At 37.5% G+C, this 57,240-nt stretch carries 59 protein-coding genes, 1 tRNA gene, 3 pseudogenes and 1 riboswitch (1 of these 64 only partly in view); of the genes and pseudogenes, 27 read left to right on the top strand and 36 right to left on the bottom strand.

Going from position 1 to position 57,240, the window contains the following annotated elements:
* Positions 1-616: 616 nt before the first annotated feature.
* On the bottom strand, positions 617-1,522 hold the full coding sequence (locus tag AC4BHA_RS12475; RefSeq protein WP_140461687.1) for a DMT family transporter: 906 nt from the start codon (positions 1,520-1,522) through the stop codon (positions 617-619).
* Between the two features lie 120 nt (positions 1,523-1,642).
* Here AC4BHA_RS12475 and AC4BHA_RS12480 point away from each other — a divergent pair, with 120 nt between their 5' ends.
* Together AC4BHA_RS12480 and AC4BHA_RS12485 are read left to right on the top strand one after the other, a co-directional pair.
* A complete protein-coding gene (locus AC4BHA_RS12480; protein WP_066106820.1) occupies positions 1,643-2,338 on the top strand; it encodes an MgtC/SapB family protein in 696 nt (231 codons plus the stop codon).
* Positions 2,339-2,503: 165 nt separating this feature from the next.
* Positions 2,504-2,575, top strand: a tRNA-Ala gene (locus AC4BHA_RS12485).
* A gap of 408 nt (positions 2,576-2,983) precedes the next feature.
* Here AC4BHA_RS12485 and AC4BHA_RS12490 read toward each other — a convergent pair.
* The 4 genes from AC4BHA_RS12490 to AC4BHA_RS12505 all read right to left on the bottom strand — a co-directional run bounded on the left by AC4BHA_RS12490 (position 2,984) and on the right by AC4BHA_RS12505 (position 4,546).
* The gene (locus AC4BHA_RS12490; RefSeq protein ID WP_066106817.1) at positions 2,984-3,187 is read right to left on the bottom strand and encodes a helix-turn-helix transcriptional regulator; all 204 of its coding nucleotides are present in this window, start codon (positions 3,185-3,187) and stop codon (positions 2,984-2,986) included.
* Between the two features lies 1 nt (position 3,188).
* Positions 3,189-3,494 carry a hypothetical protein gene (locus tag AC4BHA_RS12495; protein ID WP_066106813.1) on the bottom strand — a complete coding sequence of 102 codons (306 nt, stop codon included), beginning with the start codon at positions 3,492-3,494 and terminating at the stop codon, positions 3,189-3,191.
* A 170-nt stretch (positions 3,495-3,664) separates the two neighbouring features.
* Positions 3,665-4,162, bottom strand: a complete 498-nt coding sequence (locus AC4BHA_RS12500) for a kinase (RefSeq protein ID WP_441294135.1) — start codon at positions 4,160-4,162, stop codon at positions 3,665-3,667.
* 204 nt (positions 4,163-4,366) lie between these two features.
* A complete protein-coding gene (locus tag AC4BHA_RS12505) occupies positions 4,367-4,546 on the bottom strand; it encodes a hypothetical protein (RefSeq protein WP_066106805.1) in 180 nt (59 codons plus the stop codon).
* 216 nt (positions 4,547-4,762) lie between these two features.
* On the opposite strand from AC4BHA_RS12505, the gene AC4BHA_RS12510 reads away from it, so the two are divergent.
* Complete coding sequence (locus tag AC4BHA_RS12510; RefSeq protein ID WP_490558738.1) at positions 4,763-5,368, top strand: hypothetical protein; 606 nt, start codon at positions 4,763-4,765, stop codon at positions 5,366-5,368.
* A 254-nt stretch (positions 5,369-5,622) separates the two neighbouring features.
* Here the strand turns inward: AC4BHA_RS12510 and AC4BHA_RS12515 are convergent, their stop codons facing one another.
* The gene (locus tag AC4BHA_RS12515; protein WP_490558739.1) at positions 5,623-6,132 is read right to left on the bottom strand and encodes a GNAT family N-acetyltransferase; all 510 of its coding nucleotides are present in this window, start codon (positions 6,130-6,132) and stop codon (positions 5,623-5,625) included.
* 137 nt (positions 6,133-6,269) lie between these two features.
* Between AC4BHA_RS12515 and AC4BHA_RS12520 the strand changes: the two genes are divergently transcribed.
* Positions 6,270-6,476: a hypothetical protein gene (locus tag AC4BHA_RS12520; protein WP_066106799.1), complete on the top strand. Its 207-nt coding sequence runs from the start codon at positions 6,270-6,272 to the stop codon at positions 6,474-6,476.
* Positions 6,477-6,780: 304 nt separating this feature from the next.
* Here the strand turns inward: AC4BHA_RS12520 and AC4BHA_RS12525 are convergent, their stop codons facing one another.
* Positions 6,781-7,587, bottom strand: coding sequence for a formate/nitrite transporter family protein (locus tag AC4BHA_RS12525; RefSeq protein ID WP_066106796.1), 807 nt, complete (start codon positions 7,585-7,587; stop codon positions 6,781-6,783).
* Between the two features lie 183 nt (positions 7,588-7,770).
* Positions 7,771-8,301, bottom strand: coding sequence for an HD domain-containing protein (locus tag AC4BHA_RS12530; RefSeq protein ID WP_066106793.1), 531 nt, complete (start codon positions 8,299-8,301; stop codon positions 7,771-7,773).
* A gap of 441 nt (positions 8,302-8,742) precedes the next feature.
* Here AC4BHA_RS12530 and AC4BHA_RS12535 point away from each other — a divergent pair, with 441 nt between their 5' ends.
* Both AC4BHA_RS12535 and AC4BHA_RS12540 read left to right on the top strand, forming a co-directional pair.
* On the top strand, positions 8,743-9,240 hold the full coding sequence (locus AC4BHA_RS12535) for a cupin domain-containing protein (RefSeq protein ID WP_490552339.1): 498 nt from the start codon (positions 8,743-8,745) through the stop codon (positions 9,238-9,240).
* A 185-nt stretch (positions 9,241-9,425) separates the two neighbouring features.
* The gene (locus tag AC4BHA_RS12540; protein WP_139892335.1) at positions 9,426-10,163 is read left to right on the top strand and encodes a YqcI/YcgG family protein; all 738 of its coding nucleotides are present in this window, start codon (positions 9,426-9,428) and stop codon (positions 10,161-10,163) included.
* A gap of 80 nt (positions 10,164-10,243) precedes the next feature.
* Here AC4BHA_RS12540 and AC4BHA_RS12545 read toward each other — a convergent pair whose 3' ends face one another.
* Positions 10,244-10,441 (bottom strand): YwbE family protein, encoded by a 198-nt coding sequence (locus AC4BHA_RS12545; protein ID WP_139892334.1) that lies wholly within the window; start codon positions 10,439-10,441, stop codon positions 10,244-10,246.
* A gap of 114 nt (positions 10,442-10,555) precedes the next feature.
* Between AC4BHA_RS12545 and AC4BHA_RS12550 the strand changes: the two genes are divergently transcribed.
* A complete protein-coding gene (locus AC4BHA_RS12550) occupies positions 10,556-11,029 on the top strand; it encodes a hypothetical protein (RefSeq protein WP_139892333.1) in 474 nt (157 codons plus the stop codon).
* Positions 11,030-11,136: 107 nt separating this feature from the next.
* On the opposite strand, the gene AC4BHA_RS12555 is transcribed toward AC4BHA_RS12550, so the two are convergent.
* From AC4BHA_RS12555 to AC4BHA_RS12595, 9 genes and pseudogenes are all read right to left on the bottom strand, one after another.
* Positions 11,137-11,916, bottom strand: coding sequence for an enoyl-CoA hydratase/isomerase family protein (locus AC4BHA_RS12555; protein ID WP_490552340.1), 780 nt, complete (start codon positions 11,914-11,916; stop codon positions 11,137-11,139).
* A pseudogene (locus AC4BHA_RS12560) lies at positions 11,889-12,242 on the bottom strand (hypothetical protein); the annotation flags it as partial. The pseudogene AC4BHA_RS12560 and the gene AC4BHA_RS12555, both read right to left, overlap by 28 nt.
* Before the next feature lie 35 nt (positions 12,243-12,277).
* Positions 12,278-14,155 carry an AMP-dependent synthetase/ligase gene (locus tag AC4BHA_RS12565; protein WP_490552342.1) on the bottom strand — a complete coding sequence of 626 codons (1,878 nt, stop codon included), beginning with the start codon at positions 14,153-14,155 and terminating at the stop codon, positions 12,278-12,280.
* Positions 14,156-14,501: 346 nt separating this feature from the next.
* Positions 14,502-14,867: an SCP2 sterol-binding domain-containing protein gene (locus tag AC4BHA_RS12570; protein ID WP_066106771.1), complete on the bottom strand. Its 366-nt coding sequence runs from the start codon at positions 14,865-14,867 to the stop codon at positions 14,502-14,504.
* A 113-nt stretch (positions 14,868-14,980) separates the two neighbouring features.
* Positions 14,981-16,198 (bottom strand): acyl-CoA dehydrogenase family protein, encoded by a 1,218-nt coding sequence (locus AC4BHA_RS12575; protein ID WP_490552343.1) that lies wholly within the window; start codon positions 16,196-16,198, stop codon positions 14,981-14,983.
* Positions 16,158-17,330 (bottom strand): acyl-CoA dehydrogenase family protein, encoded by a 1,173-nt coding sequence (locus AC4BHA_RS12580; protein ID WP_490558740.1) that lies wholly within the window; start codon positions 17,328-17,330, stop codon positions 16,158-16,160. Before AC4BHA_RS12580 ends, AC4BHA_RS12575 begins: the two co-directional genes overlap by 41 nt.
* A 29-nt stretch (positions 17,331-17,359) precedes the next feature.
* Positions 17,360-17,971, bottom strand: coding sequence for a TetR/AcrR family transcriptional regulator (locus tag AC4BHA_RS12585; protein ID WP_490552346.1), 612 nt, complete (start codon positions 17,969-17,971; stop codon positions 17,360-17,362).
* Positions 17,972-18,123: 152 nt separating this feature from the next.
* Entirely contained in the window at positions 18,124-19,089 is a 966-nt protein-coding gene (locus tag AC4BHA_RS12590) for an ABC transporter substrate-binding protein (RefSeq protein ID WP_139892328.1), read from the bottom strand.
* Positions 19,090-19,199: 110 nt separating this feature from the next.
* Positions 19,200-19,393, bottom strand: a riboswitch (cobalamin riboswitch).
* A 26-nt stretch (positions 19,394-19,419) separates the two neighbouring features.
* Entirely contained in the window at positions 19,420-19,722 is a 303-nt protein-coding gene (locus AC4BHA_RS12595) for a DUF6509 family protein (RefSeq protein WP_139892327.1), read from the bottom strand.
* 150 nt (positions 19,723-19,872) lie between these two features.
* On the opposite strand from AC4BHA_RS12595, the gene AC4BHA_RS12600 reads away from it, so the two are divergent.
* A complete protein-coding gene (locus AC4BHA_RS12600; RefSeq protein WP_066106751.1) occupies positions 19,873-20,562 on the top strand; it encodes a polysaccharide deacetylase family protein in 690 nt (229 codons plus the stop codon).
* Positions 20,563-20,668: 106 nt separating this feature from the next.
* Here AC4BHA_RS12600 and AC4BHA_RS12605 read toward each other — a convergent pair whose 3' ends face one another.
* The 5 genes from AC4BHA_RS12605 to AC4BHA_RS12625 all read right to left on the bottom strand — a co-directional run bounded on the left by AC4BHA_RS12605 (position 20,669) and on the right by AC4BHA_RS12625 (position 25,131).
* Entirely contained in the window at positions 20,669-21,001 is a 333-nt protein-coding gene (locus AC4BHA_RS12605; protein WP_490552348.1) for an antibiotic biosynthesis monooxygenase family protein, read from the bottom strand.
* A gap of 61 nt (positions 21,002-21,062) precedes the next feature.
* Positions 21,063-22,097: a siderophore ABC transporter substrate-binding protein gene (locus AC4BHA_RS12610; RefSeq protein ID WP_490552350.1), complete on the bottom strand. Its 1,035-nt coding sequence runs from the start codon at positions 22,095-22,097 to the stop codon at positions 21,063-21,065.
* A gap of 373 nt (positions 22,098-22,470) precedes the next feature.
* Entirely contained in the window at positions 22,471-23,235 is a 765-nt protein-coding gene (locus AC4BHA_RS12615) for an iron ABC transporter ATP-binding protein (RefSeq protein WP_066106739.1), read from the bottom strand.
* Positions 23,232-24,188: an iron chelate uptake ABC transporter family permease subunit gene (locus AC4BHA_RS12620; RefSeq protein ID WP_066106734.1), complete on the bottom strand. Its 957-nt coding sequence runs from the start codon at positions 24,186-24,188 to the stop codon at positions 23,232-23,234. Before AC4BHA_RS12620 ends, AC4BHA_RS12615 begins: the two co-directional genes overlap by 4 nt.
* Positions 24,175-25,131 carry an ABC transporter permease gene (locus AC4BHA_RS12625; protein ID WP_066106731.1) on the bottom strand — a complete coding sequence of 319 codons (957 nt, stop codon included), beginning with the start codon at positions 25,129-25,131 and terminating at the stop codon, positions 24,175-24,177. The genes AC4BHA_RS12620 and AC4BHA_RS12625 overlap by 14 nt, the downstream gene beginning before the upstream one ends.
* Positions 25,132-25,527: 396 nt before the next feature.
* Here AC4BHA_RS12625 and AC4BHA_RS12630 point away from each other — a divergent pair, with 396 nt between their 5' ends.
* Positions 25,528-26,577 carry a YeeE/YedE thiosulfate transporter family protein gene (locus tag AC4BHA_RS12630; RefSeq protein WP_490558741.1) on the top strand — a complete coding sequence of 350 codons (1,050 nt, stop codon included), beginning with the start codon at positions 25,528-25,530 and terminating at the stop codon, positions 26,575-26,577.
* A 37-nt stretch (positions 26,578-26,614) separates the two neighbouring features.
* On the top strand, positions 26,615-26,842 hold the full coding sequence (locus tag AC4BHA_RS12635) for a sulfurtransferase TusA family protein (RefSeq protein WP_139892323.1): 228 nt from the start codon (positions 26,615-26,617) through the stop codon (positions 26,840-26,842).
* 46 nt (positions 26,843-26,888) lie between these two features.
* Here the strand turns inward: AC4BHA_RS12635 and AC4BHA_RS12640 are convergent, their stop codons facing one another.
* Positions 26,889-27,812 (bottom strand): MBL fold metallo-hydrolase, encoded by a 924-nt coding sequence (locus tag AC4BHA_RS12640; RefSeq protein WP_373925484.1) that lies wholly within the window; start codon positions 27,810-27,812, stop codon positions 26,889-26,891.
* Between the two features lie 24 nt (positions 27,813-27,836).
* The gene (locus AC4BHA_RS12645; RefSeq protein WP_139892322.1) at positions 27,837-29,273 is read right to left on the bottom strand and encodes an NAD-dependent succinate-semialdehyde dehydrogenase; all 1,437 of its coding nucleotides are present in this window, start codon (positions 29,271-29,273) and stop codon (positions 27,837-27,839) included.
* Positions 29,274-29,463: 190 nt separating this feature from the next.
* Here AC4BHA_RS12645 and AC4BHA_RS12650 point away from each other — a divergent pair, with 190 nt between their 5' ends.
* The 7 genes from AC4BHA_RS12650 (at position 29,464) to AC4BHA_RS12680 (ending at position 38,456) form a co-directional block, all read left to right on the top strand.
* The gene (locus AC4BHA_RS12650; protein WP_225983623.1) at positions 29,464-31,545 is read left to right on the top strand and encodes a penicillin-binding transpeptidase domain-containing protein; all 2,082 of its coding nucleotides are present in this window, start codon (positions 29,464-29,466) and stop codon (positions 31,543-31,545) included.
* Between the two features lie 132 nt (positions 31,546-31,677).
* The gene (locus tag AC4BHA_RS12655) at positions 31,678-32,088 is read left to right on the top strand and encodes a hypothetical protein (RefSeq protein ID WP_140461705.1); all 411 of its coding nucleotides are present in this window, start codon (positions 31,678-31,680) and stop codon (positions 32,086-32,088) included.
* 128 nt (positions 32,089-32,216) lie between these two features.
* Positions 32,217-33,680, top strand: a complete 1,464-nt coding sequence (locus AC4BHA_RS12660; RefSeq protein ID WP_490558742.1) for a hypothetical protein — start codon at positions 32,217-32,219, stop codon at positions 33,678-33,680.
* Between the two features lie 260 nt (positions 33,681-33,940).
* On the top strand, positions 33,941-35,401 hold the full coding sequence (locus tag AC4BHA_RS12665) for a spore germination protein (protein ID WP_180349987.1): 1,461 nt from the start codon (positions 33,941-33,943) through the stop codon (positions 35,399-35,401).
* A gap of 7 nt (positions 35,402-35,408) precedes the next feature.
* Entirely contained in the window at positions 35,409-36,527 is a 1,119-nt protein-coding gene (locus AC4BHA_RS12670; RefSeq protein WP_139892311.1) for a GerAB/ArcD/ProY family transporter, read from the top strand.
* A gap of 3 nt (positions 36,528-36,530) precedes the next feature.
* Positions 36,531-37,652, top strand: a complete 1,122-nt coding sequence (locus AC4BHA_RS12675; RefSeq protein ID WP_148630739.1) for a Ger(x)C family spore germination protein — start codon at positions 36,531-36,533, stop codon at positions 37,650-37,652.
* 30 nt (positions 37,653-37,682) lie between these two features.
* On the top strand, positions 37,683-38,456 hold the full coding sequence (locus AC4BHA_RS12680) for a potassium channel family protein (RefSeq protein WP_066106697.1): 774 nt from the start codon (positions 37,683-37,685) through the stop codon (positions 38,454-38,456).
* Positions 38,457-38,458: 2 nt separating this feature from the next.
* Here AC4BHA_RS12680 and AC4BHA_RS12685 read toward each other — a convergent pair whose 3' ends face one another.
* The 3 genes from AC4BHA_RS12685 to AC4BHA_RS12695 form a co-directional block, all read right to left on the bottom strand.
* The gene (locus AC4BHA_RS12685) at positions 38,459-38,884 is read right to left on the bottom strand and encodes a YugN family protein (protein ID WP_148630737.1); all 426 of its coding nucleotides are present in this window, start codon (positions 38,882-38,884) and stop codon (positions 38,459-38,461) included.
* A gap of 157 nt (positions 38,885-39,041) precedes the next feature.
* Positions 39,042-40,394, bottom strand: coding sequence for a glucose-6-phosphate isomerase (locus tag AC4BHA_RS12690; RefSeq protein ID WP_490558743.1), 1,353 nt, complete (start codon positions 40,392-40,394; stop codon positions 39,042-39,044).
* A gap of 146 nt (positions 40,395-40,540) precedes the next feature.
* Positions 40,541-41,704 carry an iron-containing alcohol dehydrogenase gene (locus AC4BHA_RS12695; protein ID WP_490558744.1) on the bottom strand — a complete coding sequence of 388 codons (1,164 nt, stop codon included), beginning with the start codon at positions 41,702-41,704 and terminating at the stop codon, positions 40,541-40,543.
* Positions 41,705-41,844: 140 nt separating this feature from the next.
* Between AC4BHA_RS12695 and AC4BHA_RS12700 the strand changes: the two genes are divergently transcribed.
* Positions 41,845-42,087, top strand: a complete 243-nt coding sequence (locus AC4BHA_RS12700) for a DUF378 domain-containing protein (RefSeq protein WP_066106678.1) — start codon at positions 41,845-41,847, stop codon at positions 42,085-42,087.
* 44 nt (positions 42,088-42,131) lie between these two features.
* Here the strand turns inward: AC4BHA_RS12700 and AC4BHA_RS12705 are convergent, their stop codons facing one another.
* The gene (locus AC4BHA_RS12705) at positions 42,132-43,334 is read right to left on the bottom strand and encodes an ornithine--oxo-acid transaminase (RefSeq protein ID WP_490558745.1); all 1,203 of its coding nucleotides are present in this window, start codon (positions 43,332-43,334) and stop codon (positions 42,132-42,134) included.
* A gap of 203 nt (positions 43,335-43,537) precedes the next feature.
* Complete coding sequence (yugI, locus tag AC4BHA_RS12710) at positions 43,538-43,942, bottom strand: S1 domain-containing post-transcriptional regulator GSP13 (protein WP_490558746.1); 405 nt, start codon at positions 43,940-43,942, stop codon at positions 43,538-43,540.
* A gap of 248 nt (positions 43,943-44,190) precedes the next feature.
* Here yugI and AC4BHA_RS12715 point away from each other — a divergent pair, with 248 nt between their 5' ends.
* Both AC4BHA_RS12715 and AC4BHA_RS12720 read left to right on the top strand, forming a co-directional pair.
* Positions 44,191-45,528 (top strand): sodium-dependent transporter, encoded by a 1,338-nt coding sequence (locus AC4BHA_RS12715; protein WP_490558747.1) that lies wholly within the window; start codon positions 44,191-44,193, stop codon positions 45,526-45,528.
* 49 nt (positions 45,529-45,577) lie between these two features.
* Positions 45,578-45,922, top strand: coding sequence for a helix-turn-helix domain-containing protein (locus tag AC4BHA_RS12720; protein ID WP_139892306.1), 345 nt, complete (start codon positions 45,578-45,580; stop codon positions 45,920-45,922).
* A gap of 788 nt (positions 45,923-46,710) precedes the next feature.
* Here the strand turns inward: AC4BHA_RS12720 and AC4BHA_RS12725 are convergent.
* Together AC4BHA_RS12725 and AC4BHA_RS12730 are read right to left on the bottom strand one after the other, a co-directional pair.
* On the bottom strand, positions 46,711-47,877 hold the full coding sequence (locus AC4BHA_RS12725; protein ID WP_066106660.1) for an aminotransferase: 1,167 nt from the start codon (positions 47,875-47,877) through the stop codon (positions 46,711-46,713).
* Entirely contained in the window at positions 47,874-48,374 is a 501-nt protein-coding gene (locus AC4BHA_RS12730; protein WP_066106655.1) for an Lrp/AsnC family transcriptional regulator, read from the bottom strand. The genes AC4BHA_RS12725 and AC4BHA_RS12730 overlap by 4 nt, the downstream gene beginning before the upstream one ends.
* 232 nt (positions 48,375-48,606) lie before the next feature.
* Here AC4BHA_RS12730 and AC4BHA_RS12735 point away from each other — a divergent pair, with 232 nt between their 5' ends.
* Entirely contained in the window at positions 48,607-49,776 is a 1,170-nt protein-coding gene (locus AC4BHA_RS12735) for a MalY/PatB family protein (RefSeq protein WP_066106652.1), read from the top strand.
* A 108-nt stretch (positions 49,777-49,884) separates the two neighbouring features.
* Here the strand turns inward: AC4BHA_RS12735 and AC4BHA_RS12740 are convergent, their stop codons facing one another.
* Complete coding sequence (locus tag AC4BHA_RS12740) at positions 49,885-50,088, bottom strand: hypothetical protein (RefSeq protein WP_066106649.1); 204 nt, start codon at positions 50,086-50,088, stop codon at positions 49,885-49,887.
* A 151-nt stretch (positions 50,089-50,239) separates the two neighbouring features.
* Entirely contained in the window at positions 50,240-50,980 is a 741-nt protein-coding gene (locus AC4BHA_RS12745) for a peptidylprolyl isomerase (protein ID WP_077248121.1), read from the bottom strand.
* A gap of 129 nt (positions 50,981-51,109) precedes the next feature.
* Between AC4BHA_RS12745 and kapB the strand changes: the two genes are divergently transcribed.
* Positions 51,110-51,496: a kinase-associated lipoprotein KapB gene (kapB, locus tag AC4BHA_RS12750; RefSeq protein ID WP_139892300.1), complete on the top strand. Its 387-nt coding sequence runs from the start codon at positions 51,110-51,112 to the stop codon at positions 51,494-51,496.
* A gap of 41 nt (positions 51,497-51,537) precedes the next feature.
* Here the strand turns inward: kapB and kapD are convergent, their stop codons facing one another.
* The gene (kapD, locus tag AC4BHA_RS12755; protein ID WP_066106643.1) at positions 51,538-52,158 is read right to left on the bottom strand and encodes a 3'-5' exonuclease KapD; all 621 of its coding nucleotides are present in this window, start codon (positions 52,156-52,158) and stop codon (positions 51,538-51,540) included.
* A 117-nt stretch (positions 52,159-52,275) separates the two neighbouring features.
* Between kapD and AC4BHA_RS12760 the strand changes: the two genes are divergently transcribed.
* From AC4BHA_RS12760 to AC4BHA_RS12770, 3 genes and pseudogenes are all read left to right on the top strand, one after another.
* Positions 52,276-52,404 carry a hypothetical protein gene (locus tag AC4BHA_RS12760; RefSeq protein ID WP_490558748.1) on the top strand — a complete coding sequence of 43 codons (129 nt, stop codon included), beginning with the start codon at positions 52,276-52,278 and terminating at the stop codon, positions 52,402-52,404.
* 65 nt (positions 52,405-52,469) lie between these two features.
* Positions 52,470-53,399, top strand: a pseudogene (locus AC4BHA_RS12765) (transglycosylase domain-containing protein).
* Between the two features lie 125 nt (positions 53,400-53,524).
* Complete coding sequence (locus AC4BHA_RS12770) at positions 53,525-53,800, top strand: hypothetical protein (protein ID WP_066106638.1); 276 nt, start codon at positions 53,525-53,527, stop codon at positions 53,798-53,800.
* A gap of 21 nt (positions 53,801-53,821) precedes the next feature.
* On the opposite strand, the pseudogene AC4BHA_RS12775 reads toward AC4BHA_RS12770, so the two are convergent.
* Positions 53,822-54,379 (bottom strand): annotated as a pseudogene (locus AC4BHA_RS12775) (DUF5366 family protein).
* A 226-nt stretch (positions 54,380-54,605) separates the two neighbouring features.
* On the opposite strand from AC4BHA_RS12775, the gene AC4BHA_RS12780 reads away from it, so the two are divergent.
* Together AC4BHA_RS12780 and AC4BHA_RS12785 are read left to right on the top strand one after the other, a co-directional pair.
* The gene (locus AC4BHA_RS12780; protein WP_490558749.1) at positions 54,606-57,014 is read left to right on the top strand and encodes a Na+/H+ antiporter subunit A; all 2,409 of its coding nucleotides are present in this window, start codon (positions 54,606-54,608) and stop codon (positions 57,012-57,014) included.
* Positions 57,011-57,240: the 5' portion of a Na(+)/H(+) antiporter subunit B gene (locus AC4BHA_RS12785; RefSeq protein WP_066106630.1), read on the top strand. It continues 193 nt past the right edge of the window; only the first 230 of its 423 coding nucleotides appear in the window; its start codon is at positions 57,011-57,013; its stop codon lies off the right edge, out of view. The genes AC4BHA_RS12780 and AC4BHA_RS12785 overlap by 4 nt, the downstream gene beginning before the upstream one ends.

Here is a 57,240-nt window from a genome sequence, read left to right on the forward strand (position 1 = left end):
GCCAGGATCAAACTCTCCGAAAGATGTTTGATCTAGCTAAATTTTAAAGCAAATTGACGAGATTTTAAAAATCTCTTTTTTAGACTTGCTTGGCGTTTCGTTTTGTTTAGTTTTCAAAGAACAATCTGTATGTCGTGTTAGCGACTTTTATATTATATCAAGATAACTTTTCTTTGTCAACAACTTTTTTTAAAAGTTTTTTTGACTTATTTTAACTTGTTATCTCGTTCGCGTTAGCGACTTTTATATTATATCAGAATAACTTATTTTCGTCAACAACTTTTTTAAAGTTTTTTTAACGAATGTTCAACGAAGTGAACGATAGTTAATATATCATGGACAACTATTAGGATGCAAGTACTTTTTTACTTTTTTTCGCTTTTTTATATTATTTCTACATAACATCATAAAAATCACATATATCCAATACATTGACATACAACTCTTCATTAAGATTAGCAGTGTTCGTTTGCCTAACCATCCTGATCACTAAGCACGCCCTTTAATGTTCATAAGAATAAATTCCTTCAACAATACACTAAAAATCGGAAAAAGTTCAACACCAATTATATTTAAAAAAAACAGAGACATCCTTCTTGGATGCCCTACAATGCAATTAATAGTTAACTTCGCTATTCTCTATTGCGTCTCTTCTTCTATTCATTAATATAAATAAAGATAACCCCACCAATACTAATGATGCACCAAACAATTGTATAGCCGATAGGCTTTCATTAAATAAAAAGTACGCCAATACTGCCGCACCTATTGGTTCAAATAATATAGCCATCGATATTTTTGTTGCACTAACCCATTCAATTGCCCAATTAAAAAGTGAATGCCCCAACAATGTAGGAATGATTGCAAGCAAGATAAATAGGTACCACTCTTTTTTAGGATAATCGAATAACTCCTGGCCGCTCCCCAATACATAGATCAATAATATAATTGCGCTAATACCGTATACAATAAAAGTGTAAGCAGTTAACCCCATTCTTTTACGTACCATTTGTCCAATCAAGAAATAAGCTGTTGCAAGAGCACAAGCTACTAAGGCAAGTACATCTCCGAACAAAGCTCCCTTATTATGCGAAAAATCGCTGGCACTAATCAATATACTGCCTGAAATCGCCACAATAATACTTACGACTCCACCGATAGATACTCGTTCCTTAAATAAAAAATAGGTACCTAAAAAAGCAAATATAGGCTGCATTGTGACTAGGACAGTTGAATTAGCCACTGAAGTATACCGAAGAGACTCAAACCAAAAAATAAAATGAAAAGCAAGAAACGCTCCGGCCGCTGCACATAATACCCAATCTTTTTTATTAATCCTTCCTATCTCTTTAACAGCCTCCCTACAAAAGTACGGAATTAGAATTAAACAGGAAAATAACATGCGGTAAAAAGCAATGACTCCAGACTCGGCTTCCGAATAGCGAACAAGTATCGCTGAGAAGGATACAGCAATCACTCCTACAACAATGGCAAGATAAGGTTTAAAAAGTGACTGAGTCATATATTATTCCACCCTTTAACTGTAATTTAAACAAATAAATATTCATAATTCATAATTCTGGAACAGATCCGTCTCATATTCTATTCTATATAGAAGAACTTATAAAGGCAGGTTAGCAATATGGATTTCTCAATTGATATACAGATGATTATTAAATTATGCATATCAGCAGTATTAGGGCTTATCATAGGACTGGAACGGGAAATCAAAAGAAAACCTGTTGGTCTGAAAACATCTCTAGTAATCTCAATCGTTAGTTGTTTATTAACTATTGTCTCTATTGAATCTGCATATAATGCAAAAGGATCAGCATATGGAGTCACAGTAACAATGGATCCGCTCCGTCTTGCAGCCCAGATAGTATCCGGAATTGGTTTTATTGGAGCTGGCGTTATATTAAGGAGAGGCAATGACAGTATATCTGGTTTAACTACTGCAGCATTAATTTGGGGAGCAGGCGGAATAGGGATTACAGTAGGTGCAGGTTTTTATATGGAAGCAATAGCAGGTGTAGTTTTGTTAATCATCAGCGTTGAATTGCTGCCCATGTTATTTAATTATATTGGGCCAAAAAAGTTTAGAGAAAAAGAGTTAAACCTCCAGTTAATTATTGCAGAAAAAGACAGTATAGCGCCAATTATAAATTTAATTGAACAAAAAGAGATTTCAATTAAGTCTGTTCGCATAAAAGATCTGACTAACAGTCATCAAATTCGTTTAAGAACCACAATAGACAGCAAAAGGCTAATTACAGATGTTTATTATTCCGTTTCTTCTATCGATGGAGTCATGAGCATTGAAATTGAAAATGCATAATCAATAGGAGCAGGAAAGAAGCATAGGCAGTTTCTTTCCTACTCATTTTTACCCTGCATTATAGCTTGGTTAAGTTAGAAGATTCAGCAAAAATACTTCATACAAGATTGACATTCGTATTAAATTAGTTAAAATAAGGTTGTACATAATTTTATTACTTATTATGGGGCTATAGTTCAGCGGGAGAATGCTTCGCTGGCAGCGAAGAGGTCAGGGGTTCGAATCCCCTTAGCTCCATACCGGAAAACCCTTGTATATCAAGGGTTTTTTCTTTTTTTACAGGAGACATCTATGCAAAGAATCGGTTGAGTTGCACAACTAGTGCACAATTTGTTAACTAGGCGTTTGACCTTAGAACTTCAAAGCGGACCTCCATAACAATTATGAGTGAAGATGTACTACTGTATAGTTAGAATTTATTATGTTATTTTCTATTACAGCCATAATGATCAGCGAGTACATTTCCATTCCCCCCAAATAGCATAAAAAACAATTAATAATGATTTGTTAAGGAGCTACAGTCGTTGCTCCTTTTTCTTCTGCTTGAAAGAAGGTTTCTGAGAGTCAAATTCAGAATACAGGTTTTAACTCCTAAGACTTTCTAAGCACTTAAAAAAAGACCTTAATTTAAGTTAAGGTCTAAAATTACATATCCATATCCTCATTTATAAACAATTCATCTACTGTTGTATCTAATACTGCAGCTATACTAAAAGCCAATTGTAATGTAGGGTCATATTTATCGTTTTCAATCGCATTTATCGTTTGTCGTGATACATTGCAAAGTTTAGCAAGTTCTTCTTGAGATAGCTTTGCTGATTTTCTTAATTCTCTAATATGATTTTTCAACTTAACCACCATATTTCTTTTTGCAAAATAGTAGTGAGATTAAATACACTAAAGAAATACCTATAAGAGCAGTAAATGGATTTATGCCTTCGTAAGTGTTGTCTGTCCAGAAAGTTACATAAATAGATTCAACAAGATTAATCAATAAATATCCAATAACACCTGCAAATGCAAACGACTGAGCTTTCATCTTAATAAAATCTTTTCTTTCATCACCCAGTTGAGGTAATGACACAAGAGTAACGATGATGAGTAAAACACAAATTGCTAAAATCACAAACAACAGCAAGATAGCTAACCAATCCATTAATGACAGCTCCTTTGAAAATGTAAAAACCTTTTGACATTTTTATTGTATCCATACTCATCATAAATGTCAAAAAGTTTTTACATATCGGACTTCTAAATAATATAAATTATTCAAAGGCAGTAATCTAATGTATCTCACTTCTATAGGTTAACTCCCTGCTATCATCATCACTCTTGCAGTTGTATTAAAATCAAATCCACTATCTCGGTATGTGTTAAATGACCTGTTACTTTCACTTCATTTTCCACTTCCAAATAATCATTTGGGGTCCACCATTTTCGTAAAGCATCTACACCGAACTCTTCCTTTTTATCACGTGAGAGATGACGTTTTACCGTTTCTTCGAATGACAAGTCAAAATAAAAGATATATGCCTTTCCGCCATAGAACTGGATTAAGTCATTTAGCATTTGACCATAGCGACTTTTATTCAGAATTCCTTCAACAATGGTGTGTTCACATCTCCCTTTCCCATACTCAGCAATTTGACGAATCAAATCAATCGAAAGATTTCCTTCTCTATCCTGAACCTTCAACATCTCACGCCGAACATTATCTTGAGAAACTAACAGGGTACCTTTTCCTAACTGATCTTGAATGCTTTTAGCAATGGTTGTTTTTCCACTTCCGGAGTTTCCTCTTAGAATAATTAAGTTTGATTCCATCAATCCCATTCCCTATTATGTTTTTTATTTCTCTATAAGCCTCTTATGAAAATAATAATTCGGTATGATTAATCATTTTCCTTTTTATCATCTAAGTAAAAAAGTCGCCTCCTATAAATTAGGAAAGCGACTTTATGTCTCTACTGCTTAAACGGTCTTTTAAATTTAGATCAAAATCCTTACTTAAGTGAATATGTATAGTCTTTAGATACTCTGAACGAAGCTCACTATTAAATAAACAGCAATACAAACCACAATACTTTGTAAGTAAAGGCCTGCTTCCTTCTTTGCAGATTCATCTTTACTATTTTGATTTTTCACGGAACGTACGGAACCATAAAGAATACCTGCAATAACAGCAATTATTAAGGGAACTGTATTCATAGCATCTGCCTCCTTTGTGATTATTCTAACATAGAAGTTTTTCTTATATTATCTATAATGCTTTTGTGTATCAAATCTATTTACTATCCATAAAATAAGTATTACATTAGTTAATTTACCAAAATCTTCAGTATATATTTTTCGGTGAATATTTAGATACTACCTATTAAATTTGTTACGTTAATAAAAGATTAATTACATCTCAGGGGGTTCATAATGAAAAGTGGTAAACTGCTCTTTCTATTAGTATTGAGTATTATGCTGGTTGCTTGCTCATCAAAGGATGAGGAAAATAAAAATTCCGATAATGTGGATGTCAATAAGGGAATGGTAAATGTTGAAGTGACATTACCTGCATCATTTTTTGAAGACACAGATATGGTGAAACTAAAGAAAGAGGCTAAAGAGGACGGGGTAAAAGAAGTAATTGTAAATAATGATGGATCGGTTACATATAAAATGTCCAAATCTAAGCATAAGGAAATGCTGAAAGAGATGGGAGATACAATAGACACTTCCATTAAAGAAATAGAAGCCGATGAAGACTTTCCTTCAATTAAAAAGATAGAACACAATAAATCATTTACAGAGTATACGATTAAAATGGATCAGGAGCTTTATGAAAACAGCAGTATGGACGGATTTGCCTTCTTCAATTTAGCTTATCAATCACTGTACTATCAATTATTTAATGGTGTAAATGAAGATGATTATAAGGTTACCTTCCAGCTAAAGAACGAAGAAACCTCCAAAACATTTGATACCATCGTTTATCCGGATGATATCCAAACAGATGAGAATAAAACAGAAGAGAATAAGTAAGCCAATTTTAAGCTGTCTTCCCGATGAAGGCAGCTCTTTTCATGAATGAATAGTATTTCCACTATACAAATTCTGCTTTTCGTAAAACAATTCAATTGGTTCCCTCTCTTATACTATTTCCTCTTCGGAGCAATTTATTTTAAAAAAATTCCATCTCGATAAAACACCGAGAATCTTCAGTTAAGGGGAGATAATAACTTATTTTTAAAGAAGGTATAAATAGCCTTTCCCCAGATTTGAATACAATTGATTAATTATCTTTCTTCACTTTTATGACCTACTGCTTGCTCTTCCATAAGCTTTTTATAGAAAATCAGTGTTGTATTCTCATTTAATTTTCGGAGTTCACCGGTATTTATATAACCCATTTTTTCATATAGATGACAATTCCGTTCTTCTTCTTTTATCGTGGCCAGTTCCCAGCTTTTTGCTTTGCAATAATAATCTTCAATGATTTTTATTGTTTCCTGTGCAATTCCCATCCCCTGATATTCAGGTAAAATGAACATGGGACTGATTTTATATTCTTCGGTCCCCTCTCTCCACAGAATATTAATGGCTCCAACTAGCTGTTTATTGAACATAATTTTATAAAATACACCATTAGGATTGTTTAATCGTAGGATCAGCCGATCTACTTTTTCATTTGCAGGATTCGTATCGTAATCCTTATATTTTTCTAATAAAGGCATGAACGATTTGCGTTGGATGGCAAATAAAACTGCTGCATCCTTTTCATCTGCCTTGAGCAATTCAATACTCAAATTATCACTCTCCACTTGCTTCTAATTATTTAGATATGTATCCTGCCACGCTCTTTTCCTACGCCCTTTGTCTCAGCAAAAACGCACTTCTTCATTTATTTCGAATACGATGATAAAAAACGGAAGGGACTGTAAGAATGGAATCTGAAAATGACTTAAATATATTGGATTTCGCCCTCCCGCTGCTGGATATTATTGTGATTATGCTGACAGACGAAAATCCTGTAAACGGGGTCATCCTTTTAGTGCTATTAAAAGCCGTAACAAACGATCCTTTAATGGAAATATTGTTTATGATATTAGCCATTGTTCTATGGGCTGCCCGACAGAGTGAAGAAGATTGAACTGTTTTTTAATATAAGACAGGCTATCTTGATTCCCACGTTCATCATAGGCTTAAATAACAAAATAATATTCTTGACTGCAAACTTGAAAAAGGCGCTATGTTGTTTAGCCCTTTTTCTTCATATTTAGGTAACATGGTTATGCAGTAATACTACTACACTTTTATAAATATGGGATGGCGTTGATCGGCATGATTATCTAGCCCAAAATGGAACAGATGAAATAAAAACACGGATTTTATTAAATCTAAGTGTTTTTATAGGAGTATCATATAGTGAAACGACCGACTGCCTCTCACAATTGTTACATACTTTCCGATTTTATTTTCTTGGTGGTAGGGTTTATATAGGATTGATAGGATTTCCAGTAAACAAAAGCAACAAGAATAGATCCGCCTATGGCATTCCCCAAAAAGACAGGTACAAAGTTATTAAAATAATCCATCCAGGTAAAATAACCTTCAAATATTGCTGCCGGAATCACAAACATATTCGCTACTACGTGCTGAAAGCCAATTGCTACAAATGCCATGATTGGAAACCATATCCCTGCTATTTTTCCTGCGATATCGTTTGCACTGTATGAAAGCCAAACACCTAATGCCACAAGCCAGTTACAACCAACACCTGAAATAAGAGCCGGCCAAAAATCAACATCTATTTTATGAGCAGCCACGTCCACCGTTTTTTCGAGAAAGACACCGCTGGCTGTAAACTCTCCTAAGTGGCCAAAGAAATAAGCTACAAAAATAGCACCTGCGAAGTTGCTAATCGTAATCCAAAACCAATTGTGAACTAATCGTGAGAAAGGAATCCGTTTGGCAAGCCAGGCCATTGGCACTGCCATCATATTACCAGTCAATAATTCTCCGCCTGCAATTAAAATTAAAATAAGTCCAAGTGGGAAAACAGATGCACCAATAAATGTTCCAAAGGTCCCCCAGTCTTCAGGCAAGCTTGCGGTTACTCGGATATATAGTAAATAACCCACAGATATATAAGCACCGCCCAAAAATCCCAATAGTAATAAATTTGTTAAAGGTAAACTGGTCTTCTTCACACCTGCTTCTACTGCTGCTATGGCAATTTCCTGTGGAGTTTTGAAACTCATGTATGTTCTCTCCAATCTATGTAATACGTCTTCCACATCATCATATGGAAATAATTATCAATCTATCCAAGTTTATTATATTCGTATTTTAGAAATGCTTAAAGAGAACATTTTATGAATAATTCAAATTCTAATGATGTTAACTAAAAAATCCCCTCCGTTTTTTACAGATGGGGATTTAATTTATATCATTTTTTTATGTTCTTTTAATTCTTCATCAATCATGGAATCGAGTTTTATAATACTGGCTTTCGCTCTTTCATACTCAATCTTCCGATAATGGTGAAGGCCGCCTTCCTCTTCATCTTTTTCATCTGCCCATTTAACAATCTGTTGAAGAGGTGTTCTAACAATATCATTTGAAGGTAAAAAGGAATCTGTATGAAATAAAATTGCGAGGGAGATCGTTTTCGCCTGAACCGGATTTTCACCAAGCCTTATTAATAATTTATGCGCTCTTTCAGCGCCCTTAATTGGATGTATATCGTTCTTTCTATATAAATCATAATCCCATTTACCATTACGGTACCAAGTAAAATGTCCAATGTCATGGAGCAGACCTGCTTTTGCTGCAGAATCGACATCGATATTCTGTTCTTTCGCTAAATGAAAGGCATGGTAAGCAACGGCAATTGCATGTGCCAAGCCAGAACGATTTAAATATTTTTGAGCAATGCGATGCTCAAATATATCAAGTAAAGTTACTTCTCTCATAAGGTCTCCCTCCCTGGTTATTTTTGTATATTTATAGAGATAAATATATATTTTTGTGCATTATAGCATGGATACTTCACTGTTTAAAAGGAATTTATTATTCTATAAAATTATCTTGTTTCTGTACTTTTAAACGAAATTTTACAATCAGCCTTCCTTTACACCCTTATTCGCATTCATTCTTTTGCACTTTATGGCTAGTATTATCGCTAATCTTGGAAAACCGTGGCAGCTTGTCAAGATATTAACATGGACCAAGTTATTATTCATTATTGTATGTTCATGCCCTGTCTTTAAAAACGGCAAAATTCGTAGTTGGGCAGATACTAGTTTAGAAAAAACATAAGTATTTCCGAAAAACTCCCACACAAAAATATCCAGGTTGACTTGTTTATCATCATCTAAAAAGGGAATTTTGTGAATACAGGAGGAGGAGTACAAATGAATCCGTATCAAACTTTTTTCTTCGAGGATGATGGTAGGATACCTAATAATCCAAACTTACCAGTCATTCTATATAATCAAGCTGTAGACAGCCCTGAATCCACTATGGAAAGCCTATTTAATGAAAATCAATGGCTAAATAGTTGGACAAATGGGGTATTTGACTATCATCATTATCACAGTAATTCTCATGAGGTACTAGGGGTTATTAGAGGTGAAGCCACCCTTATGATTGGCGGTGAAACAGGAAGGAAGATTCATGTTCAGTCAGGTGATGTGATTATTCTTCCAGCCGGAACCGGCCATAAACGCCTTAGAGCCAGCTCTGACTTTTCTGTCGTTGGAGCTTATCCAAATGGGATGGACTATAACACTAAATACGGGAAAGAAAATGAACGTCCTGAAGTATTAGAGGAAATTAGCAAGGTTCCCATCCCAAAGACTGATCCTATTAACGGTAAGGATGGTCCTCTGATAAAAGAGTGGCAGGTATAATTTCAAAAGAAGATATGCATGTTATACCGTTTGATAAAGTAGTGTGACTTTAAATTGTTCAGCGATTAATCTCCTGATTTTTTAGCGTTCTGCAAAACAATATTTTACTGTCTTTCAAAATGTTTCAAAGACTATTAATAGGGAATAAAGAACTTACTAAAATGAATATATAGGGGAATTATTATATGCCGGATACAAAAACAAATTTAAGTTTATTAGAAAAACAAGATATGACCAATCCACAAATCGTACCACAATGGGTAACAGAAGAATACCAAACATTTCATAACATTGTTACAAACCCAACATTTCCATGTTACTTTGGTATGAAAGCAGAAAATAAAGGAGAACTCCGTTATGCGTATATGACTCATAATGATTGGTCCTCTCTTCCAAAAGCAGTAGAAAGCTTTCTTGAACTATTTAAGAATCCACCTCATATAAGACACGGTTTATTTGTTTTTGTTGAACCTGAAAAAGAGGAACGCGATATCCCTTACTATAGAGATTATTTTTGGAGAATCCTACAGTATTTACACGAGCATGATCCGAAGCTTTGGCCTGAGGATAAACCGAAGGATCCTGAACATTTCCTTTGGGACTTTCACTTTGCCGGTGAACCATTCTTTATCTTCGGCAATTGCCCTGCCTACAAGCAACGGAAAACCCGTGACCTCGGTAATAGTTTAGTTCTTGGCTTTCAACCGCGAATGATTTTTGAAGGACTTGAAGGGACTGAAAAAGGCGGAATCATGTCCAGAGAGAAAGTTCGTGAACGAGTAGAGAAATGGGATCAGCTCCCTAAGCATCCGGATATCAGTCATTATGGGGATCAAAACCATAATGAATGGAAGCAATACTTTATCGGTGATGATATAGAACCAATCGCTGGGAAATGTCCATTTCACCATAAAGATTCATAATCATATAAAAAAGAAGCTGATCATTGAATCAGCTTCTTTTTTATAGAGTGGGAGCTTGTACGCCTTCAAGATTCGATACATTATTTAATAATCTGCTGAACCCGTCCCACCTGGCCATCCGTTAACCGTACCTTAATGCCATGCGGATGTGTTGCTGAATTGGTTAAAATATCTTTAACGATACCGCGAGTTAATGCACCTGAGCGCTGGTCTTTTTTTAACACGATATCGACTTCCAGTCCTGCTCGTATATCACTACGATTCTTTCCATTGTTCATTTTTCTAACCTCCCTTATTTATCTCGATCCATAAATACATTCATTGAGCATAACGTAATCTATCCACTAATGGTATAATGGACAAATAGTAAAATCCACTTTTTTGGAGGCAATATGTTAACTTTTGAAGAAAAAATTGCAATTATAGAGTCCTTTAAGGAACTCGAACGTAAAAATGTTTCACTTGGGCGTATCAACTATCAATATCCTGAAAGCAAATTAGATAAATCGAATGTTGTTTATCACCTGCATCCAAACGGTAATGGTTTCGTTTATGCAGAAGGCATTCCTGGGTACCGTGTGGGTCAAAAGGGATTGGTGAATATCAAGGATTTTTCCGCTGAGCAATTAGAAACTATCATAGCTAAATCCATAGAGCTTCTATCTACTGATCCTTATGAAGATTATGCTGGCGATATAGCAGGTGAAGAAGAAATCTGGAGGAATAACGAAGGACATACTCTTACCGTTATAGCAGAAGAGGATATGTGGAATGTATATGCTGGCTTAAACCTAGATGGCACATTCCCATCCTACAATGAAGCAAAATCTTATTTAATGGAAGAAGGATTCCATAAAGTAAAGTAAACGAAAAGTAAAGTAAACGAACCTAACAGCCCGTTGGTAATCCATAATCCAATGGGCTGTTCCTATTTAATCCAACAAATAAACGGACCATGCAGACACTATCTAATTTATTTACCTGAAAACTCTGCCTTTCGCTTCATAAAGAAGGCACTGATTCCCTCCATCGCATCCTCCGAACGGGCTATTTTCAGCATATTCTCTAGTTCAATTGAGATTCCATCTTCTAAGGAAACTTCTGTACCTCTCCCCACAGAATCAAGGATCCCTTTAAGCGCAAGCGGCGGCCCTTCAGCTAAATTGGCTGCAATCGCTAAAGTTTCATACTTCAGCATTTTAGCAGGCACAACTTTGTTGATTAAACCATACTCCAATGCTTTTATCGCCGAAATTTTTTCACCGCTTAAGATTAATTCAAGAGCCCGCCTGCGGCCAATCAATCTTGGCAGCCGTTGGGTCCCCCCATAGCCAGGCATAATTCCGAGCTTTATTTCTGGAAGAGCAAACTCTGCTGTGTCTGCAGCTATTACCAAGTGGCAAGCCATTTGCAATTCATTCCCACCACCCAGCGCACGACCGTTTATACTTGCAATGATAGGTTTAGAGAAAGACTCAATTCGGTTAAATAGATCATGCATCCATTGAATCATTTCCCTCGCTTTTTCCGGATCCGCTAAATCTGAAAATTCATTTACATCTGCACCAGCTGAAAAAGATTTTTCTCCCGCTCCGACTAATATAATAGCTCTAATCATATGATTATTTTCGATATCATCCAAATAGGTGCCAATCTCATATAATGTATCTCTGCTCAATGTATTTAGGGGAGGTCGATTAATCGTAATGATTGCCACCTTATCAGTTACCTCCAACAAACAATTTTGCCCCATTCCCCTACCTCCCTTTCCAGTATTACAGCAATTGCCTGACCAAAACCGATACACATGGTTGCAAGCCCAAATCTTCCATTTGTTCTTTCCAATTCATTAAGTAAAGTGGCTATAATACGAGCTCCACTTGCGCCCAGAGGATGGCCCAATGCGATCGCTCCTCCATTCGGATTTACTTTATCCATATCTGGTTCCAGCTCTTTCGCCCATGCTAATACAACTGAAGCAAAGGCTTCATTCACTTCAAAAATATCGATATCATCCATGGAAAGACCTGCCTTATCCAATACCTTTTGTGTTGCCGGGATAATAGCACCGGTAACAAGAGCTACTTTTCCTTCCAGTGAAAATGACATACTTATTAATCTCCTTTCGATTTAGGCAATGACAGGCCAACTGCTACTTCATTAGCAGCTACCTCGATCTCTGTATATGCGTCTTCTTCATACATTTGTTCAATAACTTCTTTATACTTTTCTTCTATTTCTTTAAAACGTACCTTTAAGGACGGAGTCATCTCCCCACCCTCCACAGTCCATTCTTTCGTTACAATGATTAGTTTTTTGGGCTGTTCATAGCGTGCGAATTTATGAGTATTGGATTTTACTTCTCTCGTAATCAATTCCTGTACTTTTTTATTCGTAACCAACTCATTGACAGAACCACGAATGCCCTTCCTTTTGCACCAGCTCTTAAGATTTTCATAATTTAGAGTTAATAAGACGATTACATACTTCTGATTTTGTCCAACCAAAACGGCATTTTCTATATAAATACTTTGGTGAAGTGCATTTTCCACAGGCTGTGGAGCCACATTTATCCCCGAAGTAAGTACTATAATCCGCTTCTTTCGATCCACAATTCTTAAGAAGCCATCTTCATCAAACTCGCCTATATCGCCAGTCTTGAACCACCCATTTTCAAAGTGTTCCTTGGTAGCCTCTTCATCATGATAGTAACCTTTCATGATACTTGGGCCTTTAACAAGTACCTCACCATCATCTGAGATATGGACGTCCAGGTTCGGCAATGGTTTTCCTACTGTTCCAACTTTGGTTCTGGAAAACGGATTTACGCAGATAACGGGGGAGGTTTCTGTCAGGCCATATCCTTCAAGGACCGGAAGATCAACACTCCAGAAAAACTTCCCGATTTCTGGATTTAAAGCTCCTCCGCCTGATATAAAGCCTCTGATTCTTCCACCCAATTGTTTTTTTACTTTTTGGTAGACAAGTTTATCAGCTATTTTCCACTTTCTCCTAAACTCTTTCGGTAGTTCACTTTTACGAACCATTACATCTGTAGCACTGGATAAATAATATTTATATCTTGTATTTCCGACTTTAAGTGCCCAGTCAAAAATTTTTCTGCGAATAGGGGTACCGGATTCGACCATCTTTTGAGCCTGGGCATATACTTTTTCAAATAACAATGGGACACTGACTAGGATGGTAGGTTGTACTTCTAGAAGGTTTTGTTGTACGGTATCAATATTTTCTGCATAAGCAATTGTTGCACCAACTGACAAAGGAAAAAATTGACCTGCCATACGTTCAAATATGTGGGATAGTGGTAAGTGGGATAACATGATGTCGTCAGGCCGGGCTTCCAACACCCAAAATTGAACGCCTTCAACATTTGATAAAATATTTCCATGCGTTAACATTGCACCTTTTGGATAACCAGTTGTTCCCGAGGTATGAATAATCGTTGCTAAATCATCTCTTGTTATTGCCTGGAACTCATCTTCCCAGTTAAATAAAGGATGTTTTTCACCTGCTGACATTAATTGTTCCATTGTCAGCATATCTTCTTTCTTTTCTGCTAAGGAATCACCGGGATAAAAGATAATCAGTTTATCGAGAGTAGAATTAGCAAGAATCTTTTGCAGTTGCTTTTGATTTTCTACAAAAAGAAACTTACAGTCTGCATTACTGAGAATGTAAGAAATCTGATCAGATGGTAAAGTTGAATGGATTGGCACACTGACTGCACCCAAACTCATAATCGCTATATCGCTTATAGCCCAGTAAGGATTATTATCAGATAATATGGCTACATGATCACCAAAGCCAACCCCATAATGTGCCAGTCCGGCAGCCGTTTGTGAAACCTGTATCCAAAAATCCCTGTATGTGATCCCCTTATATTCACCTGCTACTTTAACCAAAAAACCATTCTTTTGTGAATTTTTTTCGGCTGTTCTCCAAACCATCTCTACCAAATTTGCAGGTTTCATAAAACACCTCCCTTAGGCCTACACGTCGTAGGGTCACGAAGACGTTGCCACACGATGTGGCGTTTTTAGTCTTTGGTCCACCTTACATGGTCTCCGTTTTTAGCGAGATCTAGCTTCCGTGGCTAAAAGCTCGGGACATAAGCATAGCCTCTTCGGGGGAAGTTCATCCCCTATGAGCCTCTGTCTTATGCTCCTCGCTTTTGAGCAAGCCACTCCAGCTTTTCTTGAGATCTAGCTTCGGCTCCTAGCTCCTCGAGTCATAAGTGTAGCCACTGCTGGAGGGAGAACACCTCCCTACGTGACTCCTCTTATGCTTGTCGGAGCTGAACAGTCGCCTCAGCCTTTCTTATAAATATTCCTTTACGTTATATTGTTTCAGTATTCCTTCTAGTTTGATTGCTTTTCCGATGTCGCCTTTGATTTTTAGTTTGCCGGACATGAAGGCTACGGTTCCGTTTAGTTTGCCGAGAAGGAATTGGCGGAAGTTTTCGACAGACATGGTGAGTGTACAATCCGCTGGTGTTTCTTCTCCTTCGACTACCTCTGCCTGACCATCGTGTATATTAAGCTGATAGATTCCTTCTTCGGAACCGGTGATTGTGAATTGATAGCGTGTCGTAATTCCTTGAATTGGCTGAGGATCGTTTTTAAGTGCTTCCTCAATTTTTTCAAAAGACTCTCTTAATGTATAATCTTCAATTGCTTTTCCCATTTTAAAATTCCTCCCTTTATTATTAAAGGATATTTTTTTATTTTTCAGTTTTATTTAGATGCAGCATTTTTGTCCTGTCGTTTCACCACCTCCTGAACGTATTTATAAAATCATTACACACGAATACCATATGGTTCATACAGATGACGCGCAATAATTAATTGCTGAATTTGATTAGTCCCTTCAAAAATGTCATAAATTTTTGCGTCACGATATAATTTCTCGACTAGATGTCCCTCAAGACCATATGGACCGAGTATTTCCTGACAGGCTGAAGTAACCTCCAAAGCAATCTTTCCACCATAGGCCTTACACATGGCTGCTTCTTTTGCATTCGGTTTTCCCAAATCTGCTTTCCAGGCAGCTTCCCAGGTTAACAGACGAGCTCCCTGAATTTTTTGCTGCATCTCTGAGAAGAGTCTCAGGGCTTGATGATAATGATTGCCGTGCTGAGGATATTCTCTTTTTACAAAATCCAATGTATATTCATAGGACGCTCTTGCAATTCCGGTAGCCATAGCTGCGATTATGGGCCTTGTGTTATCGAATGTTTTCATAGCAACCCTGAAGCCACCTGATCCATTCGCTTTATTGACATAGGCCTCTTCTCCACCTAAAAGGTTTCCATCCGGAACAAAGCAATCCTCAAACACAAGTTCTGCTGTTTCAGAAGCACGAAGACCCATTTTTTCCGCCAATCTCGAGCATGAGAAGCCGGGTGTACCTTTTTCTATAACAAATGCCCGGTGACCAGCCCTACCTAAATTGCGGTCTACCGTAGCAAATACAACAACCCAGGAAGCTCTTTTGCCATTTGTAATAAATATCTTCTGCCCGTTTATCACATAACCGCCGTCCACTTTAACAGCTGTCGTCTGTAAACCGGATACATCAGAACCTGCCTCTGGTTCAGTCAAAGCATATGCTCCCCACTTCGGTTTCTCATCTCTGGAGAAAATGGATAAAAAACGTTCCTTTTGTTCCGGTGTGCCGCTATGCTGAACAGGCGGACCTCCAAGCCCTGGCCCGGGTAGTGTCAAGGCAATCGCGCAATCTCCCCAGCCTAATTCCTCAGAGGCAATGACTCCCAATCGATTTCCTTGGCGCTCCTTCGCTTTTTTTAAATCTTTTTTCTTTTTATCATCATTGGACTCTCCAAAAGAAGACATGCTTAAAGAAATTCCGAGTTGATTTACTTTATCCAGCCAATCATCCGGTACTTTCTTTAATTGATCGGCAATCATGGATACCGGTCGCATTTCATTTTCAGCAAACCAATGGACCACTTCCTTAACTTGACTTTGATGTGGCGTCAACTCGTATGTGATCATTACTCATCCCCCTCTCCTTACCATACATGATCCAGTTTCCTGCCCTGATTTCTAAATCGCCCTCTTGTTCAAACCAACCGACTTGTGCCTGAGCGTCCCTCATCCACTTCTCAACAGGATGGTCCTGAACATATCCATGCCCACCAAGGAGCTGTACAGCTGAATCTGTTACATATCGAAGCGATTGATGGGCTTTTTTAAGTGCCTGGATACTGTGGAAAACAGCATCAGTTTCACCTTCATCAATTTGTTTTGCCGTATATAAAACAAGATGCCTTGCTGCACCCGTCTGGATAGCCATTTGTGCAAGGTTAAAAGAAACACCCTGGAATTTTGCGATTTCTACCCCAAACGCTTTTCTCTGGGAGGTATATTCAACTGTGTAATCAAGGGCAGCTGCCATAACACCAATTTCTTTTGCAGCCTCTAACGTACGTACACGGCTCAATGATTGATCCATCCAAGTTTCAGCTTCGGCACCACTAGCCAAAATATTGTTTTTGGAAACGCTTACTTCTTTAAGCTGAATTCTCGAAAAGCCGGCACTCAATAGCCCCAAGCGATAATCACCGTCAAGCACTCTCCAAGAATGATTATTGTCTTGATCTATCCAGAACAACACCGCTTCACCATTAGTAGCAGTTCCTGCAATTAATAGATATTCAGCCTTTCTGGCATTTTTCAGCGGACTCGTTTCTCCATCAATGATGTATCCATTGTCTATTTTTTTAATTTGGAGTTTATGTTGATTGGGATAAACAAAGGCGACTGTTGGGCAAATTCCCGTTTCACACTGAGTTTGATAAAAAGAAAATGCGTTATGATCCTCTTTTAGTCGAATAAACGATGCTCCCTCCCCGGCTCCTGGAAGCCCCTGAATAGTATCAAGGTCACCATAAGCAAGCGCCTCAACAATCTGTACCTGGGAAACGAGCGGCAATTCCAGGCCACCGTATGATTCAGGCAGTTCCAAATTTAATAATCCAAGGTCACTCAACTTTCTGACCACGTCCTCACTTACACCCTGATTTTTTTCCGTTTGCCTGGCATAGGGACGGATCTTTTTAATTGCAAAATCCTTTGCTACATCAACAAATGCCTTTTCTTCCTCACTTGGTAAAAAAGAAACCAACTTTCTCCCTCCTTCATATCAATAGTTTATTAATTTGAGAGACTGCTAAATGAGCGCATGACCAATCGGTTTAATAATCTAGCAAGATATTCTACATCTGTCTTTTGGTGATTTGGTTCCCGGAATTTTTGAATGACGACCTCATTGATTGCTCCAACCATTGCCTGAGAGATGATCCTAACTTCCTGTTCATTCACATTCTCCGGAAACTCCTGGTAAGCAAAAAAAAAGATAAGATCTGCGAAACTTTTAAGTGCTTCTCGTCTGACCAGTTCTACTTCGAAAGAAACTCCGACTGATTCGAGTAAAATAAAATTGGCAACAGCCTTATTGGAAAAGCAAATTTCCAAATAGCGAAGAATTCCGGCATATGCTTTATAACCAATGCGTGGTTCCCGTAAAGCTGCAAGCTTAATCTCTTCTGCAACTTCTCCAATCAAACTTTCACAAAGTGCAACAATCAAAGTCTCTTTATTGCCGAATTGTTGGTAGAACGTTGTTTTCGAGACATGTGCATACTCAACTATGTCCAGAACTGATGTATTCTTGTAACCTCTTGTAGTGAATAATTGCAGGGCTGCATATAGCATTTTATCTCTTGCTTCGGTCGGCAGGTCATTTACATATAACATTCTTATCATTCCAATCCCATGTGTGAGTACGAATACGTATTGGTATCATCATACCTACACAAAAGGGAAATTTCAACAAAATTGTTAGAAAATTTAATTTATTTTCTTCAACAAAAAAAGAGCCTCCCAAAGTAAAATGGGCGGCTCTTAAATGAAAATGTTTATTTAAATATTTCAGGATAGATTTTTTCAGCTATCAATTGCAAGCCTTCTGTTAAACGTGGTCCCGGTCTTGACACTGTGTCATTATCTACATCATAAACCTGCTTATTTTGAACGGCAGGTACCTCGGACCAAGCTTTTCTTCCATATACCTTTTCTTCTGGATTTTCAATATAATAGCCATATGTAGTAAGAATAACATCAGGATTGCGATCAATGACTTGTTCTTCATTCATTGTTACCCAACCCTCTTGATCAGCGGCAATATTCTCTGCCTGAATGATATCAAGCATTTCGTCTATATAGGTTCCGTTAGCCGCTGTATATAAATCCGGTGAGGAAGATACTTCAATCCAAACCTTCTTCTTATCTTTTATAGCACTTGCTTTCTCTTTAATTTCTGCTACTTCTTTTTTCATATCCGAAATAATTTCATCAGCTTTGTCTGATGTTCCGGTTGCTTTAGCAATCAATTCAATTGTTCCATATGCACCATCAAACGAATTGGCGTCAGGTACGATAATAACATCAATACCAGCTGTCTGGAATTGTTTAATGGTATCCTTAGCATTATTAAAATGACTGGCAGAAAGCAATAAAAGATCCGGATTTAATTCCAACACTTTTTCAATATTGATTTCTAACCCGCCGACCTTAGGTTTGTCAGCAGCTTCTGTAGGAAAATTACAATAATCTGATACACCAATGATTTTCTCTCCAAGACCTAGTGCATAGGCCGTTTCAGTATTGCTTGGCAGCAAGGATACGATCGTGTCCGGCTTTTCCTCAATCTTGATGCTTTCTCCGGATCCATCCCTTACCTCAACAGGAAAGGCTGTGGACGTTGATTCAGAAACCTCTTTCTTCTGGTTTGAGTCATCTTCAGTTGACGAACACCCAAACATTAACATAGATAGCGTAAGCATTAGCATAAATAAAAATAAATAGTTTTGCTTTTTTAGCATAGTTATTCCCCTTTCCAACATAATAAAAAAGCCTTAGCTCGAAAAAAGCTAAGGCGAAAATCCACATTATAATAACAGGATTGGACGCCTACTTTTCCCTCCGAAAAATAGTACATACAAAAGAAAGAGCAGGTCTCCTGGCTGACGCATCAATTTACTCTGATTTACCTTCCCATGCTCTAAACAAAGAGCCGGTGGTTTACAAATCATTTCATCCGCGTATACAGTAGCGGGGGCTGCACCGGATTTGCACCGGTTTCCCTATTATCCTAATAAATAAGGCACTCTTACACTATTCAATATTTATATTTTTTATATAATCAGCTATCTTCATTCTTCTTCATATTCAACATCAGTATGTTCCCTGCAAAATTGTAAAACCATCGATAATTCATCTTCCTCAAGCTCAAAATCCAAAATACTTTGTGTTTCACTTTCTATAAACTCATATTTTGAAATTTGGTCCTGATTTTCATCCATTACATATATAACACGCAACAGAAGACCCTTATCGGTATATAGTTCATCTTCCTCGGGAACGGAAATCTCCAGTACATATTCGAACCTTTCTCCAGAAAGGATACCAAACGGGTCTTCCAGTTTCTCAACTGTATAACTTTGTATCTCGATCATCTTTATCAACCTTTCTAAAATGCTTATGTCTATTATACATGTTCAATCTCTTTATTAAACATTTTACCCAATTATTCAACTCCGTTTAGGAATATTTTTTAACAAGAATCAAAAACTATATTAAAATCACTTAATCCATAGGAGTTTATTATGCGTACTCTATCTGTTCTCACATTGCTCATTATCCAGCTTCTTATTCCATCTGAAACATTTGCAAAGACAGCCTACCTCAGTTTTGATGATGGTCCCTCAAACATCACACAGGAAATCCTCGATATCCTCAAAGTTCAGGATGTTAAGGCAACCTTTTTTGTAACGGGAACAGCCAGCCCGGGACATATGTATTTATATAAAGATATCGTAAAAAATGGACACGCTCTTGGACTGCATTCCTATTCTCATAATTATTCCAAAATCTATCGATCCAAGGATACTTTTTTTAAAGACATTACTCAACTGGAAGAATTTTTGGAAAGGGAAGTAGGCGTAAGCCCGAAAATCCTACGATTCCCCGGCGGCTCCAATAACTATGTCGCAAAACAATATGCCGGGACTGATTTAATGGATCAATTAAAGACTGAGGTAATAAAAAGAGGATATAAATATTATGATTGGAACTGCGATGCTAACGATGGATTAAATCCTCCAATTCCAGAAAAAAAATTACTTAAATTAATTATGCAAGGGGTAGGTGAAAAAGAAAATCTCTATATCCTCCTGCATGATTTTAACGGCAATACAACAATCGTGGATGGGCTTCCGGAAATCATTCGCCGTCTGAAACATAAAGGATACACCTTTAAAATAATGGATGAGTCCACACCAACTTTTGAATTTTAAAAATGATAAACAATTGCTGGCCATCATTCTGTAACGCTTCTTTTCTAACTTGAAATAAGGTTTACATTATAAAACAAACGCCCTTATTTAGGGGCGTTTTGTTTTTTTATTCGACTACAATGTAATTGCCATGTTCCATATTGATTACGTATTCCGGCTTTGGAGGCTTACCTCCGTGCTCCTTGATTTTCGCTTTATGACCAGCGATATGCTCAGGACTCTTTTCCCATGCTTTCCATGCTTCCTCTGATTCCCAGCGGATAATCATGACAACTTCTTCTTCCCCACGCGTTGTTTTTTTCACTAACAACTCCCGACTTATAAAGCCTTCACGCTGCTCAATTAACGACGGACCTTGATCTGGCTTCTTTTTGAAGCGTTCCAATACCTTGCCTGAATTGCCCTCTGTCACTATCCATTTACGAATTTGAACAAACATACCTAATCGCTCCTTATTAAAGGAGCATGCCCCACTTGAGACATGCTCCTTGTTATGAAGATTATTTTAATTCATTTAAGATTTCATCTAATTTTTCTGCTTCAGTCGTTACACCGTTACTTGAGAAGTACCAGTTAACACCGTCTAAGTAGACAATTTTGCCTTCTTTGTAAGCACTAGTTTTTTTGATAATATCATTTTCAATATCTTTTTTAATTGTTTCTACATCAGAAGCAGTACGGTCGATAATTAACAATACTTCTGGATCAACAGAAAGGATTGACTCATAAGAGAAATCAGAACCGTGGGAAGATGCTTCGATATCAGTTGTTGCTGGCTTGAAGCCAAAGTCATTATATACATATGCGAAACGTGAATCTTCACCATTGTCGAAACCGGAGATTTTCTTGTCATTGTACATCGCTACCAATGCATTTTCATAACCAGCAGCTTTTTCTTTTACTGCATCAACTTTTTCTTGTAATGAAGCTTTCAATTCTTTGCCTTTTTCTTCTTTATCAAAGATTTGAGCTGCTAAATCAACTGTTTCATATACAGCCTCTATGTAATTATCATTGTCAGAACCAATGAAAATAACGTTAGGTGTGATTTCTTTTAATTGTTCATAAAATGGTGTTTGACGACCAGAGATGAAAATAACATCCGGCTCAGCAGCTGCTACTGCTTCAAAATCGATTTGCTTTAGTGTACCAACATCGGCAACACCCTCAGCAACATATTTTTCTTTTAAATGCGCTGGCATATTTCCTTTACCGCCACCAGCAGCTACGCCTACGATTCCTTCAACACCTAATGCATCAAGTGTATCTAAAAAGCCATAATCAAGAGCTACAATGCGTTCTGGCATTTTATCTAATTTTACTTCTTCAAAAGTAGTTGTTTTACCTTCTTCGTCTTCACGAGAATCGGTTAAGGAAGATACTGTCATTGGGAATTTAGAACTTTCAGTAGTTCCTTTTTCTTCTGTTTGTTTTGTCTCAGAAGAGTCCCCTGTTGTTGACTCATCGCCTGTATTACAAGCTGTCAGCGCTAATGTTAACGCCGCCATAGCAGTTAAAATTTTCCACTTCTTCATTCTTCGTTCTCCCCCTAAATATGTACTTCAATTGAAAACGATTATCATTTTCAATCGACATTCTCATTCTAAATGAGAATCACAAAATATGTCAACACTTTTGAAGTGTTTGATAATAATTTTATTATTTCATCTGATCCAACGAGAATTAGACATAGATGACTACGTATTCTTCTCGTGATTTTCTCCCCTTAAAAAGTTAAATATCAGATAAAAAATCCTTATCGAAAGAAATACTTAACAAAAAAAAGACTCCAAAATAAAATCTATTTTAGAGTCCTCATGGAAACTTAAGTGTATGACCCTTAACTTGAACAAGATTTTGCTGCTGTCAATTGTTCCAAAAATATAAGGCCAGAATCTATTTTAGAATCTAATGTGAATTAAAGTATACACATATACGACATCCATCTTGCTCTTGTACAGGAATATGCATGTCATATACATCACGCAAGGATTCTGAGTTAATAATCTCATGCGCTGGACCGTCCTTTATCAGACGCCCATCCTTTAACGCCACTATGCGATCAGAGTATACAGAAGCAAAGTTGATATCATGCAAGACAATTACAACCGTTTTCCCTAACTCATCTACCAGCTTGCGCAGTATTTTCATAATTTGCACAGAGTGTTTCATATCCAGATTGTTTAATGGCTCATCTAATAAAATATAATCCGTATCTTGTGCAATAACCATTGAAATAAAGGCACGTTGTTTTTGACCGCCTGATAACTCATCCAACAGCTTATCCTGCATATCTGTTAAATTTAAATACTCCAGTGCTTGGTCTACAATTCGTTCATCATCTGCATTCAGCCGCCCTTTTGAATATGGATAGCGTCCAAAAGAAACAAGCTCGCGTACGGTTAAACGAATATTCAAGTGATTGGTCTGCCTTAAAATAGCCACCCGCTTTGCAAAAGCATCTGATTTCATTTTCTTAACGTCAGTTTGATCTAAAAATACTTCACCTGTATCAGCATCTAAGAGACGGCTCACCATTGATAATAACGTTGATTTACCAGCGCCATTTGGACCAATAAAAGAAGTGATAGCTCTTGGTTGGATTTGCAATGTTACATTTTCAATAACAGATTTTTTCCCAAAGCTTTTAGAAAGCCCTTTAATATCAATCATCCTGCTTTCCTACTTTCCCTTAGTAATAAGTAAATAAAGTAAATCCCACCGACAAAGTTAATAACGACACTAATCGTTGTATTCAAATGGAAAACATGCTGAACAAGAAATTGTCCTCCGACAAGCGCAATAATACTGATCAAGCTTGCCCCAATGATTAATATCGAATGCTTATATGTAGCCAAATATTGATAGGCTAAATTCGCCACAATTAATCCTAAAAATGTTACAGGTCCAACCAGTGCGGTAGAAGTAGCGATTAAAATAGACGATAGAATCAGCACTTTCAGCACGATTTTATCATAGGCGACACCAAGATTAATCGCGTTATCTCGACCTAGTGATACAACATCTAAATCACGTAATAACCGATAGCCATATATAAAGGCGGTACATAAAATAACAATAGCAATGCTCAGTAATTCCGTCTTCACGTTCATAAAGCTGGCAAACAAGCGAGCTTGCAAACTTTCATATTCCACAGGATCAATTAGAACTTGCATGAACGTTACCAGACTTCCGAGTAATGTTCCAAGTATCATACCTGCTAATAATAGAAGAAAAATTGGATATTTATCTGCCCTGAATAAAAAACGATACAAAATCAATGCGAATACTACCATCGCAATGATTGCTACACTAAAGTTTAAGTAACGGCTTACAACGAAGATTGAAGCCGACCCTGCCGTAAAATAAATGACAGTTTGAACGACTTCATACATCGAGTCGATCCCCATAACAGATGGTGTTAATAAACGGTTATGTGTAATGGTTTGGAATATAACACTTGCATACGCAATTGCCGTTCCGGTAATAACCATAGCAACTATGCGCTCAATACGCTTTGGAAAGGCGTAACTAAAACCGCCCTGAATATTATAGAAAGCAAATAAAGCCATACATCCAATTGCAATAACAGCTAAAATAATTAGCTTTACACTATTTTTTCGCATATGCTTTCCCCCTAAACAACATAATTAAGAAGATCGCACTGCCAATTACTGCAACTGTAGTATTTACAGGTATCTCATATGGATGGACAATCAATCGGCTTAGAATATCACATGCCAATAAGAATGCCGCCCCCATGAATATTGTATGAGGGATTGTTTTACGTAAATTATCGCCCAGATAAAGGGAAACCAGATTTGGTACAATCAACCCTAAAAACGGAATAATCCCTACCGTTAAAATGACTGTTGTAGAAATTACCGCTACGATAACTAGACCAATGTTTAACACTGTACGATAACTTAAACCCAGGTTTTTCGCAAAATCCTCACCCATACCAGCTACTGTGAATTTATTTGCATATAGATAAGCAATGATAATTGCTGGAACCGCTACATACAACAGTTCATAGCGTCCTGAAACGATCAAGGTAAAACTCCCCAAGAAAAACGTATCTACATTTTGCAGAACATCCGCTTCATATCCAATGAATGTTGAAATCGCCCCGATGATATTACCGTACATAATTCCGATAAGAGGGACGAATATGACATCTTTGAATTTAATGCGCTCAAGTAAATTCATAAAAATAAATGTACCAATTAATGCGAATGCAAAACTAAATAGTATTTGCCCCATATAGGACATATTAGTAAAAAACACCATAGAGACAATGACACCTAGTTTTGCTGCATCTAGCGTACCAGCCGTTGTCGGTGATACAAACTTGTTTCGGCTTAAGCTTTGCATAATTAAGCCCGCAATTCCCATTCCTGCACCAGCTAAAATAATGGCCATTAACCGTGGTAATCGACTCATCAAGAAGATTTGCGTCTTGTCTGAATCTAAATCTAGTAAATCACTCGGTTTAATATCAATAGCCCCTATAAATAGCGAAATAAAGGATAGGATAATAGTTACTAATACTAACATCCATAGTCTCATTGAAATCCCCATCAAATTAGTTTCTCAACAACATTACTGATAATGATAATCATTATTGAGTCGTCTTTAATTATAGTCAATGAAAATAGTAAAATCAACATCTAGTGATAATCATTACCAATGATAAAATGAAAATTCAGGAAAATTGTAACGATTTTAAGCACCTGTAAAATTGCTTCTAAAATAATATTCCTTTAACCCAACGATCGCTGAAAGGTTTCATCAACTTAGGCTTTTGTAATAAAAACTCAAAAAAGGCATTCCTACTAAGTTACAGGTGAAATCCATTTAAACTCCTACTTAAGAATCATTTTTATACAATCTTCCTTTAATTCGTAGTAATCTTATAAGGTTTATTGTAATATACATCTATCCAAACAACGGAGGGATCTCATCATGATACAAATTATTAGTTATGGCCTTATCGTCGGACTTCTCTTAGGCTTTGTCTTACAAAGAGGACGTTTTTGTGTTGTCGGAGCATACCGTGACCTGCTTCTCGCTAGGGATGGACGCATGTTTCTCGCAACCATGATCGTTATTGCCATTCAGGCAATTGGTGTATATGCACTTGCAGCTAACGGAATCATCACCATCCAAGCGGATGCATTTCCGTGGTTAGGAACGATTGTTGGCGGATTTATCTTCGGAATTGGTATGGTTCTAGCCGGAGGATGTGCTACTGGTACTTGGTATCGGGCTGGTGAAGGGTTAATTGGGAGCTGGATTGCATTAGGCGGCTATGCACTTGGTGCCGCAATGACTAAGTTTGGGATATTAAGCGCTGTGGGCGGAAATGTACTATCCTATAGAACCAGCGATACGTATATCCATGAAACTTTCAACCTATCTCCATGGGTACTTGTCATTGCTTTTGCATTACTTATTGGATTTTTCGTATACCGTAACTTAAAACAGCCTAAGCTGCCATCCTTTAAAATGAAACAACAGAAAACAGGGATTGCCCATATTTTATTTGAGAAACGCTGGCATCCATTCATCACGGCGCTGCTCGTTGGCCTCATCGCTATTCTTGCATGGCCTTTAAGTGAAGCAACAGGGCGAATGGCCGGTCTTGGGATCACAACTCCAACCGCACAGTTGTTAACATTCTTTGTTAATGGTGATACATCCCTATTAAACTGGGGAGTTTTCCTTGTACTTGGTATTGGCCTTGGATCCTATATTGCCGCTCGCGGCAGCAATGAATTCAAATGGCGCCTTCCGGATAAAAGAACACTTGCATACAATGCTAGCGGTGGACTTATCATGGGCTTTGGTGCATCGCTTGCAGGCGGATGTACCATCGGAAATGGGCTTGTAAATACTGCTCTGTTTACTTGGCAAGGCTGGGTTGCTGTTGTCTTCTTCTTATTAGGAACATGGACGGCTACTTACTTTACAATTATCCGAAAACAAAAAAAAACAAAAAGCAGGTACCGGTAATACAGCGGTGGCCTAATTTAATAGGAGGGTATACATTATGGCAAAAGTACTCGAGACAAACGGAATGGTTTGCCCCTTCCCACTAGAAGAGGCGAAAGTGGCAATGGTAGAAATGGCTGTTGGCGAAGAATTAATCATCAATTTTGATTGCACCCAAGGAACAGAAAGCATTCCGCGCTGGGCCGCAAAAGAAGGTCATGAGATTACTAATTTTGAACAAACAGGCAGTGCCGAATGGCAAATCGTCTTGAAAAAAGGCCAATAAATTAAACAAGGGGCAGTCGCATAAATATATTAGCGACTGCCCCTTGTTAATTCCCCCACAAAGTCTCTCCTATTAGTAATGCCTTCAATTGTTCTTTCTGCAACTGTCTCCTGCTCCACTCATCCAACAATCGCTCTAATGCTTCTGGTCCTGTATCATCAGCCAATCGATAGGCACCGTAATGCATAGGGATAAAATAGTCCCCCTTCAATTCTAAAAATGCTTTGATAGCATCTTCAGGATTAATATGAGAGCTTGCCATAAACCATTCAGGCTCATATGCTCCAATTGGCATAAGTACATAATTGATTTGGAACTTCTCCGCTATATCTTTAAATCCTCTGAAATAACCTGTGTCTCCAACAAAATAGACCTTTTCAGATGTATTGACTTTTTCAATCACCCATCCTCCCCAGTGGGAAGTATTCATATCAAAAGCCCCTCGTCTTGTCCAATGCTGCGCAGGAACAAAATGAAAAGATACATCTCCATGTACGAATGTCTCCCACCAGTTTGCTTCATGAACTTTCCCATACCCTCTTTTTAAGAAAGCTTTTCCCAGACCAATGGGTACATAATAAACCGGGTCACCCTTCAATTTTTGGATGGTCGGGAAATCCAGATGATCATAATGTCCATGAGAAATTAAAACGGCATCGATTGATGGTAGGTCATCTATCTTCAAACCCGGTTCTGTCAGTCGGGTTTGAACACCCATCCGCCTCGCCCAAACTGGGTCAGTCAAAATATTTATCCCTGCCATTTGAATTAAAAAGGTTGAATGGCCAATCCAGGTTATAGAAGTTCGGGATTGATTTCTTTTTAGCTCCTCAATCTGCGGGTTATCAACACGGCTAATTTGAGTTTTTAAATCCTTTTGTTTTCTCCGCCGTTCTTTATTCCACCGATACATATCCAGAAATGTATGATCATTCCCTACGCGATCAAGATTTTCAAATTTTTTCATCATATAGATACAATCCCTCACTCTTCTTTATAAACCCAGTGAAATGTATTTAATCTCTAAATATTCATCTATTCCATAATGGCTTCCTTCTCTGCCCAGTCCACTCTCTTTAAATCCTCCAAAAGGTGCCTGCGCTGTTGAAGGCAACCCATCATTAACTCCAACAATCCCATATTCCAGATTTTCAGCTATCCAAACAGCCTCCCGAATATTATCCGAGAAAACATAAGCAGCCAATCCAAATGGTGTATGATTTGCACGTTCTACCGCTTCTTCAACTTGATCAAACACTGAAATTGGAGCAATTGGGCCAAAGGTTTCTTCTTTCATACACAGCATATCATCAGTCGCACCCGAGATAATTGCAGGAGTTATAAAATGTCCCGGCATGTCTTTCGGAACATATCCACCTGTAAGAATGGTTGCGCCCTTTTCTTTCGCATCATCGAGGTGTGACATAACCTTTTTTACAGCTTCCTCATTTATGAGCGGGCCAATATTATTTCCCTTTATCAATCCATTGCCTACCTTTAATTGTTTGACTTTTTCCGTGTATAGATTAGTAAATTCATCCATAATTGATTGTTGGACAAATATCCGGTTGGCGCATACACACGTCTGACCCGCATTACGGAATTTGGAATCGATTGCTCCCTGAACTGCTTTTTCAATATCAGCATGCTTTGTTACAATAAAAGGCGCAAGTCCTCCTAGTTCGAGAGAAATCTTCTTCACCGTATCTGCAGCATCTTTCATTAAAATCTTCCCTACTTCAGTCGAACCGGTGAATGTAATTTTGCGGACTCTTGAATCCTTCTGCCAAACAGACACGATACGCTTTGCATCACCTGTAACAATATTAATGACTCCGGCAGGGATATCAGCTTTTTCAGCCAACTCAATCAATTTCAAGGCTGTGAATGGTGTTTCTTCAGATGGCTTCAGAACAACCGTACATCCTGCTGCCAATGCCGGTGCCACTTTTCTCGTAATCATGGCAGCCGGAAAATTCCAAGGTGTAATCGCTGCTATCACCCCGACAGGCTGTTTTTGAACGAATATCCGTTTATTAGGTGAAGATGCCGGGATTGTCTCGCCGTATACACGTCTACCCTCTTCAGCAAACCAGGTAATAAAACTGTTGGCGTAGCGTAATTCCCCTTTCGCCTCTTCAAATGGTTTACCCTGCTCAAGCGTCATAATTTCTGCTAATTCATCTATATGTACATCTATTAATCTGGACCATTCCCGGAGTTTTGTACTCCGCTCCTCTGCAGTAAATTTTGACCATGCCACTCCACTCTTATAAGCTGCCTCAACCGCATCCTTTGCATCAGATTCAGATCCATTCGGAACGCTTCCTATCACCTCGCATGTAGCTGGATTATATACATTTATTGTATTTTCACTGTCTCTCCATTCTCCATTAATATACATTTGTTGTGGAAAGCATATACTCTTCATCCCTATATTCCCCTCCCTAAAGTAAAAAAGATACTATTTACTAGTTTCCCATTCTTTTTCATCTAAAAACAATCATTTGTTTCGCCCTTGCGAATTGAATATGAAAATAGAACAAAATCAATAGTAATATCCATATTAATCCATTAAAATGAAAATAAGACATTTTTTATAATTTTTGGAGGTTGAGAGATTGAAGAATCCCCAACGAAAGAAAAAGAAAAAAAAGCAATCCGTTAATACGCGAACAAATATATTACTTTTTGTTGTCTTTTTACTATTCACAGCCTTAATTTTACGATTAGGATTTTTACAGATTGCTCATGGTGAATCCTTCAAGAAAGAAGTCGAAAGGACAGAGGATATCACCATTAACAAACCTGTACCACGCGGCCTGATTTATGATAAAAATCATAAATTAATAGTTGATAATCAACCTGTCAATGCAATCACCTATACGCGCAGTAAAACAGCAAAAACAAAGGAAATGGTAGAGACAGCCGAGAAACTATCTGAATTAATCGATATTAGTAAAGATGACCTGGAAGATATAAAAGAACGGGACCTCAAGGACTTTTGGATTATTATGAATCCGAAGGTAGCAGGGAAAAAAGTAACAAAAAAAGAGCTTTCTGATAAGAAGGATAAAGAATTATATAAACTTCAGCTCGAGCGTATCACTGAAGAAGAGTTATCTTCATTCACAAAGGCAGAGTTAAAAACTCTCGCTATTTTCCGTAAGTTTAACAGCGGAACATACTTGACTCCACAAATTGTTAAGAATAAGGATGTCACCGATGAAGAAATGGCTCGGGTCACTGAAAATCTGGATGAATTGCCTGGAGTCGATACCTCAGTCGATTGGAATCGTGCATATCCGCTTGACAGTACTTTAAGATCTATCCTTGGCAGAACAACCTCATCTGATGAAGGTCTCCCAAAGGAAAAGGTCGAATATTATTCTTCCCGTGGATACAGTCTTAACGAGCGTGTCGGTGTTTCAAACCTTGAACTTCAATATGAAGATATTTTACATGGCCAAAAAGCTAAGTCAAAAAACAAACTCGATAAAAGCGGAAATATTTTATCCATAGAAGAACTTAGTGATGGTCAACGTGGAAAGGACCTAGTTCTGACAATTGACATAGATTTCCAAAAGAAAGTGGAAACCATTATTGAAGAAGAGTTAAGAGCTAAAAAAGCAGCGTATTATGCACCTTATCTTGATCGAGCATTTGTTGTAGCCATGAATCCTAATACTGGCGAAATATTAGCGTTAGCAGGCAAACAATATGTTTGGGATGACGAAAAAAATAAATATGAAATGAAGGACTTTGCCCAAGGGACTTATACAACTGCATATGCAATGGGGTCGGCAGTCAAAGCAGCCACCGTATTAACCGGTTATCAGGAAGGGGTTCTTAATCCCGGAACCACTCTATATGATGCTCCAATGATCATAAAAGAAACACCGATAAAAAAATCCTATACAAATATGGGGTACGTTTCTGACTTAACTGCCTTACAGCGATCATCCAATGTGTATATGTTTAAAACAGCTATTGCAATTGGTGAAGGCAATTATGTTCCGAACGGACCATTATCTGTAAAACCTGAAGCATTTGATATGATGCGAAATCATTTCTATGAGTTTGGATTGGGTAAACGAACAGGTATCGATCTGCCCGGAGAACAAATTGGCTACAAGGGGACAGAATTGGGTGCCGGTAAACTGATGGACTTGGCGATCGGGCAATATGACACATATACTCCGTTGCAGCTTGCGCAATATATCTCTACCATCGCCAATGGTGGATATCGTATTCAGCCTCGTGTTGTTAAGGAGCTTCGTGAACCAGTACTTGAAAAAGGAAAACTTGGACCAATCTTCCAAGAAATTGAACCTAAATTCCAAAACCAATTGAGTATGAATGAAGATTGGATTAATCGTGTTAAAGAAGGGTTACGGCTTGTTACCCAAACGTCAACAGGAACCGGATACAAAGAAATGGGTAGAGAACCATATAGACCAGCTGGCAAGACAGGTACAGCAGAAGCCTTCTATGATGGACCAAAATGGACACCAGGAACCGAACAACCGGAAACATGGAATATCACATTTGCTGCGTACGCACCACATGATAATCCGGAAATCGCTATAAGCGTTGTAGTACCGTGGGCGTATCAATCAAATGGACATCGTATGAATATGGATATTGGGAAAAAGGTATTTAGAGCCTACTTTGGAACGGAAAAAGAGAAGGAAGCAAATTAAAGAGACAAACCATACAAAAGGAAATAATACAATACATTCTGTTTGAGCCATCGCCCATCTTTTAGACGAATAAGCTCCTTCTTTATATAGACACATATACTATAAGGAACCAGTTCAGAAGGAGTGAATGGAATGCCAAATGAATATGATCAGCAAAATGTAAATTTCCCACATGAAATGAGACAACAAGGCTATTATGGCAGCGGTTATGGACATGGGCAACACGGTCATTATGGTGGTGGTATGGGCCATCATCAACATCATCACGGATATCACGGCGGTATGGGATACCCTCATTATTCAGGCGGAGGATATGGACACCATATGCCTTACCATCCAGGCCATCACCATCATCAACATCACGGATATGGCGGAGGCCACGGATTCCCACATCACGGCTGGCAAGGACAGCAGTGGGGCCAAGGATGGGGTCAAGGACAATCAGGTTACGGAGGCTTTTCATCTCAAGGTCGCGATCCGTATTCCTATGAGGAATTTGCCACAGATCCATCACAATATTCAAACCCATATTACCAATATTAATAGAGTAAAACACACAGGTTTATCCAATCTGTGTGTTTTTTTCGTAAAATTTATCCAGATTAACTTTACGCTTTCAAGGGTAAAAACCTTCAATAAGCTTATTAAGTACTTAGAAAGGAATTTTTCTCATGAAAGAGCTCTCGATAACTGAAAAACAGGTTTCTAGTGCCAACTTCCAATTTGTATTCCCATTTTCGCTTATACGCGGAAAGGAAGATGATTTGGTTGAGAAATTGAAAAAAAATCAGTTTAAATGGTTTAGACTGGATAACCTCGAAAAAGAAGACGATTTCTATGGCAGGTTTGAAATAGATCACGAAAATATGGAGAATTTTTTTCTTCCTTTTACAAATCGAATTTTATTCCCTAAAAAGGAGGATGGGAAAGGATTTCAACGGTATTCCAAAATGTATCTGGTTTCTGGTACATTACAAACAAAGTATTGCAGCACCAAATTTGTAGTTGAATCCATTGATATAACCGTATGTCCATATCAATTAGGTTTTTTAACCATACGTGTTCATTTGGATGACCAAGGTCAATCATTGGATCTTTCTGAAGTCATTCATTTTGCTTCAGAATTTAGGATCATGGAACAAAATCAGCCTACTTCCAAAATAATCTACGAAAATCAGGAATTCGACCATGTTGAGCGCTTTTTGTTAGATTGTCTCATGCCTGAGATAAAAAAATATATGGATGATAGTACTGAGGATAATGCGTACTTTGAATCCTTCCCATTTTTTGAAAATAATCATTTATATGTTCAGTCCTTGATTGGATTGGTACCTGATGAAAAAATCGAGGATTACGATATTTACCGATTAGGTAATCTGGATGGGTATTCTCCAAATAAAAAGCCATATATTAGTTGTAATAATCAACAATTTATTGATCAATATATGGATTCTATCGTTTATACCCGTTGGGCACCGTTTACCTATTACATACCCGATGAGCAGGGTATTGCTTGTATAACCACTTGTACTAATGATGCATTTAATAATATTGCCAGTACCTTTTATGGCGAATACTATTACGGATTAATGCTCACTTTATTTCATAAAATCACTTTGCTTAAGGTGGCAAATGAATATTCACGTGTGAGAATTTCACAGGATACAAAACAAGTAGAAAAATTAATCCATGCCATCAATGCCTTCTCATCCAATTATTATTTTTTTGAACTGGCAACCAACTCTAAGGGCCGTGATATTTTTATCCGGCTAAGAGAAAGGTTTAAGGTAGACGATTTATTCGAGGATACACGTGCAACGCTACAAAACTTAAATCAATATCAAGAAAATTTCACATCCAAACAAGGCAATATGCTTTTACAAATTTTAACCCTCTATTCAGTCATAACTGGAATATTCGGAATGAATTTAGTTTCTGAACAACTTAAAGGGAATATTAATTGGTCCAGTTTATTATCGAGTTATAATCGGCTCGAATACTTAGCATTATTTGTAACATTAACCGGTGTATTTATCTCCATTATCTTAGGATTTAGATTTGTATTTTTATGGATAATGGATAAAAGGGAACGTAAAAAGTGGAGAAAGGAAATTGAGTATCCAAATACAAAGTAAATTTTATAACAGATAAACCTCCGTTTAAATCAATGTAAACGGAGGTTTTTATATTCCTCCCCCTCTAAACTAAATCAAAAAGATTTAACTCCAGAATTATCCATGAATCAAAGGCCTAATTTGCTTACTATAACTTTTGGCTATCTTATTTTCAATCAAGTTTTGCAGCAATTCATAATCCAGCACACCTGCAATCAATTGAATAATATTCCTTAGTTAACTAATACTAACGTTTATCAATTAAGGTTTAGGTGATGGATATGAAATTCTTTAAAAAGAGAACGACAAACCAGACTAACGAACAAGTACAATCGAACGAGGCATCTACTCCAGATATACGGAGCTTACAAACAACCTGTCATGTAGAAGATAATATTGAAAAACTGAAAACAGCCTTTTCTAATACACAAGATTTCGATACACGTTATTTCTCAAATGGTGATCACAAATATGGAATGGCATTCATCAAAACAATCGTTAAAAAGGATATTATCGATCATTTTCTGATAGAACCATTAGTGGTTAACTCTTCACTCAGCCCTGCTAACTTACCTGTGGCACATGTTTCTGCTTATACCTGTTTTGAAGATATTATTAATAATATGCTCGACGGTAATATTGCTCTGTTTAAAGAAGGTGATACAGCCTGTTATTTAGTAGAAGCAGCAGATTTTAAGACTCGTTCTATTGAGGAACCTGCATCGGAACAAAGTATACGTGGTTCTCATGAAGGGTTTGTAGAGAAAATTGAAGATAATTTAAATCTGATAAGAAAAAGGGTCAAAACGGAGAACTTGGTGGTTAAAACAAAAACACTTGGTTCATATCCAAAGGCTACTGCCGCTCTTTTTTATATAAATGGGAAAGCAGACCCGGAGGTTATAGAAAAAATAGAAAAAAAATTAGACTCTATTCATCTTGATACAGCTATCAATACAGAAGTTATTCAAAATTATATAGAAGACTCAGTTTATTCACCATTTCCGCAAATTTTGAATACAGAAAAACCTAATCGGGTTGCACATCACTTATCAATGGGTGCCGTTGGCTTAATGACTGAAGGAAGCTCTACTGTCTTCCTGATGCCAATTACATTCTTTACTTTTTTTCATGCAGCGGATGATATTGAAAGCCGTTTTTATATAAGCTCATTTGAACGGATTTTACGCCTGTTTGCCTTATTTCTGGCCATTACCTTACCATCATTTTATATCGCTCTTGTATCATTTGATTTCGAGATTATCCCGTTAAATCTTGTAGCAAATGTTAAAGGATCTTTGGAGAACATTCCCTACTCCCCCTTAATCGAAGCTCTTATTATGGTGGTCATATTGGAACTTCTTAAGGAATCCGCCATCCGTTTACCCAGTTCCGTTTCACCAACGATTGGTGTGGTAGGTGCTTTGGTCATAGGTACTGCAATTGTTCAGGCTAACCTGGTTTCTAATACGATGTTAATCGTGATTGCGATTACAGCCATTTCGGCATTTACTATTCCAAATCAGGAAGTCGCACAAATGATTCGTATTCTAAACTTCCCGCTCATCATTATAACTTATATTTTTGGCTTAGTTGGAATAGCGATTGGATTCACTTTAATTATCTATCATTTATGTGAATTGGAATCTATGGGAAAACCTTATTTAGCACCGGTCGCGCCGTTTAATTTTAAAAGCTTGTCGAAAATGCTATTCAAAATACCATTTAAGAAGGAGAGTTAAATGGACTATGATAGCTTCTAATAAAAAGTTATTGTCAGCTCACCAATTATACTTTTTAACCGTCCAATCCGTTAGCTCTGTCATGATTTTTGCCATTCCTTATCTTGTTAATGAGCATAGTAAACATAATGCCTGGATATCTGCCATCATCACTTTAATCTTCTTTCAACTAATTGGATGGGTCATCTTTTCATTGCATAAACGATTACCGGATAAGAATCTATTCCAAATGACAGAGATTCTAACAAGCAAATGGATCGGAAAAATAATGAATTGGCTGTATATCATCTATTTCATTGGCCTTGCTACCTATACGGCTTTATATTTTACGTATTTATCAAAGGAATGGACACTGCCTGTCACACCGCTATTTGTTGTTTACCTAATCTTTATTTTAATGGGACTCTATATAGCCAAAGGGACGATAACTACACTCGCGCGGTTCAGCGGCATAACATTCCTAGCGTTAACAGGCTTTCTCCTGTTCTCTATTTCTTTTGCCATTCCTAAAATGCATCTTTTATTTCTACTGCCAGTTGGGGATGTTCCGGTTACTAAAATTTTGAATGGTTCATATCATATGGGGATTGGTTATGCAGGCCTAAGTTCATTACTTGTATTATTACCACTTCTTCATGACAAATTAAAAACAAAAAAAAGAGTAATTACTTTTTCAATCCTGACTATTTCATTGATTTATCTTGTTTTATTAGTAATCTGTCTTGCCCATTTTGGTACATATTCATTAGGTCTAGTTCCAATTCCAGTTCTCTATTTACTAAAAATATTGACGATACTTAGCATTTTTGAACGGATGGATTTGATTATTATGTGCGCCTGGATCTCACCAATGCTCGTTTCCTATGTCCTATATATTTTTATAGCAGGAATAGGAATATCAGAAAATACTCGATTCAAGAACAAAAAAATCATTGTATTGGTTATTACTTTGATAATCTCACTTCTATGTGCTCTTTTTCCGGAAGCGCAGGATAACATGATTCGTCTTAATAATTATTTGCTACCCTTTACTTATGTGTTCATGATAGGGTTTCCCATTCTTCTACTGGCTATTGCTATGATTCGAAAAATAAACCAGAGTCATCAAAATCAGGCAGGTGATTGATCCATGAAACTATTAAAGATAGGTTTAATATTATCAATATTGATTGCTACCACAGGATGCTGGGACCAAAATTTTTTATCTAAAACTTCCCTGGCATTCAGTTTAGGTTTTGACAAAGCTAAAGGCCCGGAACCACTGGAATTAATTACAATTATTCGTGCATTAAAGCCTGCAGGTGGGGGACAAATAGAACCCTATAATACCAGTTATAAAGTAAAGGGAGCATCTCCATTAATTTTAAGGGAAAAAATGAATCAAATTACGCCCGGCGAATTCTCAATAAATAAATTAAGTAATGTTTTAATAGGCGAGGAATTGGCGAAAACAGATATCTATCCCCTGCTGGATGTGTTATATCGTGATGCAAAAAGTAATGTAAACGCAAAAGTCTTGATTACAAAAGGAAAATCACGAGACATTTTAAAAGACGAGTATATTAAGGGCACTTTAATTAGTAGAGCCATACAAGAGTTACTCGACAGTGCAGAAGACCATTCCATGATTCCTGAGCAATCATTAGCTACGATTATGCCTGCCATGTTTGATCCAGGTCAGGATTTTGTCCTTCCCTATGTAGAAAAACTTAAGGGTGGCCTGGTAAAAGTAAAGGGAGTAGCTTTATTCGATAACTTAAGTTATACCGGTAAAAATTTAATTGGGGAGGACTCTTCTTTATACTTATTAATGGTTGGCAAAGAAGGAACCTATACTCAATTTACAATAAATAATCCGGAGAAAAAAAATGAAATTGATGAAAAGGTTAGCTTTTTTATTCGAAAAAACACCCATAAAATAAAATTAAAAATCAAGGACTCTAAACCGGTCTATACAGTTTCATTAAACTTAAGGGTTTCTGTATCTGAATATACAAAGGGTTTGCTTAAAGAGGACGAAATTAAAACCCTTGAGAAGCATATTTCTAAGGACTTAACGAAACAAGCTAGAAAAGTAACTGATACGTTAGTGAAAAGCAATTGCGATGCACTCGCGCTTGGCCGTAAGCTGATGGTTAAGGATCCAAAATTGTTTGATGAGTATAAGAAGAATGGAAAGTTAGATTTAAAAAAAGTTGAGATTAACCCAACTGTTAAAATAAAAGTTGTGGACAATGGAATTTTAGATTGAATAGATTTTTGATAAGAGCGAGGACGACGTATGAATACTGCTCAGTATATTTTCAATAAACTTCATTTAGTTGCTCGTCTGATTATTATTATCGTTGGCATTATTCTAGTCTATGGAATCCTTATGCATCTGATTGAGCCTTCAACATTTACCAACATTGGTGAAGGAATATGGTTTACCATTGAATCAATTACAACTGTGGGGTATGGCGAAATTGTGCCCAAAACTCTTTTAGGGAGGTTAACTGCCAGTACATTAATCTTAATTGGTGCAGCATTTGTTTCTTACTACTACGCATCTATGTCATCCTATGTGATTAAACGGCAGACAGCCCTGCAGCTTGGTTCTGCCATCTATACAAAACGTAAGCATCTTATTATAGTTGGTTGGAATGAATGTACTAAAATGCTAATCGATACATGGCATAAGGAGAATCCACGAAGAAATATAGTCATCATAGACGAGACATTAGAATCCCATCCAATGCCAGACACTCATATCTTTTTTTTGAAAAATGACAGTACAAATGAACAGACATGGATTCATGCAAATGTAACCGAGAGTGAATTCATCATTTTAACAGCAGATCGCTCGAAAACTGAACGTGCTTCTGATTTGCATGTCATCGCTTCCTTACTGTGTATTAAAGGCCTTTATCCAGAAGCCACTTGTATTTGTGAAATAATGGCTCCCTTTCAAATGAAAAATGCCAAACGAGCTGGTGCAGATCGTATTATTGCAACTAATACGATTATTAGCCAAACCATTATAGAAACAGTCGAACAAGAGCCGTCTTCAAGATAATTTTATTCATATCCCAACACAGCAATTTCCGCTTCATTTACTAATACTCTGCCTAGATCTAAATATCTTTCCAAACCTGAATCACCACCGTACACATTATCTGATGGATTTGAGTAATGATCAAATTCACATTCATCTGAATATGGGTGGTGATTCATATAAAATTGGGCACCGGTTTTAGCTTCATAAGATAATAAGTAAGGAGTCCCAAAGCGGATTACTCCGTTTTTATCTTCTATAGACCCCTTAATGGTGGTAAAGGGAATCCTAATATAATTTGATTTACTACCGCCATCCATTAGATAATCAAAATAACCATGCTTATAATCCCAGTTCCCGCCAACGATAAACCCATGGCTTCCAAGCTGATGATGGGCATACACATAATTTGTTATTGTATTTGTTAGACGTGATGGTATTTCAATCATGTTATCCCTTCCTTCCTTTAGATCCTTTATTAATATCCACTGATAGAAGGAAAGGTATGTCTGGTATTGGCAGCCTTCAACACCTAATATTCTCAACTATGGTACATATAAAAAATACCCGGTTCATTTACCGGGTATTTTTTGCACGAACATAATATTAAGAATTTAATCGTTTTTCAAGCTCAGCTTTCTTTTCTTCAAAGCCAGCTTTGCCAAGTAAAGCGAACATATTAACTTTATATGCTTCGACACCTGGCTGATCAAATGGATTTACCCCCATTAAATAGCAGCTCATTGCGCATGCTTTTTCGAAGAAGTAGACCATATAACCAAATGTATATTCATCAAGTGCCGGAATGCTCACAACCAAGTTCGGAACTCCGCCATCTGTATGAGCTAATAATGTACCCTCAAATGCCTTATTATTCACGAAATCTACTGTTTGTCCAGCTAAATAATTGAGGTTATCCAAATCATTTGCTGCCTCTTCAAGAACTAATTCATGGCGTGGCTTTTCTACTTTTATAACTGTTTCAAACAGATCTCTGCGACCTTCCTGCACGTATTGTCCTAATGAGTGAAGATCAGTTGAGAAGTTCGCAGAAGATGGATAAACTCCTTTTTGATCTTTTCCTTCACTTTCACCAAAGAGCTGTTTCCACCACTCGGAGAAATACTGTAAGGATGGCTCATAGTTAATCAACATCTCAATGGTTTTCCCTTTACGATAAAGAAGATTACGAACAACTGCATATTGATACGCCTCATTGTTCTCTAATTCAGATTCAGAATAATCTTGCTCAGCTGCAGCTGCACCTTTCATGATAACATCGATATCCGCTCCGCTTGCAGCAATCGGCAGTAATCCAACAGCTGTAAGAACAGAATAACGTCCGCCTACATCATCAGGAATGACAAATGTTTCAAACCCTTCTTCATCAGCAACTGTTTTTAAAGCGCCTCTAGCTTTATCTGTAGTTGCATAAATGCGGCCCTTTGCTGCTTCTGCGCCATATTTTTCTTCCAATAGCTTACGGAAAATACGGAAGGCAATCGCTGGTTCAGTAGTTGTACCGGATTTAGATATAACATTAATCGAGAAATCTTTTCCTTCAAGAAGATCCATTAAATCGCGCATATATGTAGAACTGATATTGTTACCTGCAAAAATGATTTGCGGAGCTTTACGCTTTTCACTAGGCAGAATATTAAAGAAGCTGTGTTGAAGCATTTCAATTGCCGCTCTAGCTCCAAGATAAGATCCGCCAATCCCAATAACTAATAAGATATCAGAATCGTTTTTAATCTTTTCTGCTGCTTTCTTTATACGTGCAAACTCTTCTTTATCATAATAGGAAGGCAAAGATAACCATCCAAGATAATCATTACCAGCTCCTGTTTTTTCATGGATTGTATGATGCAGTTGCTTTACAGTATCCTTCATATAAGACACTTCATGCTCTTGGAAAAATTCTAGTGCTTTTGAATAATCAAATTTAATATGAGTCATTTTTTGTCCTCCATTCAGTTTCCTCATTTTCACTTTACAGAATCCGAAAATGATAATCAAGTTGCGACTAATAGCTTCAAAAATTTCAAGCGTTTACATTTCGTAACATTGAGAAAAAGGTCTTACAGGAAGACCTTTTTTTCAAACTATAAAGATGCTTTGAGAATAGATAGTACATCCTCTTTATTAAGCTTTTTAAAGTTTCCGAACTCTCCATTCACCATTGCTTTGTCTGCTATTAACTCTATTTTGGAATCGTCTATATCATAATCAGCCAATCGGGATGGAGCACCGATTCCTGTCCAGAAATCTCTTATATTACGGATACAATCATTAGCGATTTCCTCTTTTGATTTACCAGCTGAATCAACGTCAAATACCTCAGTTCCCAATCTGACTAACTTATCAAGATTTTCGTGCATACAGTGCTTCATCCAGTTTGGAAATAGGATTGCCAGACCCCCTGCATGAGGAATATCATAGACAGCTGACACAGCATGTTCGATATTATGCGTTGCCCAATCGCCACGGATACCCACACTCAATGTACCATTTAAAGCCACCGTTCCACAGTAAAGAATAGTTTCCCGATACTGATAATTTTCCATATCGTTCAGTAATTTTGGAGCCGTTTCTTTAACTGTTTTTAACACTGATTCACACATTCTATCCTGTAAAGGTGTATTTTCTGTGTGGTTAAAATATGTTTCCAACACATGTGACATCATATCAACCATTCCGTAAATCGTCTGATCGCGAGGAACTGTGAACGTATTAACCGGATCCAGGATAGAAAACTGAGGGTATGCATAGGGTGAACCCCACCCGTGCTTCTCCTGTGTCTCCCAATTCGTAATCACACTGCCAGAGTTCATTTCAGAGCCTGTGGCTGCCAGTGTTAAAACTGTACCAAACGGCATAGCGCCCTTTACTTTGGCTTTCTTGGTGACTAAATCCCATGGATCTCCCTCATACACAACACCTGCCGCAATTGCCTTCGTACAATCAATAACACTACCTCCGCCAATAGCTAAAAGAAAATCAACCTCATTTTCTCGGCATATATCGACACCTTTGCGCACAGTAGAGATACGCGGATTTGGTTCTACTCCAGATAATTCATGATAGGTTAGTTCTCTGTGCTTCAGCTCATCAACAACACGATCATATAAGCCATTTTTCTTTATGCTTCCCCCACCATAAATTAATAAAATATTTTTTGAATCGGCTGGTATTAAATTTTTCAGTTCTTTAACTGTATCCTTACCAAATACTAAATTTGTCGGATTTTTATATGTAAAATTTTGCATAATTCTATTTCCTCCCTATTATTCCGTTTTCTTTATCTTTAATTCCTTTAATTTCATTAATAAAACCTAAAATCATGTATAATATTTTCTTTTTTTAACCACTCTATAACTGAACCATGCTTTTTGAAGGAGGAAATCAAATGAGTGGTATACAACGTACCGCACTTGTCTTAACAATTATAGGCGCCATTAACTGGGGACTTATCGGATTTTTCCAATTCGATTTGGTTGCAACTGTTTTTGGGGGCGGAAGCCAAGCTGGTGGTTTCGCACGTGTTATTTATGCACTTGTTGGAATTGCAGGCCTTGTCAATCTTGGATTATTATTCAAGCCAAGCGAACAAACAAGCAGCCAGGAACAACCAAATCCATCAAAATCATAATATCTAGAATAGGCCCATCCCTTTATTTGGATGGGCCTATTCATTTATACAGACAATACCTTTTTAATTTTTGAAATCGCCCAATCAAGCTCTTCTTTGGTAATGATAAGTGGTGGGGCAAAACGGATGACATTATCATGAGTTTCCTTACATAATAAGCCCTCATCCTTTAACCGTTCACAATATGGGCGTGCTGATTCCGTTAATTCCATACCAATAAATAAACCACGGCCTCTGATTTCTTTTATAATAGGATTTTCAATCTTCCTTAATTCTTCACTCAGATAGGCTCCCAGATGTTCGGATTTTCCAGCCAAATTCTCTTCAACTAACACATCAATAGCCTCCATAGATACTGCGCAGGCTAATGGATTACCACCAAAAGTAGATCCATGGGACCCCGGATTAAAAACATCAAGAATATCATGATTGGCCAGAATACAGGAAATTGGGAATACTCCGCCACCAAGGGCCTTACCCAAAATATAAATATCAGGAACAACATCCTCCCACTCACATGCAAACATCCTGCCCGTTCTGCAAAGCCCTACCTGAATCTCATCTGCAATAAATAAAACATCATTAGCCTTACATACATCATATGCTCCCTTAAGGAACCCTTCAGAAGGTATATTAATTCCTGCTTCACCTTGGATTGGCTCAATCAAAAAGCCTGCTGTATTGGGAGTAATCGCTTCCTTTAAAGCTTCTATATCGCCAAATGGGATAAGCTTAATGCCTGGCAGCATTGGACCAAAACCTCTTTTATATTCTTCATCAGAAGAAAGAGAAACAGCGAGCATCGTTCTGCCATGAAAGTTCCCAGTGCAGGCGATAAATTCTGCCTTGTCCTTTTCCACTCCTTTTACATCATAGGCCCATCTTCTTGCAGCTTTAAAAGCTGTTTCAACCGCCTCCGCACCAGTATTCATAGGAAGTGCTTTGTCTTTGTTTGCTAGCTTACAAATTTTTTCATACCATGGACCAAGCTGATCATTATGAAAAGCTCTTGACGTCAGAGTTACACGATCTGCTTGCTCCTTTAAAGCTCGAATAATTCTTGGGTGACGATGTCCCTGGTTTACAGCCGAATAAGCACTCAGCATGTCCATATATCGGTTTCCCTCTGGATCCTTCACCCAAACACCCTCAGCTTCTGCTATAACAATCGGCAATGGGTGATAGTTCCTGGCACCATATTGTTCTGTTTGTTCAATCACTTCGTTGGAAACAGTTGTCTTTGTCACATGAATCGGCCCCCTATCTAAGTTTTTCATTCGTATAAGGTATAATTCCATTCGACTAAAAACCCATTTAAACGATAATTGAGTCTTGTCTATATTATCCGATAATTTACGAACAATTGGAATTAATAACTGTTTACAACAAAAAAACTGCCCTCATCACAGTCGAAACAAGTGATGAGGGCAGTTTCTGCATTTCTATTCAATTATTTTTTAATAAGATCTTCGCGTTTGGATTGTTCAATCCACTCTTCCAATTTATCTTTAAGTGTATTGAATCCTTGTGGTGTTTCAGCAGGCGGAATTTTAACTGAACCTTGTTGAGATTTTTTCTTAGGCTTACGAGCTTCCTGTTTAACTGCTGGCGGCTCTTCTGTAGCACGGATAGATAAAGCGATTTTTCCAGCTTCTTCATTAACGGAAAGAACTTTAATTTTAACTTCATCGCCTAATTTTAATTGATCATTAATATCTTTCACAAACCCGTACGTAATTTCAGAAATATGAACGAGTCCTTGTGTATTTTCGTCTAAGGCAACGAATGCTCCATAAGGCTGAATGCCAGTTACTTTACCGGTAAGAATTTGACCTACTTCATATTTTGTAGTCATAATAACACTCCTATAAATGTTTAAATTTTTCGTTTATATACGCAATATAAAATTATAGCATAATGTTGAGCCATTATCAAAAATGACCTACACACTCTTCTATTTTTATTTACCCTATCGCCTAATAATAAACACCTTTCCCGACAGGAATAACTTACCTGTTCAATCAGATTTAATATTCTGGCAATTATTCCTGTATAATGCTACTATTATACGATTAATAAGATTACAAGCTATGAGGTGCATACATGCAAAAACATGAACAATGGTCATCAAAGATTGGATTTATTTTAGCTGCTGCCGGTTCAGCAATTGGACTGGGTGCCATTTGGAAATTCCCCTACATGGCTGGAACAAATGGCGGTGCAGCCTTCTTCCTTTTATTTATTGCGTTCACACTTTTTATCGGTGCTCCTATTTTAATTGCCGAATTTGTCATTGGACGAAATGCACAAAAAGATGCAGTCAGTGCCTATAAAGTTATAGCCCCTAATTCTAAATGGTTTTTATTGGGGTGGATGGGTGTAATTGCTTCCGTTCTGTTGCTATCCTTTTACAGTGTGGTAGGCGGCTGGATTTTATCCTATCTAGGCAGAAGTCTACTTGGGCAGATAACAGGGGTAGCTAATTATGAATCATTATTTAATAACATTATTGAAAATCCATATGAATCAATCATTTCTCAGATTCTGTTCATATTATTGACAATATGGGTGGTTCAGGGAGGAATCAAAAAAGGGATTGAACGGGCAAGCAAGTATATGATGCCGGCATTATTCATTTTGTTTATTATATTGGCCGTTCGATCGTTAACCCTGGATGGAGCTATGGAAGGTGTTAGATTCTTCTTGCAGCCAGACTTCAATAAAATCACTGGTGAATCCGTATTGCTGGCACTTGGACAAGCCTTTTTCGCTCTTAGTGTGGGAACATCTGTAATGGTAACCTACGCTTCCTATTTGCCGAAAAACGAGAATTTGATGAAATCCGGCTTTTCTGTTGTGGGATTAAATATTTTAATCTCCTTATTAGCAGGACTTGTTATTTTCCCTGCCGTATTTGCGTTGGGATATGATCCTGCATCAGGTCCAGGGCTAGTTTTTGTCATACTGCCAGCTGTATTTAATGAGATCGCATTCGGAGGATTTTTTATGATCATCTTTATGGTCTTATTGTTATTTGCGACTCTTACCTCCGCCTTTTCCATTTTGGAAATTGTTGTAGCAGTCATTTCAAAAGAAAATCCCGAGAAACGAAAATCTTCCGCATGGCTGGCTGGAATCATCACCTTCATTGTTGGGATTCCGAGTGCTTTATCCTATGGCATTTTAAATGATGTTCATATTGCAGGGAAAACATTCTTTGATCTGGCAGATTTTATTGTTTCAAATCTTGCCCTGCCGCTCGGTTCACTATTTATCTCTATATTTATAGGTTACGTTATGGATAAAAACGCAGTCAGAACAGAGTTACAAAATGGCTCGAAATTGAAATACTGGATGTTTAACGGTTGGTATATCCTAGTCCGTTACGTATGCCCTGCCGCAATTTTATTAGTCTTCCTGAACTCTATTGGAATTATTTAGTAAGGTGGTAGAATATAAGGAGAACTATTAATATCGGGAGGGATTGATAATGGCTACAATTGGAGAAAATATTCGTAAGTACAGAATTGACAAAGGAATGAGTGTGGAAGAGCTAGCGTTACGCTCCAGAATCGGCACTCACAAACTTGAGCAATACGAGGAAAATGAAATAACACCAAGCCTCCAGGTTCTCCTGACTATTTCAACTGCATTGGATTGCCCTGCCTCCGAATTAATGGAGCACGCCAATCCAACAGGACCATGCCAACTAGATCCCGAACTCCATCACCTCATCAACACAATGGGGCAAAAGCGAGCGAAATTAATACTAAAGAAAACCCAAGACATAACCGAAGCCGACTTCCTAAGGATAATGGGGAACTTAAAAAGCTGAAACGACTGCCCAGGCCCGAAAAGCATAAGAGAGAGGCACGCAGGGAGGTGTTCTTCCCTCCCGCAGTGGCTATCCTTATGACTCGAGGGACTAGGAGTTGAAGCTGGATTATTAAAAGGCTGAAACGGCTGGAAAAGGAACGAAGACTAAGAACGCCACGTCCTGTGGCAACGTCTTCATGACCAACATCCTGTAGCCCTCCGCAGTGGCTATACTTATGTACCGATACCTTACGCCTTGAAGAGGCTGGGACATAACTAAATTTACTATGTCTAAAGCCGAATGATATATTGGATTTTTATTAATCTAAATAGAAAAAGCCGAACTATTATAAATAATGCTAACACTGCATTTAATAATAGTTCGGCTTTTTTAGTTATTGGAAACCTTTTGTCCCAGCCTCTTTTTGATCAACATTCTGTTTTAATAATTGAGCTTGGCTGGAATTTGGCTGGGTCGGCTGGATTTCAATAAGATTCGGCTGAATTCCCATCCAACTTGGCTCTATTTCTATTAAAATACGTGTTTATTTAGAACCGGATTCCCAAGTAAGCAAACATATTGCGGCTAATTGCCTTAATTAGCTGCATTGATTTCTATAGCCTGGTGTGTCTTTAAGAATGCTTTTCCTTTTAAAGGACTTAAAATTAAAATAATCAAATCCTTATGAACAAAACAAAGGGGCAACCATAGGTCATTTAACGACTTATGGTTGCCCCCTCATTTTTTATATTTGAAAATCTTTTCCCTATACTCAGAAAACTCTTAGTAAAAGTCCTTAAGGAAATTTATGAATGATTGTTTAAAAATCGTTCAATTCTGGTTAAGGCTTCCCGTAATTGATCGATAGATGTAGCGTAAGAGCAACGGATATGCCCTTCTCCGCCTATACCAAATACATTGCCTGGTACTACTGCTACCTTTTCCTCAATCAATAATTTTTCTGCAAATTCTTCAGAGCTCATGCCAGTAGATTCAATGGATGGAAAAGCATAAAATGCTCCACCCGGTGTGTGGCACTTCAAACCAATCTCATTAAATGAACTAACAATATAATTTCTTCGATGATTATAGCTCATACGCATTTCTTCCACATATCCCGCCCCATATCGCAGGGCCTCCAAAGCAGCATATTGGGCAGATGTAGGGGCACACATAATCGCATACTGGTGGATTTTCAGCATAGCTTCAGAGATTTCTTTGTTTGCACATACAAAACCAAGCCTCCAGCCTGTCATAGCAAATCCCTTTGAGAAGCCTGATATTAAAATCGTCCGTTCATACATCCCTTCAATGGCTGCAAAGCTGGTATACGCGTCATCATAAACAAGTTCCGCATAGATTTCATCGGAAATCACAAGAACATCATGTTTAATAGCAATTTCAGCTAATGCTTTCAAATCATCCTTAGACAATTGGGTTCCTGTTGGATTATTGGGTGAACAAATCATAATCGCCTTCGTTTTCGGTGTTATAGCTGCTTCTAACTGTTCGGGTAACAGTTTAAAATCAGATTCTTTCATGGTTCCAACCGAAACAGGCTTACCTCCTGCCAATGCCACTAATGGAGCATAGGATACGAAGCATGGTTCAACGACTATTACTTCTTCTCCTGGGTTGAGAATGGCTCGTAAGGCGATATCGATTGCCTGACTTGCACCTACAGTTACAATAATTTGATTTTCAGGGGAGTATGTTACCTGAAAACGTCTACTCATATAGGCTGCAATTTCCTCGCGTAAATCAAGCAATCCTGCATTTGCTGTGTAAGACGTATAGCCTTCTTCCATCGAGAGGATAGCAGCTTCCCTGTATCGCCACGGAGTAACAAAATCTGGCTCACCTACACCAAGCGAAACGATACCTTCCATGCCTGCTGCCAAATCAAAAAATTTACGTATTCCGGAGGGCTTCATTTCTCGAGCCGTATCAGATAGATAACTCGTTTTAATCATGGAGTTATCACAATCCTTTTATCCTCATCAAGAGGTGCAAATACAGTCCCATCATGTTTATACTTTTTAAGAATAAAGTGAGTCGTTGTAGAAATAACTGAATCAAGAGTCGATAATTTGTCTGAAACAAATCGCGCTACCTCATTCATCGACTTGCCCTCAATGACCACAGATAAGTCATAAGCACCTGACATTAAATAAACGGATGTGACCTCTTCATAGCGATAAATTCGTTTTGCTGTCTCATCAAAGCCTACGCCTCTTTTAGGGGTTACTTTCACATCAATCATGGCAGTAACTCCTTCGTGATCTTTAACTTTCGACCAATCGACCAAAGCGGCATAGCCAACAATAATATTGGATTCTTTCAGTTTTTTTAAGGCTAGTTCAACTTCCTCTTTAGACATTGCTGTCATTTTTACTATATCATCCAGAGGGATTCTGGCGTTTTCTTCGAGAATATTCAAAATCTCAATTTCCTTAGCTGTAAGGTTCATACCCTCACCTCCATTAAAAGTATCATTAGATATAAAGATATCTGAAAATTTAATTTAAATTAAACTTTTTCCATTATAACACTCATTTTATACATATGAATATGTAATCAATTATTTTCATCTCACATACCATATTTATTTGAGAAAACAAGCCAATTAATAAATCTTCAAAAACTGCCAGTCTGTAAATATATGATAAAATAAGGGAATCATATAAAGGCGGGGTGAAAAAATGAATAGTACAACAAATACAGAAACCATTATAGATCGTAAAGGAACAGCTTCGTATAAATGGGATAACGTTGATTCATTATTCGCAGGCAGTGACTTATGGCCAATGTGGGTGGCAGACATGGACTGGGCTTCGCCTGTTCAGGTACAGGAAGCTTTAATTACCCGCATACAGCACCCAATATTCGGATATACATATGCCTCCGATTCTGTATACCAGGCTATCATAAATTGGATGAACGAAAAGCATAAATGGTCGCTTAAAAGAGAAAATATTTCTTTTAGTCCAGGTGTAGTTCCGTCCTTATCAGCAGCTGTTCTTGCATTTACTGAAGCTGGAGATCAAGTGATGATTCAAACACCTGTCTACGGTCCATTTCATAATGTCGTTAAAAGTAATGGCCGAACTCTTGTTACCAATAGAATGAAAATCAACCAAAATCAATTTGAAATTGATTTTGAAGACTTTGAAAACAAGCTTCGTAATGGAGTAAAATTATTCATCTTATGCAGCCCGCACAATCCTGGCGGAACGGTTTGGGCAAAGAAAGACCTTGAGAGAATGATTAGCCTATGTCAGCACTATCAAGTGCCTGTCATTTCCGATGAAATTCACGCTGACCTGATTCTTTATGACAATATTCACACACCTGCCGGAATCATCAGCAAAGATGTTATTACACTGATGGCTCCTAGTAAAACCTTTAATATCGCTGGATTGCATGGCTCTCTGATCCTAAGTGAAAATAAAGATTACCTCTTAAAAATGGAACAGCAATTCCTCAAGCAAGGTATTGGGGGCATTAATGTACTTGCCTATACTGCCATGGAAGCGGCCTACACCCATGGTGCTGAGTGGGTGAGTGAGACCGTATCCAAAATTGAAGAGAATATTGAAATCCTGACTGATTATGTTTCTAAGCATTTACCGAAAATAAACATCATGATTCCTCAAGCATCTTTCCTTGTTTGGATCGATTTACGGGATTTAGGAATATCAGATATTGAAATCACAGAAAGGCTCATCCATAAAGGGAAATTGGCTCTTGAACCCGGTGCGAAATATGGGCAGGATGGCCAAGGATTTGTTCGAATGAATATAGGGTGCTCTAAGGACACTCTCACTGAGGGCTTGCGCAGATTGCACGAAGCATTCCAAGACCTCAACTAATTATGTAACAAGCATTTGCCAATCAGTCTGGCAAATGCTTGTTTAATTTTAAGAAGAATCCACTCAGATTTCGGCAAAAAAAAACTGCACACTTTGCATGTGCAGCCATCATTGAATATTTTGCTCTTTTAATTTTTCTTCCAATTCCTTTGCCTTCTGTACCTGCTTACGATTATAAACAATGATAAACCGCATCGTTAACACTGCAAACAATGTAAAAATGGCCATCGTTAATCCGGCTGGAATGTATTCTCTTTTATCTTCAGGAAAATACAAGAATAATCCTATAATAAACGCTAATGGCTGAGACATGTTTTGAGACACCCTTTCCTGATTTGAAAACATTTGAATTTTAACCATATTATAACACGACTAGGGTGAGTATAAGTGATATTTGATTATCCTCATTTATAAATAAGAAAAAAGCTGCCGAGTCATCGACAGCCTACTTACATTATAGGGATTATTTTAGGATGTTGATTTTTTCAATCACTACATCATAAACCGGTTTATCGTTAGGACCTACTTTAGTAGTTGCGATGTCATCTACAACATCCATTCCTTCAGTAACTTGTCCAAACACGGTATGTCTGTGGTCAAGCCAAGGAGTTCCGCCTATTTCCATGTATTTTTCCACTGCTTCCTGAGGATATCCCGCTTGTTCCATTTGTCCTTTTAGATTCGCTTCAACAGCACCTTTTTGAACAATAAAGAATTGACTTCCATTTGTACCAGGGCCGGCATTTGCCATAGACAAAGCACCACGGAAATTAAATAAATCCATCGTGAATTCATCTTCGAATGATTTACCCCAAATGCTTTCTCCACCCATTCCTGTTCCAGTTGGATCTCCGCCTTGAATCATGAAATCATTGATCACGCGGTGGAAAATGATCCCCTCGTAGTATCCATTTTCTGCATGAGTCAGGAAATTTTCAACCGCTTTAGGAGCTTGGTCAGGGAATAATTTGATTTGGATGGAACCTTTATTAGTTACCATCTCCACTAATCTTTCATTACCTTGTACTTCTGTAAATTGAGGTAATACTGTCATTTTATCTTCGCCTTCTTTCTCTTTAATGGTTTGATCCAGCTTTAAAGTTGTTTGATCACCAGATTGGAATACCTTATCTTTTATATACAGATTCCAAATCGCTGCACCAAGGAGGATTATTAATAATAGTATCATGGTCTTCCATTTCATTTAAACTACCTCCAATTTTTCACTTTACACGATTCTCAAAAAAAAAGCATCTTTCTGAAGAGCTTTTTATAGGATTGATTATGGTACATCGGTATGATAGAGAAGAACAGATATGAATGGGGGATAAAAATGAATGAACTCACTATTGGCGACCAAGTGATTGCACATTATAAAACCGGTAAATATGTAGGCGAAATCACCAATATCCGAACAAATGGATATATGGTTGTTAAAATACTGGCTGTATTAAAGCACCCTATGCAGGGAGATCTTCATCATCCAAAACAAACAGAAGTTGATTTTTTCCATGAGCGAAAGGCTTTAGCTTACAGGGAACAAACCAACATCCCGGTAAACATGGTGAAACCGTTTAAAGGGGAAATTCCTGATTACACAGAATCCCTGCGCCAGTCTCTTGAAACATTAAAACAGGAATTGCAAAAAGAAGAATCAAAGTGGTCAGATATGTCTTTGTCAGCTATATCGAATATAGAGCGCGAGTATTTTCCAATATGATAAACATAAAAAACCAAATCACTCTTTACTGATTTGGTTTTTTACGTCAACCCATTAAATAACTGTGAAAAATCCACAACGTCTCCGATTGTCGTTGGCTTATAGTTATCCACATACCTCCTGTCCTGCTCAATTAATGTAAACAGTTCATAAGTCATTCTGGCATCATCCAAAGCACGATGCCAAACGCCTTTAGCCTTGTCCCCATATTGCTGAACTGCTTTCCATAGGCCTGTCTGATTTCGGTCACCAAAGAATTTTTGATACTCAATCGATAAATCCAATTGCTTTCCCGTTAAAGGGAATATATGTCCTGAATACTGACAGTTTTGCTTTAACACCTTCATATCCATGTTTCCCCATGTAGCAATCGTTGGAGAGTTAGGATGATCCAATTCTCGCAGTAAACTGTGAAAAACATCAAATTCCACCCCTGTCTTAAGATCATCTTCGGTAATGTGCAAAAAGTTCTTACATCGGTTCGTTAACGACTGAAATACTCTGGGCAGGACATAAGAATTGTATTGATTGACTATTGTTCCACTCTTTACCTCGATAATTCCATATTCAATGATTTCAGGAAAGAACCCATTCGGATTATTTCGATCCTCTGGCATTGTAAATTCAAAATCTATGAATAAATAGTGGTCATCCTTCTTCACAATGATACAACCTCCTTGTTTTCGTGTAATCTATTGCTCCTTCCAAATTTTCCTCTTTTAACCATAAAATCAATACGATATAGTTAAATATACGAATAGAATTCCAGGTGGGTAAAAATGAGAAAATCAATTGGATTTTGTATGATTTTATTACTGGTTCCATCCTTATACGGATTGAGTACATTAACACTGAATGAGTTTTCCAAATTGCAAAGCCTCAATCATGTTTTGGACACCAATTTATAAATAGATCAATCAGCCATGCAGCTTAACAGTACAATCACAGATTCCGATGGACAATTATCAGAGAAATCTATCAAACAGAGAATCGGAAATATATAAAGGATGCTGATATCCCTCAAATTTTAAAGGATAACTACGTAGTTTCAGAGGATCAGCATTTTTATTCACATAAGGGGTTTGATTTATCAGCTATTAGCAGAGCGTTCATAATTAATACGGAAAGCGGGGGAATTCATCAAGGGGGCAGCACCATTACACAACAGCTCGCTCGAAATTTATTCCTCACAAATGAACGTACATATAATCGTAAATTAACTGAACTGCTTTACGCCTATCAGCTTGAGCGTGATTTTTCAAAAGATTAACTATTAAATACTTACATAATTGCGATTTACTATGGTAACAGTTCCTATGGAATTGAAGCTGCTGCTCATTTTTATTTTTCCAAATCAGCAAAGAATCTCAAGCATGGTGAACTCTCTTTTCTAGCGGCAATTCCTAATAACCCTAGTCTTTATGACCCGCTGACTAATTTCCAAAATACAAAAAAACGCCAGGTTAGACTTCTGCAGCAACTTGAGAATAAGAATTTCATAACGAATGGAGAAAAAGAGCAAATTTTAAAAGAATCAATAAAATTAAATCTTTCCAAACGAATCCAAGAATTTCCTGATTATACCGATTACACGCTGGCTGAATTTCGTCAGCTGGTCGCAGAGCAGGATGGTTATCAGTTTTCTGGTTTATCTGAACAAGAATCTAATCAATTAACAGAGAAATTAGATAACCGCATCACGGAACTGCTGCTTTCAGGAATTACGATCCACACTTTTTCTCGATTCAGATATTCAGAAAAAGCCAAATCAGCCGTTAGTAGCATCCTGCCTTATAAAAACGTTGAAGCATCAGCGGTAGTTATTAATCATTCTACTCATGAGCTTGTCTCATTGATTGGGGGAAAAACATATAAACCCTCAACATTTAATCGAGCCCATTAAAGTTTTCGTCAGCCAGAATCTACGATTAAACCATTGCTGGTATATGCGCCTTATTTGAAAACTAATAAGGATCCAAAAAATAGACGCTTCAGCGATATGCATCGAAAATTACTGCCCAGAGAACTATGGTCATTCAACATATAGCAATCTTCCACTCAATCAGGCAATGGCCAAATCGGTTAATACTGCAGCTGTTCGATTGCTTCAAAAAACAGGTAGCTTATATAGGAGGAAAAACCGGTACAACAAATGATTATCATGATTTATGGTTTATTGGGATGACTGCTTCGTATACTGGTGGGGTCTGGGTGGGCAAGGATCAGCCGTCCAGTATTGATTTTTTAAATAAAAGTCAGCCGCAAATACAAATATGGAAAAGCATGATGTATTCTCTCTATTAGAGGTTCATCATGCTTTTTCCTTTACAGCGGAAGTCCCGCCATTATACTATTATATAATTTTAAGACAGAGAGACAGACTGCCAATAACAGAACGGCCCAGATAGTTACATGAAAAAATATAATCCCTATCAATCAGGTACCCGATAAGGATGAACTGATTTTATACAGAAAGTATATAAAAGCGAATAATGAAGTAAGTAAAAAGCAGCCTGCAAGCAACCAAAGACAACATAACATAGATATAAGTCCACCTATCAGAAAAATGATAGAAGTCCCTCTCAGCTTTTGCAGGTCTTCTCCCACCTTATCCTTTGAGAAAAATAAAAGTGACAGTTCCAAAAAGGTATCGACAAGAAGCTTTAACGCAGCAAGTAACATAAAAAAACAGATAAAGAACAATAATAAAAAGGATAATTTAATATGGATCTCTGATAACAATCCAGTCATGCCTGAATAGAGCCCATTGCTTTTTAAAAATACAATCATTCTTACCATAAGATGAACAGCAAAGAACAGACTAAATGCCATTATCGATAATAAGGGAAAATAACCTGTTACATATGTATTCTTCATTTTCATTATTCCTTATACTTCACATTTTCCCATTATAAACCATTTATCAGAAAGGAGAATTAAATTTTTAAATTTTTTCCTTCATATAATACATGGTTAAAACACATGAATACCAGTCTTTTCAAGTACAGTCTAATATAAATTTGCTGTATAATTTGCTATGCTGAATGTACGGATTGGTACATTTTGTTGTAATTTTTCAATATTTTATAATTTTTTAAGGGAGGTCCTTATGTCAATGCTTCACTTGAGTATATTACTGCCTTTTTTGGCTGCGATATGTATTCCGTTTATAGGCAAATATGCTCGTAAAATACATACCGGATGGTTCGTACTTATTATACCTATCGTATTATTTGGTTATTTGTTTACGTTCCTGCCTGAAATAACGGATCATCAATCCATAACAGCTAGTTTTGAGTGGATTCCTTCACTAAACATATCATTTGATGTTTATGTAGACGGATTAGGCCTGCTCTTCGCTATGCTGATCACAGGTATTGGTACACTAGTTATTCTGTACTCCATCTTTTATATGGACAAAACAAAAGAAAAACTGAGTAATTTTTATGTTTATTTACTATTATTTATGGGGGCTATGCTTGGGGTTGTCCTATCTGACAACTTAATCGTCCTTTATACGTTTTGGGAATTTACCAGCCTTTCTTCCTTCCTGCTGATTGGCTATTGGCATGAGAGAAAAGGATCTCGCTACGGAGCGCAAAAATCATTATTAATCACCTTTTTAGGTGGCTTATCCATGCTAGGAGGTTTTATAACCCTCTCTGTAATGGGAAATACCTTCAGCATCAGAGAATTAATTTCAATGGCTCCTGATTTGGTAAACCATCCTCTTTTTTATTTTTCGATGATACTCGTTTTATTAGGGGCATTCACGAAGTCTGCCCAATTCCCATTCCACATTTGGTTACCTGATGCAATGGAAGCACCTACACCAGTCAGTGCATATCTTCATTCAGCAACGATGGTTAAAGCAGGTATCTATTTAGTAGCACGTTTGAGCCCTATATTTGCTTTATCAGGTGAATGGGTATGGATTATCGGCCTGGTCGGTATCATAACCTTAATTTGGGGTTCCTTTAATGCAGTACGTCAGTATGATTTAAAAGGGATTCTTGCCTACTCAACAGTCAGCCAGCTCGGCTTAATCATGTCCCTGCTTGGCATCGGTGCGGCTTCCCTCCATTTTGGATCAGCCGAGAATAATGTATATATTGCCGCTGTTTCGGCAGCTGTTTTTCACCTAATTAACCATGCAACCTTTAAAGGTTCATTATTCATGGCAGTCGGTATAATTGATCACGAAACGGGAACTAGGGATATTCGTAAACTGGGCGGATTAATGACCATAATGCCAATCACTTTTACTATTGCTGCAATCGGAGCATTCTCAATGGCAGGCTTGCCTCCATTCAATGGCTTCTTGAGTAAGGAAATGTTCTTTGGCAGCCTATTAGATATAACAAAAGCAGATTTTCTTAACCTGCAAACATGGGGTAATTTATTCCCTGTTATTGGATGGCTGGCAAGTGTATTCACATTTGTTTACTGTATGATTCTTTTATTTAGAACATTTGGCGGCAAACTTCAGCCTGAAAAATTAACGAAAAAACCACATGAAGCACCGATTGGATTATTGATTTCACCAATCACGCTTGCAGCCTTGGTTATTATTTTTGGATTATTTCCAAACATCCTTACTTCAACAATTATTGAGCCAGCTACTGCAGCTATCCTGCCGAGCCTTTATGAAAACGGAAACCCTCCGCATCTTCATATACAAATGTGGCACGGAGTAAATGGCGCATTATTAATGACAATCGGAGTTGTCATCTTAGGAATTATCTTGTATAAGTTCTATCCAAAATGGAGCAAGATTTATACGTATTTATCTGATAAATACACATTAAACAATGCATATAATATGGGATTAAGATCACTGGATACAGGTTCACGTCTCATTACCCGCGGATATATGAACGGGAGTATCCATGATTATTTAGTTTATATATTTGGCTTCTTGATTATCAGTTTACTTTATACGGTTTGGAAAACCGATAGCTTTGCATTCGAAACAACCAGTATGACTCCAATTGGGGTATACGAAGTTATTTTGATCTTTATCTTAGTTCTGGCTTCAATCATGATTCTATTTGCAAAATCGAGACTGACTTCAATCATTTTAATGGGAGCGGTTGGTTATACGGTATCACTTTTATTTGTTCTATTTAGGGCACCTGATTTAGCCTTAACTCAATTTGTCATTGAAACAGTATCTACATCGCTGTTCTTGCTTTGTTTCTATCACTTGCCGAAGTATAAACCAAAGGAAAAGCGTATGCGTTTTAAATTGACAAACCTGGCAATCTCTCTCGGTGTCGGAATTACGATGACACTTATCGCGCTGGCTTCTCACAGTACGAAGCTATTTGAATCCATCTCTGAATTTTATAAAGAGGTTACGTACAAAGAAGCTGGTGGAGAGAATATGGTTAACGTAATCCTGGTTGACTTCCGTGGTTTGGATACCATGTTTGAAATCACCGTATTATCCATTGCAGCCATGGGAATTTACACCATGATTAAACTCCGTCTCACGAAAAGAGGAGGGGAAGAATGAAAACAAATGATTTAATTTTACAGACGGTTACTAAAATCGCAACTTTTATTATTATTTTGTTCTCTATACACATTTTCTTTGCCGGACACTATACGCCGGGCGGTGGATTTATCGGTGGTCTTATGACTTCTTCTGCCATCATTCTTTTATTGCTGGCATTTGATTTAAAAACCGTAAAAAGTTTTCTGCCGGTAAATTATTTATCGTTGATAGCTGTGGGGTTGTT

The organism is Pradoshia sp. Z3_51 (assembly GCF_058215915.1).

What these genes read in the sequence shown, in the direction of transcription:
- AC4BHA_RS12585 (WP_490552346.1), bottom strand. Translation starts at nt 17,971, where the DNA reads ATGATAAGAATGTTATATGTAAATGACCTGCCGACCGAAGCAAGAGAT.
- AC4BHA_RS12480 (WP_066106820.1), top strand. Translation starts at nt 1,643, where the DNA reads ATGGATTTCTCAATTGATATACAGATGATTATTAAATTATGCATATCA.
- AC4BHA_RS12780 (WP_490558749.1), top strand. Translation starts at nt 54,606, where the DNA reads ATGTCAATGCTTCACTTGAGTATATTACTGCCTTTTTTGGCTGCGATA.
- AC4BHA_RS12665 (WP_180349987.1), top strand. Translation starts at nt 33,941, where the DNA reads ATGAAATTCTTTAAAAAGAGAACGACAAACCAGACTAACGAACAAGTA.
- kapB (WP_139892300.1), top strand. Translation starts at nt 51,110, where the DNA reads ATGAATGAACTCACTATTGGCGACCAAGTGATTGCACATTATAAAACC.
- AC4BHA_RS12520 (WP_066106799.1), top strand. Translation starts at nt 6,270, where the DNA reads ATGGAATCTGAAAATGACTTAAATATATTGGATTTCGCCCTCCCGCTG.
- AC4BHA_RS12770 (WP_066106638.1), top strand. Translation starts at nt 53,525, where the DNA reads ATGGTCATTCAACATATAGCAATCTTCCACTCAATCAGGCAATGGCCA.
- AC4BHA_RS12510 (WP_490558738.1), top strand. Translation starts at nt 4,763, where the DNA reads ATGAAAAGTGGTAAACTGCTCTTTCTATTAGTATTGAGTATTATGCTG.
- AC4BHA_RS12715 (WP_490558747.1), top strand. Translation starts at nt 44,191, where the DNA reads ATGCAAAAACATGAACAATGGTCATCAAAGATTGGATTTATTTTAGCT.
- AC4BHA_RS12670 (WP_139892311.1), top strand. Translation starts at nt 35,409, where the DNA reads ATGATAGCTTCTAATAAAAAGTTATTGTCAGCTCACCAATTATACTTT.
- AC4BHA_RS12735 (WP_066106652.1), top strand. Translation starts at nt 48,607, where the DNA reads ATGAATAGTACAACAAATACAGAAACCATTATAGATCGTAAAGGAACA.
- AC4BHA_RS12725 (WP_066106660.1), bottom strand. Translation starts at nt 47,877, where the DNA reads ATGATTAAAACGAGTTATCTATCTGATACGGCTCGAGAAATGAAGCCC.
- AC4BHA_RS12475 (WP_140461687.1), bottom strand. Translation starts at nt 1,522, where the DNA reads ATGACTCAGTCACTTTTTAAACCTTATCTTGCCATTGTTGTAGGAGTG.
- AC4BHA_RS12540 (WP_139892335.1), top strand. Translation starts at nt 9,426, where the DNA reads ATGCCGGATACAAAAACAAATTTAAGTTTATTAGAAAAACAAGATATG.
- AC4BHA_RS12675 (WP_148630739.1), top strand. Translation starts at nt 36,531, where the DNA reads ATGAAACTATTAAAGATAGGTTTAATATTATCAATATTGATTGCTACC.
- AC4BHA_RS12500 (WP_441294135.1), bottom strand. Translation starts at nt 4,162, where the DNA reads ATGGAATCAAACTTAATTATTCTAAGAGGAAACTCCGGAAGTGGAAAA.
- AC4BHA_RS12495 (WP_066106813.1), bottom strand. Translation starts at nt 3,494, where the DNA reads ATGGATTGGTTAGCTATCTTGCTGTTGTTTGTGATTTTAGCAATTTGT.
- yugI (WP_490558746.1), bottom strand. Translation starts at nt 43,942, where the DNA reads ATGACTACAAAATATGAAGTAGGTCAAATTCTTACCGGTAAAGTAACT.
- AC4BHA_RS12630 (WP_490558741.1), top strand. Translation starts at nt 25,528, where the DNA reads ATGATACAAATTATTAGTTATGGCCTTATCGTCGGACTTCTCTTAGGC.
- AC4BHA_RS12610 (WP_490552350.1), bottom strand. Translation starts at nt 22,097, where the DNA reads ATGAAGAAGTGGAAAATTTTAACTGCTATGGCGGCGTTAACATTAGCG.
- AC4BHA_RS12655 (WP_140461705.1), top strand. Translation starts at nt 31,678, where the DNA reads ATGCCAAATGAATATGATCAGCAAAATGTAAATTTCCCACATGAAATG.
- AC4BHA_RS12660 (WP_490558742.1), top strand. Translation starts at nt 32,217, where the DNA reads ATGAAAGAGCTCTCGATAACTGAAAAACAGGTTTCTAGTGCCAACTTC.
- AC4BHA_RS12745 (WP_077248121.1), bottom strand. Translation starts at nt 50,980, where the DNA reads ATGAAATGGAAGACCATGATACTATTATTAATAATCCTCCTTGGTGCA.
- AC4BHA_RS12690 (WP_490558743.1), bottom strand. Translation starts at nt 40,394, where the DNA reads ATGACTCATATTAAATTTGATTATTCAAAAGCACTAGAATTTTTCCAA.
- AC4BHA_RS12535 (WP_490552339.1), top strand. Translation starts at nt 8,743, where the DNA reads ATGAATCCGTATCAAACTTTTTTCTTCGAGGATGATGGTAGGATACCT.
- AC4BHA_RS12530 (WP_066106793.1), bottom strand. Translation starts at nt 8,301, where the DNA reads ATGAGAGAAGTAACTTTACTTGATATATTTGAGCATCGCATTGCTCAA.
- AC4BHA_RS12640 (WP_373925484.1), bottom strand. Translation starts at nt 27,812, where the DNA reads ATGATGAAAAAATTTGAAAATCTTGATCGCGTAGGGAATGATCATACA.
- AC4BHA_RS12645 (WP_139892322.1), bottom strand. Translation starts at nt 29,273, where the DNA reads ATGAAGAGTATATGCTTTCCACAACAAATGTATATTAATGGAGAATGG.
- AC4BHA_RS12505 (WP_066106805.1), bottom strand. Translation starts at nt 4,546, where the DNA reads ATGAATACAGTTCCCTTAATAATTGCTGTTATTGCAGGTATTCTTTAT.
- AC4BHA_RS12575 (WP_490552343.1), bottom strand. Translation starts at nt 16,198, where the DNA reads ATGATCACATACGAGTTGACGCCACATCAAAGTCAAGTTAAGGAAGTG.
- AC4BHA_RS12545 (WP_139892334.1), bottom strand. Translation starts at nt 10,441, where the DNA reads ATGAACAATGGAAAGAATCGTAGTGATATACGAGCAGGACTGGAAGTC.
- AC4BHA_RS12550 (WP_139892333.1), top strand. Translation starts at nt 10,556, where the DNA reads ATGTTAACTTTTGAAGAAAAAATTGCAATTATAGAGTCCTTTAAGGAA.
- AC4BHA_RS12600 (WP_066106751.1), top strand. Translation starts at nt 19,873, where the DNA reads ATGCGTACTCTATCTGTTCTCACATTGCTCATTATCCAGCTTCTTATT.
- AC4BHA_RS12605 (WP_490552348.1), bottom strand. Translation starts at nt 21,001, where the DNA reads ATGTTTGTTCAAATTCGTAAATGGATAGTGACAGAGGGCAATTCAGGC.
- AC4BHA_RS12695 (WP_490558744.1), bottom strand. Translation starts at nt 41,704, where the DNA reads ATGCAAAATTTTACATATAAAAATCCGACAAATTTAGTATTTGGTAAG.
- AC4BHA_RS12555 (WP_490552340.1), bottom strand. Translation starts at nt 11,916, where the DNA reads ATGGGGCAAAATTGTTTGTTGGAGGTAACTGATAAGGTGGCAATCATT.
- AC4BHA_RS12635 (WP_139892323.1), top strand. Translation starts at nt 26,615, where the DNA reads ATGGCAAAAGTACTCGAGACAAACGGAATGGTTTGCCCCTTCCCACTA.
- AC4BHA_RS12685 (WP_148630737.1), bottom strand. Translation starts at nt 38,884, where the DNA reads ATGATTGAAATACCATCACGTCTAACAAATACAATAACAAATTATGTG.
- AC4BHA_RS12700 (WP_066106678.1), top strand. Translation starts at nt 41,845, where the DNA reads ATGAGTGGTATACAACGTACCGCACTTGTCTTAACAATTATAGGCGCC.
- AC4BHA_RS12730 (WP_066106655.1), bottom strand. Translation starts at nt 48,374, where the DNA reads ATGAACCTTACAGCTAAGGAAATTGAGATTTTGAATATTCTCGAAGAA.
- AC4BHA_RS12595 (WP_139892327.1), bottom strand. Translation starts at nt 19,722, where the DNA reads ATGATCGAGATACAAAGTTATACAGTTGAGAAACTGGAAGACCCGTTT.
- AC4BHA_RS12680 (WP_066106697.1), top strand. Translation starts at nt 37,683, where the DNA reads ATGAATACTGCTCAGTATATTTTCAATAAACTTCATTTAGTTGCTCGT.
- AC4BHA_RS12720 (WP_139892306.1), top strand. Translation starts at nt 45,578, where the DNA reads ATGGCTACAATTGGAGAAAATATTCGTAAGTACAGAATTGACAAAGGA.
- AC4BHA_RS12740 (WP_066106649.1), bottom strand. Translation starts at nt 50,088, where the DNA reads ATGTCTCAGCCATTAGCGTTTATTATAGGATTATTCTTGTATTTTCCT.
- AC4BHA_RS12620 (WP_066106734.1), bottom strand. Translation starts at nt 24,188, where the DNA reads ATGCGAAAAAATAGTGTAAAGCTAATTATTTTAGCTGTTATTGCAATT.
- AC4BHA_RS12615 (WP_066106739.1), bottom strand. Translation starts at nt 23,235, where the DNA reads ATGATTGATATTAAAGGGCTTTCTAAAAGCTTTGGGAAAAAATCTGTT.
- AC4BHA_RS12565 (WP_490552342.1), bottom strand. Translation starts at nt 14,155, where the DNA reads ATGAAACCTGCAAATTTGGTAGAGATGGTTTGGAGAACAGCCGAAAAA.
- AC4BHA_RS12570 (WP_066106771.1), bottom strand. Translation starts at nt 14,867, where the DNA reads ATGGGAAAAGCAATTGAAGATTATACATTAAGAGAGTCTTTTGAAAAA.
- AC4BHA_RS12760 (WP_490558748.1), top strand. Translation starts at nt 52,276, where the DNA reads ATGAGAAAATCAATTGGATTTTGTATGATTTTATTACTGGTTCCATCC.
- AC4BHA_RS12525 (WP_066106796.1), bottom strand. Translation starts at nt 7,587, where the DNA reads ATGAGTTTCAAAACTCCACAGGAAATTGCCATAGCAGCAGTAGAAGCA.
- AC4BHA_RS12590 (WP_139892328.1), bottom strand. Translation starts at nt 19,089, where the DNA reads ATGCTAAAAAAGCAAAACTATTTATTTTTATTTATGCTAATGCTTACG.
- AC4BHA_RS12625 (WP_066106731.1), bottom strand. Translation starts at nt 25,131, where the DNA reads ATGAGACTATGGATGTTAGTATTAGTAACTATTATCCTATCCTTTATT.